Consider the following 56,140-nt stretch of genomic DNA (forward strand, 5'->3'; position numbering starts at 1 on the left):
CGCCCGCCGAGGCCCATGCGCTGGGCCTGGCCGAATGGGTGGAGCAGCACCTGCTGCCGCTGCGCGGCATGGCGCCCGAAGCGCTGGAGCCGGTTCTGCGGGCGCAGTGGGACCGGCTGGCGCCCGAGGAGCGGCTCGTCTATTTCAAGCTCATCACGGGGGCCTTCCGCGTCGGCGTGTCGAAGCTGCAGGTCACGCAGGCCCTGGCGGCCGTGAGCGGCGTGGATCCCAAGCGCGTGGCCCAGCGCCTCATGGGCTACACGCACATCGGCGCACGGCCCGGGCCGGCGGATTACGAGCGCCTCGTGGCGCCGCTCGCCGAGACCGGACAGGGCGCGGCGGACGGCGCGGCGCAGTCCGGCGAAACCAGCGGCCATCCCTATCCCTTCTTCCTGGCGCACCCGCTGTCGCTGCCCGTGGACCAGTTCGGGCCCACGCTCGGGCCGCCCGGCGACTGGATCGTGGAGTGGAAGTGGGACGGCATCCGCGCCCAACTGGTGCGGCGCGCGGGTGCCACCTGGGTCTGGTCGCGCGGCGAGGAGCTGGTCAGCGACCGCTTTCCCGAACTGCAGCGCCTGGGCCAGGAGGCCCTGCCGGACGGTACCGTGCTCGATGGCGAGATTGTCGTCTGGCAGCATGCCGAGGGCGATGCGCCGGCACGCGTGCGCCCTTTCGCGGACCTGCAGAAACGCATCGGCCGCAAGACGCTCGGCCCCAAGCTGCTGCGCGAGTTGCCCGTGGTGCTCCTGGCCTACGATCTGCTGGAAGAGGATGGGAAGGACCTGCGGGCACTGCCGCAGCATGAGCGCCGGGCGCGGCTCGATGCCCTGCTCGCCCGGGTGTCGCATCCGGCACTCGTCGCCAGCCCGTTGCTGCATGGCGGTGACTGGGACGAGCTGGCGGCCCGGCGCGCCCATGCCCGCGCCCTGGGTGTCGAAGGCATGATGCTCAAGGCCCGCGGCGCCCAATATGGAGTGGGCCGCACCAAGGACGTGGGTACTTGGTGGAAATGGAAAATCGACCCGTTGAGCGTGGATGCCGTGCTCATCTATGCGCAGCGCGGCCACGGGCGGCGCGCCAGCCTGTACAGCGACTACACCTTTGCCGTCTGGGACGGGCCGCCCGGCGCTGAAGGCCGCTCTCTCGTGCCGTTCGCGAAAGCCTATTCGGGCCTGACCGACGCCGAGATGGCGCGCGTGGATGCGGTCATCCGCCGCACCACCGTGGAAACCTTCGGGCCGGTGCGCAGCGTGAAGCCCACGCTGGTGTTCGAGCTCGGCTTCGAGGGCATCGCCCGCAGCACGCGGCACAAGAGCGGCATCGCGGTGCGGTTTCCCCGGATGCTGCGCTGGCGTGAAGACAAACCGGTGGAGGAGGCGGACTCCCTGGAAACGCTGGAGGCGCTGTTGCCCAGGTCGGATCCTTGACTTCCGGACCCAGCGACCCGATCCCGGCAGTGACGCCGAATACAACCCTTCATTGCCATGCCCAGTCCCCCTTCCCGCGCCCGGCGTCCCCGCCCTCTGGCGGAAGCCTGGCTCGCGACGCGCGGCTGGCGCCCCTTTCCCTTCCAGCGCGAGGTCTGGCGTGCCCTCGCCCAGGGCCGCAGCGGGCTGCTGCATGCGACCACGGGCGCCGGCAAGACCTATGCGGTATGGCTGGGCGCGCTCCAGGCCTTCGGCACCGCGGGCAAGGCGCGGGGCAAAGGCGAAGACGGCACCTCCGCCGACCTGGTTGACGCCCTGGAGGCTGCCGCTGAAAGGCCCGCGGACGGAAAGCGGCGCAAGGCCCCGCCGCCCGAGCCGCTGACCGTGCTCTGGCTCACGCCGATGCGGGCCCTGGCTGCCGACACGCTGAAGGCCCTGCGCACCCCGCTCGACGAACTCGCGGCGACGCAGCCCACGCTCGCACGCTGGACCAGCGGTGCCCGCACGGGCGATACAGGCAGTGCCGAACGCGGCGCGCAGTCGCGCCGGCTGCCCACGGTGCTGGTGACCACGCCGGAGAGCCTGTCTCTGCTGCTGGCGCGGGCGGACGCGCGAGAGTTGCTGTCCACCGTGCGCCTCGTGGTGGCTGACGAGTGGCACGAGCTGCTGGGCAACAAGCGCGGCGTCCAGGTGCAGTTGGCCCTGGCACGGCTGGCCGGCTGGAATCCCCGGGTGTGCGTCTGGGGCATGTCGGCCACGCTCGGCAACCTGCCCGAGGCGCGGGATGCGCTGCTGGCGCCGCTGGGCGCGGAGGTGGGGCAAGAGGGCGTGCTGGTGCAGGGCCAGGTGGACAAGCGGCTCGTCGTCGATACGCTGCTGCCCGACCATCCCGAGCGGTTTTCCTGGGCCGGCCATCTGGGGCTGCGCATGCTGCCCGCCGTGGTGCGCGAGCTGGAGTCCACCACGACCACGCTGGTGTTCGTGAACGTGCGGTCCCAGGCGGAGCTCTGGTACAAGGCCATCCTCGATGCGCGGCCCGACTGGGCGGGCGAGCTGGCGATCCACCACGGCTCGCTGGACCGCGGCGTGCGCGAATGGGTGGAGGCGGGCCTCAAGGAAGGGCGCCTGCGCGCGGTGGTGTGCACCAGCAGCCTGGACCTGGGCGTGGATTTCCTGCCCGTGGAGCGCGTGCTGCAGATCGGTTCGGCCAAGGGCATCGCGCGGCTGCTGCAGCGCGCCGGGCGCTCGGGCCATGCCCCGGGGCGGCCGTCGCGGATCACGCTGGTGCCGACGCACAGCCTGGAACTGGTGGAGGCGGCGGCCGCGCGTGCCGCGGTGCAGGCCGGCGAGGTGGAAATGCGCGCCAGCCCGCGCCGGCCGGTGGATGTGCTGGTGCAGCATCTCGTCACCGTGGCGCTCGGGGGCGGTTTCGAGCCCGAGGCGCTGTATGCGGAAGTGCGCCGCACCGTGGCCTACCGCGACCTGCCGCGCGCGGTCTGGCAGTGGTGCCTGGATTTCGTGCACCGCGGGGGACCCTCGCTCGCGGCCTATCCCGACTACCAGCGCGTGGCGCCGGACGAGGAGGGCGTCTGGCGCATGCCGAGCGCCCGCCTGGCGCGCCGCCACCGCGCCAACATCGGCACCATCGTGAGCGACGCCAGCATGGCCGTGCAGGTCCTGCACGGCGCGCGGCTCGGGACGATGGAAGAGAGCTTCCTGTCGCGCCTGTCGCCGGGCGACTGTTTCGTCTTCGCGGGGCAGGTGCTGGAGATGGTGAAGATCGAGGACATGACGGCCTACGTGCGGCGCGCAGCGCGCGGACGGCCCACGGTGCCGCGCTGGGCTGGATCGCGCATGCCGCTGTCCACCGTGCTCGCGGATTTCGTGGTGCAGCAGCTCGCGCAGGCGGCTGCGGGGCGCTATGGATCGCCCGAGCTGCGCTGCGTGCGGCCATTGCTGGAGGTGCAGCAGCGGTGGTCGGCGCTGCCCACGCCCGGGACGCTGCTCGCCGAAACCCTGCGCACCCGGGAAGGCTGGCACCTGTTCCTGTACCCGTTCGCGGGCCGCCATGCGCACATTGGCCTGGCCAGCCTGTTCGCGTGGCGCGCGGCCCAGGGCGAGGCCGGCACGTTTTCCATCGCCGTGAACGACTACGGGCTGGAGCTGCTGTCGGCGACCGAACGCGACTGGTCCGCGCTGCTGCCGGAGTTGCTGCGGGTGCATGCCGCACCGGTGCCCGAGGGCGGGAGCGATACCGGCCCGCCGAGGCTGCCGGCCGGCGAAGCCCTGGCCATCCGCAATACCGCGAACGCCGCGCGGGCGGAGGCCGCGGACTCGTCCGGCGCCAGCGTGATCGAGACCGGCAGCGCCCCGCAGGACGAGGCCCGCCACGCGCTGCTGCACGAAGTGCTGGCCAGCCTCAACGCCACCGAAATGGCCCGGCGCCGGTTCCGGGAAATCGCACGGGTTGCGGGGCTCATCTTCCAGAGCCATCCCGGCGAGCGCCGCAGCGCGCGCCAACTCCAGGCGTCGTCGCAGCTGTTCTTCGAGGTCTTCCGCAAATATGACGCCGGCAACATGCTCCTGCGCCAGGCCGACGAGGAAGTGCTGAGCCAGGAGCTGGACGTGGCGCAACTGCTGTCGGCGCTGCGCCGCATGCAGGCGCAGGACCTGGTGGTGAAGCCGCTGGCGAGGCCCAGCCCGTTCGCTTTTCCGCTCATGGTGGAACGCTTCCGGGAAAAGCTCACCAACGAGGACCTGGCCGATCGCATCGCACGCATGCTGGCGCAGCTGGACACCGCCGCCGACGCGGGGCCGGCTGCCGCGGCCGGCCTGCCCGCGCAGGATGTCGTGCCTCCGGACCCGCCCGCACGGCCGCAGCGCAGGCGCACCGCGGCGAAGACGGCGGCCGGCAAGGACGGGGACGGCAAAGAAGAGGGCGGGGCGGGCGGGGTCGTGCCTGCCGCCCGGACCGCGATGCAGCAGGCCGCCGACGCGGTGCGCCGGACGCTGGATTTTTCACTCACTTCCGCCGAGGACGCGGGCAGCGGCGCAGCGGGGAGTGGACGCGGCCGGCGCCGTGAGCGCAAGCCGTCGCGGCCCCTGCCGCGGCTGTGAATCCCCACGCCGGCACCTGGGTTGCCGGTCCGGGACAATGGCGTATCCCTCCTCGCTGTGCATGGACCCGTTCAATTGACAGGCGTATCCGCCACCTTCCACCTCGCCGGCGCCGAAGTCCGGCTGCTCGCCGGCCATGCCCTCTGGTGGCCCGATGGGCGCACGCTCTTCGTGGCCGACGTGCACCTGGGAAAGGCCGACACGTTCCGCGCGCGCGGCCTGCCCGTGCCCTCCGGAACCACGCGCGACAACCTCGCGCGGCTTTCCGCACTCGTGGCGGAGCAGGGCGCGCAGCGGCTCGTGGTGCTGGGCGACTTCCTGCACGCGGCGGAGGCGCGCTCGCCCGCCGTGCTGGCATCGCTCGCGGCCTGGCGTGCGACGCATGCGGCGCTGGAGGTGGTGCTGGTGCGCGGCAACCACGACAGCCATGCGGGTGATCCGCCCGCGGAGCTGGGCATCGCGATCGTGGACGAGCCCTGGCCGCTCGGGCCTTTCGCCTGCTGCCACCACCCGCAGCGGCATGCTGCGCTGCACGTGCTCGCCGGCCACGTGCATCCTGCCGTGGTGCTGCGGGGGCCGGGCCGCGATGCGCTCCGGCTGCCGTGCTTCGTGGTGGACGCGGCAGAAGGCTCCGATGCCGGCGCCACGCTGCTGCCGGCCTTCGGCGAGTTCACGGGCGGGTTGTCGGTGGCGCCCGCGCCGGGCCGGCGGTTCTTCGCCGTGGGCGGAGGACGGGTATGGCCGGTGCCGGGTGCGGCCGCCGGGGCCGCCCGCCGCGCCTGAACGCGGCGCTCCCGGCTCAGGCGCCGGGCGGCTCGGGACTGGCCGGCTGACCGGGCGGGTTGTCGAAGCCTGCCAGTTGCCGCAGCAGCCGGTCCTCCTCCTGCCGCCAGTGCGATTCCCTGGCGCGGGCCCGCACGGAATAGTCGATCTGCCCCGCCTGGTCCTCAGGGACGTCCTCGACGAAAATCGGATCCGCATCGCGGGCGAGGTGGTATCCCCGGAATGCCTCGGGGTGCAGCGCCTGCATGCCGTCACGCCAGGTGGTGTAGTGCATCAGGAAATCCCTGCGGATGGCGGGATCCTGCGCCAGCCGGTTCACTGTCTGCTCCATGGCGTCCAGATCGCCCTGCTGCAGCGCACTGAGCCCCAGTTCCCGCATGCCGGATACGGTGCCTTTCGGAAGGTCCAGCCGTTCGCGCAATGCCTGCTTGGCATGCACCATGGTTTCCAGCGGTTCCTGCTGCATGCGCCGGCGGAGCCCGTCGTCCAGGTCCGGGCGCAGAAGCTGCCGCGCGATGAACCGGTTGACCTCGCTTTGCAGCAGCGAGAGCCGCAGCCGTTTCCCTGTCCATCTGTCGAATCGTGCAGCGTCCATCCGGCCGCTGCGGATCTTGTCCATGACCCGGTAGTCGCTCACGGCCAGCAGGATCTTGGAAAAACCTTCCAGCACGTTGTCATGGCAACTGCCCAGGGCCGTCTGAGCGATCAGGAAGACCTGCTCGCGCAGTTCGGTGCTTTGGGAGATCGCGTCGATCACGGTCGCGACCTGTCCGGCCCGCTCCGCAGCCACGGCGGAAGACGAGCCCGCCGCGGTGATTTCCCGCAGGCGCGCAAGCAGGCGGGCGAAGGCGGGCGCATGGGGGGCGTCGTCGAATTGGCCGGGCGCCTCCGCTGCGTGGGAGTCCTGGACAGTCCAGCGGGCCATCTCCCGTCCCAGCGGTTCCGTCTGCAGTGCCAGATCCAGGGAGAGTTCGGCTTCGGCGTCCCACTCCACCGACAGTGCCGTACCGGATCCGCCGGATTCGATATCGATCAGGTGATCGCGCAACTGCCTGGCCGCCGCTGCCACGGCAGGCGCCACACCCGCGTACCGCGGCTCCAGATTCGCGATCCGTTCCGGCTCGGCGCCGAACTGCGCGAGCAGGTCGGTGGCGGCGCGCAATGCCCGGAAGGCCTGATCCGGGTCCGCGTCCAGCATGTCCATCAGCCAGGAACCCTGGGGGAAATCGCCAGGGATGTCGCCTTCCCCGGACGATGCGACCTGCGGTATCCGCTCCGGATGCGGGGAACCGGGGCTTGCGGCGGGGTGTGGCACGCTGGCGCGTGGCGCCAGGGTCTGCTGTGTTCCGACAGCCCGGGGCGTCCGCCCGGCAAGCCCGGCGATCGGGCTGGATGGGCCGGAGGCTGGTGGAGAGTGCGCGTGCCCGGCGGGCCGGGGGCGTACCTGCCGATCGGGCGTACCGGCCTCGGGGCTGGGCTCACGTGACCGTGTCCTGCCGGAGGAGCGTAGCGGGTCCATGGGAGAAATTCCGGAAGGCTGGTCGCCGACAGGGCGGGGCGGTCAGGCGGTACCCGGGCCGGATGAGGGGCCGGGGTCCTGTGGTCCGGGCTGCGGCACGGTGGGCCGGGTGTTGTCCGCCAGTGCCTCCAGCGCACGCTGCACCGACGCCTGCCAGCGTTCGTAAACCTGGCGGCCCGCCTCGGCGTAGGCATAGGCGGCCGGGCTTTCGGGATCGTCGGGGATGTCCAGTTCGTGGAACGGATCGGCGTCCCGGGTCGCCTCCAGCGGCTGGAAGATGGCGGGGTGCAGCACCTGCATGCAGGCGCGCCAGGTGTCGTGGCGCAGGATGAATGCGCGGTAGGCCTCCGGATCCGCTGCCTGCTGCCGCACCTGGGCCTGCAGGGCCTCGAGGTGTTCCGGGCCGAGCACGCTCATCTCCACACTCGTCAGGTGCTGCACGGTGTCCTTCGGAAGTTCCAGTGCCTGCTTGAGCGCGGACTTGGCATGGGCCAGCGTCTCCATGGGGTCCTTTTGCAATTTCTCCCTCTCCCAGGAGGGCATGTCGGTGCGCTGCAGCATCTCGCTGATGAGGTGGCCCACGGCGGTTTCCAGCAGGGCCAGGCGGAATTGCTGGCTGGTCCATTGGTTCAACTTCGCTTCGTTCAGCTGGCCGCGGCGCGCGGCCATCACCAGCTGGAGTTTCCGCACTGCCAGCATGACCTTGGAGAAGCCTTCCAGAACGTTGTCCTGGCAACTGCCGAGGGCCGTCTGCGCGATCAGGAATACCTCGTTGCGCAACTCGGCATCGTGGACCATCGCGGTGAATGCGGCCTTCACCTGGTTTTCCATCTCGCGCCGGGCGGTGGCAGAGAGCTCGGGCAGGGCTTCCTGGTGCAGGCGTTCGAGCATCCGCGCGAAAGCCGGGGCGGCTTCCTCCTCGTCGAAGGCATGGAGATCCACCGCGGAGGTGCGGGCCGTATCGCCCAGCCAGGTCTGGAACTGGCTGCCCAGCGGCGCGCCCAGGTGCGCCAGGTCTCCTTCGAGGCCCCGGTCGTCCTCGTCGGATCCGCTGCTGGCTTCGTTGTCCGAAGACGATGCGCGGCCGGCCTCGGGCGTGCCTGCCGGGACCAGAATGCGCTCGATCACGCGGGCTGCAGCAGGGCTGCGGAGCTGGAGCAAAAGCCAGAGCGAGCGCAGTGCCTCCCCGACATCGTGGCCGGTGCCCTGCTGGTGGTCGAGAAGGGCTGCAGCCGCCTGGTGGATGCGTGGCTCGAGGTCCGGGCGCACGACGGCCGCCATGACCAGGGGAACGAATTGCGCCCGGCTCGGCGGCCCCTGGATGCCCAGTGCCGCAAGTTCCTGGCGCAGGGATTCGGGGGCCTGCAGGGCCGCGCCGGCCCGCGCGGGCGCGGCCTGGGAGGCGCCGCCCGCCCCGGTGCTGGTGCTGGCGCCGGCACTGCCGGAAGGCTGCGTGGCGACCGGCGCGCGTGGCGGCGGCACGGCGGCGCGGGGCGGCCGGCTGGAAGGGCCTGCTCCTGGCGAGGCCGCCGTGGCGGCCTGGCGGGCCGGCAACCGTCCGGCCAGACTGGAACCGGCTTCCGTGGTGCGCGCTCTCACGCGCCGCGTCGGCGACGCATCGGTGTCGCTGCCGCTATCGTGTCGCGGGCTGCGCGCGCGGGGACTCGCTTGGCCTGTCGGCCGGGTGGGGGGCTGCATGGGAACGTGGCTTCCTGCCGTGCGTTGGCACGGGCGATGGCGCCATGCTCGCGCGGCCGGTGCGGCGTGCCCTGCGCCCATGCGCAGCAGATGGTCGATTCGCGAACCGACGGTGTGAAGGCGGCAGGGTGTCGCTCAAGGCCCGTCCGGCGGCGCTCCGCCTCCCAGCACCGGCATGTCAGGCAGTTCGTTGGCCCCGCGGGGCCCCGGGCCTGCCGGGAAGTGCTCCGCCAGCAGCGCCGACACTTCCTCCAGGGCCTGCGTGAGCCCGTCCTCGTAGCGTCCAGCGCGGAAGGCTTTGCCCATGCGGGCGACCATCTCGCGCCAGGCCGCAGGCGGTACGGTGCGCGCGAGGGCCCGGTCGGCCACGATCTCGATCGCATGTTCGGCCAGCAGCAGGTAGATGAGCACCCCGTTGTTGTGCTCCGTGTCCCACACGCGCAGCTTGCCGAAAAGCGTGACGGCGCGCTCGCGCGCGGATGCCCCGCGCCACAGGTAGCTCGAGGGAAGTCCGCCTTCGGCGCAGATGCGGATCTGCCCCGTGTGGCGCGACTCGCTGGCGGCCACGCGGCGCGCCAGGCGTTCGAGCAGATCGGGCGGCAGCGCGCGGTGCAGCCCGCCTTCCGCCCAGCGGTGGCGCAGGAGCCGCGCGATCCGGGCCGGCAGTCCCGGAGGGGGCGTGGATGCAGGGGGACGGGAGGTGGAGGGCATGGAGCGGATCCGGTCTGGATGTGGATGGGAAAAGGGGCTTGGGGCGGAAAGGGCTACCAGTCACCCGACGCACCGCCGCCGCCGAAGTCGCCACCGCCGCCCGAACTGAAGCCACCGCTGTCGCCGCCGCCACCGCCGGAGCCACCGCTCCAGCTGCCCATGCCGATGCCGGTACCCAGGCCCGTGGAGAACCCGTCCCGCAATCCGCCGCCGCGGCCGGCCGCCACGCCGCGTCCGCCGAAGAGCCATGTATAGAGCAGCGCCACGGCGCCCGCCCCGGCGGCCAGCAGCACGCTGGCCGTGAACAGGAAGGCGAACAGGCCCGCGGCGGCGCCCATGAGGAGCCCACCCGCCCGGTTGCCGAAAAGGCCGCGGGCCATCGGGCCGCCGACCATCACCCCGAAGAACAGGAAGATCGCGAAATCGTTCCAGTCCACGCCGCGTTCGGCGCGGCCGGCCTGCGTGTTGCCCGTGGGCACCGGCAGGTTCTCTCCTGCGATACGCGCGCTGAGCTGCCCGAGCGCGGCGTCGATCCCGCCCGCGAAGTCGCCCTCGCGGAAGCGAGGCTTCATGGCGCTGTCGATGATGCGTGCGGCGGCGATGTCGGGAATCGCCCCCTCCAGGGCCTTGGCCACCTCGATGCGCATCCGGCGGTCGTCCTTCGCGACCACGACGAGCACGCCGTCGCCCACGTCCCTGCGGCCGATCTTCCAGGTATTGGCCACGCGGTTGGCGAAGGCGGCGATGTCCTCCGGCGCCGTGGAGGCCACCATGAACACCGCGATCTGCGTGCCCTGGCGCTGTTCGATGCCTGCCAGGCGGGCCTCCAGCCGCTCGCGCTCCGCGCTGCTGAGCGTGCCGGTCTCGTCGATCAGGTGGGCCGAGAGCGGTGGCACCGAGCGCAGCGCCCGCGCCGGCAGCGCGCACGCCAGCCCGAGGGCGATGCACAGCAGGGCCAGCAGGGTGCGCAAAGGTGCGGCGATGCCCGGCATGCCCGGATCCACCTCAGCGCGAAGCCGGCGCAGCTGGCGCGGCCGGTGCGGGGCGGGAGAAGTCCACCGTCGGCGGCGTGCTGATCTGCGCCTCGTTCTGCACCGTGAAGCTGGGCTTGGGTTCGTAGCTGAACACCTTGGCCGTCAGGTTGGTCGGGAAACTGCGCGCGAGCACGTTGTACTCCTGCACGGTCTGGATGTAGCGGTTGCGCGCCACGGTGATGCGGTTCTCGGTGCCTTCGAGCGTCACGCGCAGGTCGCGGAAGGCCTGGTTGGCCTGCAGCTGGGGATAGCGCTCGGCCACCACCATCAGGCGCGAGAGCGCGGAGGACAGCTCGCCCTGCGCCTGCTGGAACTTGTTGAACGCCTCGGGGTTGTTCAGCGTCTCGGGCGTCACCTGGATCGAGGTGGCCCTGGCGCGCGCCTCCACCACCTTGGTGAGCGTGTCCTGCTCGAACGCGGCCTCGCCCTTCACGGTGGCGACGATGTTGGGCACGAGGTCGGCCCGGCGCTGGTACTGGTTGAGCACTTCGCTCCAGGCGGCCTTGCTCTGCTCGTCCAGGCGCTGGAAGTCGTTGTAGCCGCAGCCCGAGAGGGCGAGCGCGGCGGCGAGGGTGGCGATGAGGCGTTTCATGGTGTGCGGGCGCCGGGCGGGATTGCGAACGTTGGGGCGACGTGCCCTTGCCGCTCCGGCGCCGGATCATTCTGCCGCAGCCGCCGGGCCTGCCGCGTCAGCGGGCGGCGCATGTGGCCGGGCGGTCGCCGCACGGGGAGGATGCGCGGCGCTGCCGAATTTCCGACAATGGCGCACTTGCCGATCCGGCCCCGCCGGGGCCCCGATGCCAGGACACTCCACGATGAGCACACGCACTCCCTACCGCGCCGCCCTGGTGGGCGGCTCCGCCGACGAGACCGAGGCCGCGTTCTACGAGGCGCTGCAGGCGGGCGACATCGACCGCCTGATGGCCTGCTGGGCGGAAGAGGACGACATCGTCTGCGTCAACCCCGGCGGGCCCCGCCTGCTGGGCGCGGGCGCCATCCGGGCCGCCTTCACCGCCATGTTCGAGCACGGCGGGCTGCGCGCCCGGCCCGCGCAGGTCCACCGCGTGCAGGCCCTGGCCAGCGCCGTGCACAGCGTGGTCGAGCATGTCGAGGTGCGGATGGAGGGCAGCATGCGCGAGGCGCTGGTCCAGTCCACCAATGTCTATCACAAGACCCCCCAAGGCTGGCGGCTGGTCGCCCACCATGCGAGCCCCGGCACCGTCCACGAGGCCGTGGCTGGCCCGGTGCCGCCGGTGCTGCACTGACCGGTCCGGAGCGCCTCGGCATGGACTATGTCGCGCCCCGGTGGCTTCCCGGCGGCCACCTGCAGACCATCTGGCCCGCGCTGGCATCGCGCCGTGCCGAGGGCGGCGCACCGGCCTACCGGCGGGAGCGATGGACCGCGCCGGACGGCGATTTCGTGGACGTGGACTTTCTGGAGTCGTCCCCCGCGGCATCGGGGTGGCCCCGGCCGCTGCTGGTGCTCTTCCACGGGCTGGAGGGCTCGTCGCGCAGCCACTATGCCGAAGCGTTCGCCGATGTGGCGCGCGCCCGCGGCTGGGACTACGCCGTGCCGCACTTCCGGGGATGCAGTGGCGAGATCAACCTCGCGCCGCGCGCCTACCACTCGGGCGACCACGAGGAAATCGACTGGATCCTGCAGCGCATGGCGCAGCGGCAGCGGCTTGGCAGCGGGCCGGCCGGACCCCGCGCGCCGCTGCTCGTGGCCGGGGTGTCGCTCGGCGGCAACGCGCTGCTGCGCTGGGCGGGCGAGCATGGGCTGGAGGCCGAGCGCAGCGCCGACGCTGTGGCAGCCATCTGCTCCCCGCTCGACCTGGCCGCGGGCGGCCGGGCCATCGGGCAAGGATTCAACCGGCTCGTCTATACGCGCATGTTCCTGCGCACCATGGTGCCCAAGGCCCTGGCCAAGTGGCGCCAGCACCCCGGCCTCTTCGACCGCGATGCCCTGCGCACGGTGCGCGACCTGCATGCCTTCGACGACCTGTTCACCGCGCCCCTGCACGGCTTCCGCGATGCGGACGACTACTGGCGCCGCGCGTCCGCCCGACCCCTGCTGGGAGCGGTGCGCATTCCGGCGCTGGCAGTGAATGCGCTCAACGACCCGTTCGTTCCGGCGGACAGCCTGCCCCGGCCCGGGCAGGCCGGCGCCCATGTGACGCTCTGGCAGCCGCCGCATGGCGGGCACGTGGGCTTCGCGTTCGGGCGCCTGCCCGGCCACGTGCGGGCCATGCCCGAAGCCGTCGCCGGGTGGCTGGCCCGGCAGGCGGGGCTTCCGGCCGCACATCCGCCGGGGCTCGCGCCTACGCCTGCGGCCGCCGCGGCGGGCTAGGATCGGCCCATGGATGACATCGTCAGGCAGGCCATTGCCAAGTGGCCCAACGTACCCGATTGCCATGGCTGGCTGGGCCTGGACGCGCGCGGACGCTGGTTCATGCGCGACGACGCCGTGCAGGCGCAGGGCCCCTTCCCCCAGGCGCGCGGCGCCGTGCTGCAGCACGACAAGCTGATCGATTTCATCCACCGCAATTACGAGCCCGATGCCCGGGGCCGCTGGTTCTTCCAGAACGGACCGCAACGCGTGTACGTGGAACTGGAAGCCACGCCCGTCGTATGGCGCATCGAAGGGGCGGGGGAGGGCGGTGGCGAGGCCGGCTTCTCCATCGTGGCGCACACCGGCCTGCGCTCGGCCGTGCAGGAGTGCCTGCTCGACGAGTCCGGGCGGCTCTACCTGTTCGACGGCCGGGTCCTCGGCCTCGTGCACACGCTCGATATGGAACTGGCCGCCCGTGCGGTGGAGCAGGGTCTCTGGACGCCCGCGGACGTGCGCGCGGACGAGCTGCCCCGGCGCTACGGCTACGTGCAGCGTCCGTCGGAGCTGCGGGACTGACCCCGGACGGAGGGGCAGATAAAAAGCCGGTCGCGCGGACCGGCTTTCATCGCCAGCGGAAAACCTGGCGCGGGTTACTTCGCGGCGTTCGCCATGTATTCGACGGTGGCGCGGATTTCCGCGTCCGATGCCTGGGTGCCGCCGCGCGGAGGCATGGCGCCCTTGCCGGCGATGGCGATGCGCGTCATGCCGTCGATGCCGTCCTTCAGGCGCTCGGCCCAGGCGGTCTTGTCGCCGAACTTGGGCGCACCGGCCACGCCGGCTGCATGGCACACCTGGCAGGCCTGCTTGTAGAGCGCTTCGCCTGCGCCGGCTGCCACCGCGGCGGCAGGTGCCGTGGCTGCGGCGGTGGGGGCCGCAGGGGCCTGTTGCGCTGCGGCCATGGGTGCTGCGGGGGCCGGGGCACCGGATGCACCTGTCGCCGCGGCCTGGGCCTGGGCCTCGGCAGGGGCGGAAGCGCCACCGGCGGCGGGGGCTGCCGGTTCGGTGAACTTGGCACCGGCCGCGTTCGCCATGTAGGCCACGCCGCGGGCGATCTCGGTGTCGTTGAAGTCCCCGCCACCCTGGGGTGCCATGGCACCCTTGCCGGCCAGCGCGGAATGCACCAGCGCCTCGAAGCCCGTCTGGATGCGCGGACCCCAGGCGGCGGCATCCCCGAACTTGGGTGCACCGGCGGCGCCCGTGGCATGGCAGGCCGCGCACTGGCCCTTGAAGACTTCCTCGCCACTGCGCAGCGGGCGGTTGGCGTCGCGCACCTCCACCATGCCCACCTTCTGGATGCGCTCGGCCAATGCGCGCTCCGGGTTGCCAGAGCCCTGCGCCGGCTTGTTGCCCGAGGTGACGTAGATCACGAGGCCGATGATGGCGAAGACGGGTACCACGAAGCAGAAGAACACCGTCCAGAGCAGCTGGCGGGGGTTCTTGATCGGGCCGGTATGCGCTTCTTCGTGGGGGGTGTCGCTCATGAGGGGGACCTCTGTGGGTATGTCTGGCGGAACCAGCGAACGATTATAGGAAGCGCCTCCCGGGCCGGCCGTTAGGGAAAACGGCCAGCCGCAACACCCTTGCGCTGGGTCAAGGAGCCCGTTCAGTGGCCCCAATAGCGGTACGGCGGCGTGTAGCGCCACACGTCGGTGTTCCAGACCTGGCCGCCGATGCCGGCCTCGCAGGCGAAGCCGAAGCCCGAGAACACGTACATCTCTCCCATCACCGTGGCCGCGCTGGTGCGCTTGATGCGCGGAAAGGTGTCGCCCTGCGGGGCGAGGCGCCGCCATGCGGCCGTGTTCAGGTCCATGCGCCACAGCGCGTTGGTGGGGTTCTGGTTGAACTGGGCGCCGCAGCCCGTGGTGCCCCCCGGCTGGTCCCCGCCGGCGAGCAGCAGGCCGTTGCCCAGCAGAGCATCCGCGCCGTGGTTCTGGGGTGGATCGACGTCCTCCCCCGGCGCGGGTGTGGCCTGCCGCCAGGCCAGTGTCCGCAGGTCGAGCGTCCAGGTGTCCCTCAGGAAAATGAAGCCGCCCTGGCCGGTGGTGGCCTCGCCGCCGTAGAGCGCGACCTGCCCGCGCCAGGGCTCGCCGGTCACGGCGCCCGAATAGCGGGATGGTGGCGAGCCCGGCGCGCCGTGGGCCGAGAGCTGGGTCCAGGTGCGCGTGGAGACATCGAAGCGCCAGAGGTCGTTGAGCGTGCGGAAGCCCGCCTCCACGCCTCCGAACACATAGAGCTGGTCGCCCGCGCGCCAGACCGTGGGCCATGCCCGCGGGCTGGGGGCTGGTGCATCGCCGGGTGCCACGCCCGCCAGCGCTTCCCAGCGTCCGGCCCGTGCGTCGTACGCCCAGACGTCGCCCAGGGGCGTGAAGTCCGACAGGTCCGCGGAGTAGCGGGCGCCTCCGAACACCACCATCCAGCCGCGTTGCGGCATCGCCACGCCGCCGGAAAAGGCGCGCGGAGAGGGCACATCGCCCGTGGGCACCAGGCGCGTCCAGCGGTTGGCATGCACGTCGTAGCGGTGCAGGTCGTTCAGGAAATCGTTGGTGCCGGCGCGGAAATCGTCCTTCACGCCGCCGAAGAGGTAGATGGCACCCCGGAGCGCCGCGGTGACCGGTGCGCTGCGCCCGGACGGGGCCCCTTCGCTGGAAAGCCGGGTCCACACGCCGTCGTCCTGCGGGCCGGGCTTCGGGCCCGCCGTGGCGGCACAGGCCGCGAGGGCACAGGCCATGCCGACGAGGCTCCTGCGGCGCAGGGCCGGCCAGGAGGCAGGCCGCGGGCTTGCGGAAGGCGGTTGGCCGGACGGGGTGGACGATGGCATGCGCATGGCTGGCTTTCTCCCTGCTGTTCTGGTGTGGTCGGGAGACGGACGGTAGCTGCGCGCTGGAAAGCTGCAAGCGGCCTTCCGGCATGCAGTGCATGCACGTCCGTTGGGATCGTGCCATCCGCCGCGCCGGACGGCATGCCCAAAGAAAAAGGCGCCCGCAGGCGCCTTGGCAGGGCGGAAGGCCGCCGCTTCAGGAGTTCGGTGCTGCCGTGCCGCTGCCCGTGGCCGGGGTTTCCTGGGCCGCCGTCCAGCCGCCGCCGAGCACCTTGTAGAGCGCGACCTGGTTCTGCAGTTGCAAGAGCCGCGTCTGCACCACCAGTTGCTCCGAGGTGAACAGCGAGCGCTGCGCGTCCAGCAGGTCGAGGTAGCTCGCCACGCCGTTGCGGTAGCGCAGGTCGGACAACTCGAAGCGCTTGGCATCGGCCGTGGCCTGCGCGCGCTGAGCGGCGAACTGCTCGCCCAGCGTGGCCTGCCCGGCGAGTGCATCCGACACTTCGCGGAAAGCCGTCTGGATCGATTTCTCGTACTGCGCCACGGCAATGTCACGGCCCACGCGCGCGGAGTCCAGCGTGGCCTGGTTGCGGCCTCCGTCGAAGATCGGCAACGCCAGCTGCGGCGCCAGCGAGAAGGCCCAGGATCCGCTCTTGAACAGGCCCGACAGTTCGTTGCTGACGGTGCCGGCGCTGGCCGTGAGCGAGATGCGCGGGAAGAACGCGGCCCGGGCCGCGCCGATGTTGGCGTTGGCGGCCACGAGCTGCTGCTCGGCCTGGCGGATGTCGGGGCGGCGCACCAGCAGGTCGGACGGCAGGCCGGCGGGCAGCGACGGCATGGCGGGCGCGTCCGCCAGGCGCGTGCGCGCATCGAGCGTGGCCGCGATGTCCTGCGGCAGCGGCTGGCCCAGCAGCAGGGCGAGCGCGTTCTCGTCCTGCAGGCGCTGGCGCTGCTGCTGCGCGAAGGTGGCGCGCGCCGCCTGCGCCAGCCCCTGGGCCTGGCTGTAGTCGAGCTCGGAGCTCACGCCGTTCTCGAGCCGCAGCTTCGTGAGCTGCACGGATTCGTCGCGCGTCTGCAGCGTGCGGCGCGAGATGTCGAGCAATTCCTCGTCGGCCAGCAGGTTGAACCAGCCGGTGGCCACGGAGGCGACCAGGCTGATCTGGGTGGCGCGGCGGGCTTCCTCCGTCGCGAAGTACTGCGCCAGGGCCTGTTCCTTGAGCGCGGCGATGCGGCCGAAGAAGTCGATCTCCCAGGCGGAAACTGCCAGGCCGACCTGGTAGTTGTTGACGTACTGGCCGGTCGTGGTGCTGGGCTGGCGCGATGCGTTCACCGCGGCGTTCACCGTGGGAAACTGCCCCGCGCGCTGGATCTGGAACTGCGCGCGGGCCTGCTCGATGTTGAGCGCGGCCACGCGCAGGTCGCGGTTGTTTTCCAGTGCCAGAGCGATCAGCCGCTGCAGCCGGGGATCGGCGAAGTACTCGCGCCAGTCGATATCCGCAGCCGCCCGGGCGCCGGCCGGCGCTGCGGCGCCTGCGGCCGGGTAGGCCGCGGGCACCGGCGCCGCCGGGCGCTCGTACGTGGGGATGAAGCTGCAGCCGGCGAGCAGCGCCGCAGCGGCGGCTGCGCAGAGGAGGGGGCGCGTGCCGGGGCGTGCGCGGGAGGTTGCTTGCATGGTGTTCTTCTCCTGCCGTTCTTGAAAGGGCTTATTCCCCATCCGTGGCATGCCGGTGCAGTTGTGCCTGGTGCGCGTCATGCTCCTGCTGGCGTTTGCTGCCCTTGAAGAAGGAGCGCACCAGCACGAAGAACACGGGCACGAAGACCACGGCCAGCACGGTGCCGGTGATCATCCCGCCGATCACGCCGGTGCCGATGGCGCGCTGGCTCGCCGAGCTCGCGCCCGAAGCGATGAACAGCGGCACCACGCCCAGGGTGAAGGCCAGCGAGGTCATCACGATGGGGCGGAAGCGCAGGTGGGCGGCTTCCAGCGCCGCCTCCAGCACGCTCTTGCCCTCGGCCTGCAGGTCCTTGGCGAACTCCACGATCAGGATGGCGTTCTTCGCCGAGAGCCCGATGATGGTCACCAGGCCGATCTGGAAGTACACGTCGTTGGACATGCCGCGCAGCAGCGTGGCGAGCAGCACCCCCAGCACGCCCAGCGGCACCACCAGCATCACCGAGAACGGGATAGACCAGCTCTCGTACAGCGCCGCCAGGCAGAGGAACACCGCCAGCAGCGAGAACGCGTACAGCACCGTGGCCTGCGAACCCGCGAGCTTTTCCTCGCGGGACTGGCCCGTCCACTCGAAGCCGAAGCCCGGAGGCAGTTTCCCGGCGAGTTTTTCCATCTCGGCCATGGCGTCACCCGTGGTGAACCCGGGGCCGGCGTCGCCCGCGATCTTCATCGCCGGATAGCCGTTGTAGCGCACGGTCTGCATGGCGCCCGTGATCCAGCGCGTGGATGCGAAAGCCGACAGCGGCACCGTCTGGCCCTGGGCGTTGAGCACCGGCAGGTCCAGCACCGATTCCGGGCGCATCCGCGCCGCGGCGTCGGCCTGCACCACCACCCGTTGCAGGCGGCCCTGGTTCGGGAAGTCGTTGATGTAGGCCGAACCCAGCGCCGTGGAGAGCGCGCTGCTGATGCTGTCGAAGCCCACGCCCAGGGCATTGGCCTTGTCGCGGTCGATGTCGATCTGCATCTGCGGCGCGTCTTCCATGCCGTCGGGGCGCACGCCCGCCAGCACCTTGCTCTGCGCGGCCATGCCCAGCATCTGGTTGCGGGCTGCGACCAGGGCGTCGTGGCCCTGGCCGGCGCGGTCCTGCAGCCGGAAGTTGAAGCCCGTGCCGGTGCCCAGTTCGGGGATGGGCGGCGGGCTCAGCGCGAAGATGAAGGCATCGCGGATGCTCGACAGCGCCATGAAGGCCCGGCCGGAAATCGCCGCCGCCGAGTGCTCGGCACCCGAGCGCTCGCTCCAGTCCTTCAGAATCACGAAGGCCAGGCCCGCGTTCTGCCCCTGGCCGGAGAAGGAGAAGCCCGCCACGGTGACGATGTTCTCGACCTCCGGCTGCTTGAGCATGAAGTCCTCGACCTGGTGCAGCACGTCGCTGGTGCGGGACTGCGCCGCGCCCGCCGGCAGCTGGATGTTGGTGATGATGTAGCCCTGGTCCTCGTTCGGCAGGAACGAGGTCGGCAGGCGCGTGTACACGAGCGCCACGGCGCCCAGCAGCACGGCGTAGATGATCATCATGCGGCCGCTGCGGCGCAGCAGCTTGCCGAGCCAGCCTTCGTAACGGTGCGTCGTGCTCTTGAAGGAGCGGTTGAACCAGCCGAAGAAGCCCTTCTTTTCCGCATGGTGCTCGGGGTCGATCGGCTTGAGCAGCGTGGCGCACAGTGCCGGCGTGAGCGACAGCGCCAGGAACGCGGAAAACGCGATCGAGGTGGCCATCGTCGCGGCGAACTGGCGGTAGATGTTGCCGGTGGAGCCGGCGAAGAACGCCAGCGGCACGAACACCGAGATCAGCACCACGGTCACGCCGATCACGGCGCCCGAGATCTGGCCCATGGCCTTGCGCGTGGCCTGCAGCGGCGGCAGCCCTTCCTCGGCCATGATCCGCTCGACGTTCTCCACCACCACGATGGCGTCGTCCACCACGATGCCGATCACCAGCACCATGCCGAACATGGTCAGCACGTTGATCGAGAAGCCCATCGCCAGCAGCGCGCCGAACGTGCCCAGCAGGGCCACGGGCACCACGATGGTCGGAATGATGGTGTAGCGGAGGTTCTGCAGGAACAGGAACATCACGATGAACACGAGCACCACGGCCTCGATCAGCGTGTGCACCACCTTCTCGATGGACACGGAGACGAACTTGGAGGTGTCATAGGGCACCACGTAGTTCACGCCCTGGGGGAAGAACTTCTTGAGTTCCTCCAGCTTGGCCCTCACCGCCTTGGCGGTCGCCAGGGCATTCGCCGACGGCGTGGGCTGCACGCCCAGGCCCACGGCCTGCTTGCCGTTGAGGCGTGCGCTGGTGCTGTAGCTCTGCGACCCCAGCTCGATGCGCGCCACGTCCTTGAGCCGCACGGCGGAGCCGTCGGTGTTGGCGCGCAGCACCACGTTGCCGAACTGCTCGGCGTTGTTGAGCTGCCCCTTCACGACGATGGTCGCCGACACCGGCTGGCCCTGTTCGGCGGGCAGGTCGCCCAGGTTGCCGGCCGACACCTGCACGTTCTGCGCGCGGATGGCGGCGTTCACCTGGTCGAGCGACAGGTTGAAGCCCTTGAGCTTGGCCGGGTCCACCCAGATACGCATGGCGCGCTCGGCGCCGAACTGCGTGAGCGTGCCCACGCCGGCCACGCGCTGCAGTTCGGGCACGACGTTGCGGGCCGCATAGTCGTTCAGCGCCTCGATGCTCACGTCGGGGTTCTCGGTCGTGAGCATGGCGAACATCAGGAAGTTCGAGCGCGACTGCTCCACGCGCACGCCCTGCTGCGTCACCGCGGAGGGCAGCCGCGGCGTGGCGCGCGAGAGGCGGTTCTGCACGTCCACCTGCGCCAGGTCGGCATTGGTGCCGGGCTCGAAGCTCAGAACGATCGTGCCCGTGCCGTTGGCCTGGCTGGTCGTCTCGACGTAGGCCAGGCCCGAGGCGCCGTTCATCTCGCGCTCGATGACCGCGAGCACGCTGTCCTCCAGCGTCTGGGCGTTGGCGCCGGGGTAGGCCACCGACACCTGGATGGTCGGCGGCGCCACGGCCGGATACTGCGCGATGGGCAGTTTGGCGATGGAGATTCCCCCCACCACCATGATGAAGATTGTGATGACCCATGCAAAGATGGGCCGTTCGATAAAGAACTTGGCCATGTGCCGCGCTCCGTGTTCTGGGGGTTACTGCTTCGCGGGGGCAGAGGCGCCGGAGGCGGAGGCCTGGGCAGCGGAGGCCCCGGCGGCGGGCGCCGACGCGCCGCCAGCGGGAGCTCCGCCTGCCGCCTGCCAGGGCACCGGCTGCACCACGATCGGGTCGCCCGGCTTGCCGCGCGGCAGCTTCTGGAAGCCGTCCACCATGACCTTCTCGCCGGCCTTCAGGCCATCCAGCACGACCCAGTTGGTGCCCTGGGCCGGGCCAAGCTTCACGGGCCGCGGCGCCAGGTGGTTGTCCGGGCCCACGACCATCACGGTATCGCCCTTGGCGGAGCGCGTCACGGCCTGCTGGGGCAGCAGCACGCCGTTGTCCACCTGGGCCTGCTCCAGGCGCACGCGCACGTACAGGCCTGGCAGCAGCTGGCGTTCGGGATTGGGCACTTCGGCGCGCAGGGTGACCTGGCCGCTGGTGGGGTCCACCGACAGGTCGGTGAAGAGCAGCTTGCCCGTCTGCGGATGCACGCTGCCGTCTTCCATGACCACGCTCACCGATGCGGCGCCCTTGGAGGCCTGCTTGTACTTGCCGCTCGCGAGGCCGGCCTTGAGCTTCAGTGCGTCCGAGGCGGACTGGGTGAAGTTGACGTAGAGCGGGTCGATCTGCTGGATCACCGCGAGCTGCGTGGCCTCGCCCTGGCCCACCAGCGCACCTTCGGTGACGAGCGCGCGGCCGATGCGGCCAGAGATGGGGGCCGTCACGGCCGCGTAGCCCAGGTTGATGCGGGCCGTGGTGACGGACGCACGCGCAGCGGCCAGGTTGGCCTCGGCCGTCTTCTGGGACGCCACCGCGTTGTCGTATTCCTGCCGGCTCACGGCATTCACGGCCACCAGCGGCTTGTAGCGCTCGGCCAGAGCGCGGGCCTGGGCCACATTGGCCTCGGCCTGCGCGACGCTCGCCTGGGCGCTTTCCAGCGAGGCGCGGTAGGGCGCGTCGTCGATCGCGAACAGGCGCTGGCCCGCCTTGACATCGCTGCCTTCGGTGAACAGCCGCTTTTGCAGGATGCCGGCCGCACGGGCGCGGACCTGGGCCACCCGCGACGCTTCCAGCCGGCCTGGAAGCTCCGTCACCAGGCCCACATCGCCCGGCGATACGGTCACCACGCCCACCTGCGGCGGCGGGGGCGTGCCGCCCTGGCCCTGCTGGGCGGAGTCGCCCGATTTCCCGCAGGCCGCGAGGGTGGCTGCGGCGAGCAGGGCCAGGCAGAAAAGCCCTGACCGCGCTGTGCGGCGGAGCGGGGCGGCGGAGACAGCAGGTTCGACACTCAAGCGGTACATGGAAGTCCTTCCGGATCGGCGCAAGGGAAAAGGCTTCCACATGGCCTTGAGCGATGTCAAAACCATGCGGCGGCCCTTGAATTTCGGCGGGATTATACATACAAACATGAATGTATAATTGCGGAATGCTGCTTCGCGAAGCGCGGGTCGAGATGTCCGCCCTTCGCCGCCAGCCCGTGCAGAATCAAGGAGACTCCCCACATGGCCCGACGTACCAAGGAAGATGCGGTCGCCACCCGCAACAGCCTGTTGGATGCTGCAGAACATGTTTTCTATCAGAAGGGGGTTTCGAACGCATCCCTGAACGACATCGCCCAGGCCGCGGGCGCCACGCGCGGTGCCATCTACTGGCATTTCAAGGACAAGGTGGACCTGTTCAACGCCATGATGGAGCGTGCGACGCTGCCGCTGGAGTGCGCGAGCGGCGGGTGCGCGGACCATGGCCGCATGCCTCCGCTGCAGCGCCTGCGGGCGGCGATCGACTTCGTGTTGCGCAGCCTGGAAAAAGACGAGTCCGTGCGCCGCGTGTTCGAGATCGCGATGTTCCGGGTGGAATACGTGGGCGAGCTGTCCGCCGTGCGGGACCGCCACGTCGAGGCCAGCCTGGAGTTTCGCCGGCAGTTCGCCACTGAACTGGCCCTGGCGGCGAGCGACCAGGCCGTGGAGCTGCCATCCCCGGTCGAGGTGGCGGCCGAAGGGCTGCAGGCGCTGTTCGACGGCCTGATGCAGGTCTGGCTGCTGGGCGGCGCCACCTTCGGCCTGGCGGACACCGGTCGTGCCGCGGTGGACGCCTATCTGCGCGGCCTGGGCTTCGACGTGTCGGCCGGCTTCGATCCGCTGCCTTCGGGCATCCCCTGGAAGATTTGCCAGGGGGGGCGCAACGCCGTGCCATAATCCCCGCCTGGGCCGCAAGGGCCCGCACGCGGCTGTAGCTCAGTGGATAGAGTATTGGCCTCCGAAGCCAAGGGTCGTGGGTTCGATCCCCGCCAGCCGCGCCAGATTCCCCGTTTTCATTCCCCCCTCGCCACGAACGTCCGGACCCTGTCCGGAGGGTGTTCCCGTGCCAGGGCGCCCGGGCGCACCCCTGGCGATGGTTACCGCTGACCGCCGGACGGGGGTTCCGCCCCTGCGTGCCGCGGAGTGTCGCGCGGTTCCGTGGCGACGGCCTTGCTGGCGGCAGCGCCACCTACTGCACCGGCCACGCCTCCCACGGCCACGCCGACCACCACGCCGATCGGTCCGGCCACGGCGCCGCCGACTGCTGCGCCCGTCGCGGCTCCCGCCATGACGCCGCCCCCTGCCAGTACGGAGCCGGCTTCGCGCTCGGCCTCCTCGGGCGTGAGGGGGACCTGCGCCGCAGGCCGCGGATCCTGCGACGGCACACCATAGCCTGGCCGGTGCTCCACGGGAATGCCGTCTGCGGAGGGGCCGACGCTGGTCGGCGGGGGCGTGGTCTTGTCGGGTTGCATGGCTTGCTCCTTGTGGTCGATGGATCGGATGGTCACTGCGGGCTTGTGCCCGCTGGAACCGTTGTATCGCCCCATGCCGACCCCGCCGCGACGGCCTGGAGGTCGAAGCCGTGTCAGCGAATGCGCAGTGCCTGTCCTACACGGATCGAGCGTCTTGACTTGCATCAATTCATCCGGGGTGCAGTGCAGGTTCCGCGTGCTTCCCGGCCTGTGGCCGCGGGTGGCGTGGGGCCGGCACCGCCGTGGGCGTTGTCGGGTCGGCGGATGCGCCCCCGTCCGACGGGCGGGGCGCCGGCTCCGATGCGCCAATGGGGTTCCATCCCCAGAAAGACGGAGGTCGCCATGTCCAAGTCCCATCGCCATTGCTCCGACGCCGCCGCGGGCCGCATCGCCGCGAAGCCCCGGGAGATCAAGCGGCGCCGGCAGCGCGAGGCCATGCTGCGGCCGGGAAGCCCGTCACCCTGCTTCCCCGATCCCGAGCCCCCGGTGTGGAAACCGCTGGGCTGAGGTGCGGGACGGCGCCAGGGGATTCAGCGGGACGGCTCGAAGCCGTCGTCCTCTCCCGCCATGGGGAGGTACATGCGCACCCAGGGTCCGCTGCCCGGCAGCATCTTCCAGCGATGGCCGGCGCCGCCCGTGTCTTCCGCCAGCAGCACGGTGCCGGGCGCCAGGCGGAAAGTGGAGCCGTCGCCGACCTGGAATTCGAGTTCGCCCTGGAGGGTGACCACGTACTGGCGGCGCGGCGCGGGATGCACGTCCTGCTCCCAGGCTTCCACCGAATCGCTGAGCCAGAACTCCCGGGCAGGCATCTTGCGCAGGGTCGCAACGGTGCCTTTCACGAAAGCCACGCGGTGGTCGGGGGTGTCGTAGAGCTTGATGGCGGGAATGCGCCCGGGCTGCTCGCTGGCGGCGAACACGGTGGCCGGCAGCGTGGCACTCGCGAGGATCAGGGCGAGGAGGGCGGGAGAGGCGTCATGGAAGCGGGGGCGCAATGGCATGGGTGTGGACCGGTTCGGTGGCATGGGGGCGGAAACCGCCTGGTCCGGTAGGTGCCACCCAGCGCCGCCCGGGTTGCCGCAGCCCGCAATCAGAATGCCTGGCAGGCGCCGTCCACGAACACCTTGAGTTCACCGCTTCGGAACGGCGTCCATACTTCGTCGCTGGTCAGGGGCGCGGTCACCACCACGGCCACCCGGTCGTGCGGGGTGGTGTGGGCCGAGAAATCCACACTCAGGTCCTCGTCGCACAGGCAGGCCTGCGAGAACGGATGCCGGCGCTCGATGTAGCAGAGGTGGGTGGACGCATGGGCCCAGAGGGCCTGCCCGTTGGACAGCAGGAAGTTGAAGGTGCCGTGCGGCGCGATGCGCGCCGCGAGTTCACGCAGGGTGAGGGTGAGTTCCTGCACGCTGGGCACGTCGGCATGGGATTTGGAAAGCTCCTGCATGATCCAGCAGAACGCATGCTCGCTGTCGGTGGCGCCGACGGGATGGAAGTGCGAATGCAGGCGGGGGCGGAAGTCCTTCAGGTCGCCGTTGTGCGCGAACACCCAGTAGCGGCCCCAGAGTTCACGCACGAACGGGTGGCAGTTCTGCAGGGTCACGCTGCCCTGCGTGGCCTTGCGGATATGCGCGATGACGTTGCGGCTGCGGATGGGATAGCGGCGTATCAGTTCCGCGATCGGTGAATCCACGGCCCGTTCGTGGTCCACGAAATGGCGCAGGCCCTTGTCCTCGAAGAAGGCGATGCCCCAGCCGTCGGAGTGGTCGCCCGTTTTGCCGCCGCGCTGCGCGAACCCCGTGAAGCTGAAGGTCACGTCGGTGGGCGTGTTGGCGTTCATTCCGAGCAGCTGGCACATGGTCGATGGAGGGGGCAGAGAAATATTCGTGGGAGCTGCTGCCTGGCGCCGGGCCCCGCGGCGCGGGACCTGTGCCGCCAGGCGGTGGTCAGCCTTCGCGCGGCGGGCGCAATTGCCAGGCAGCCACCAGGGCCAGCAGGCACAGCCCGGTGAGCAGCAGGAAGGTTTCCCCGAAGGCAGCGATGCGTTCCGGGCTGCTGACCGCATTCTGCAGCGAATCGCCGTGCGCGGCGATGCGCCATTCGAGCACGATGCCGCACAGGCTTACCCCGGCCGCGCCGCCGAGCATGCGCACGAAGCTGATGGCGCTCGACCCCTGCGCGATGAGCGGCTTGGGCAGCGGCCGCATCGCGCCCAGGTTGAGGGACGGCAGGATGAAGCCCAGGCCGATGCGGCCCAGCACCGCGAAGGCCACCAGCAGCCACAGGGCCGTGTGCAGGCCCGCGAACGCCATCAGTCCGAAGGACAGCGCCAGCAGCGCCAGCCCGATGCCCACGAGCAGGTGCGTGGGCTGGCGGTCGGCCATGCGCCCGACCAGGGGGATGGTGATCGCCAGCATGATGCCCGCCGGCAGCATCAGCGTGCCGACGTGCGATGCCGACATCTGCAGGCCCAGTTGCAGGAACACCGGCAGCAGGTAGGTGGATCCGAAAAGCGCGGTGCCGTAGATGAACGCCACGATGCTGCCCATGGCGAACTGCCGCACCTCGAACAGCCGCAGGTCCATCAGCGGCTTGCCCTGGCCTGCCAGCATGCGGCGTTCCCAGGCGATGAACGCGGCCAGGGCGGCGAGGGCGGCCAGGAGCAGCACGGCCGACACGAATGCGGGACCGTCACGCAGCGATACCAGCCCGTTGAGCAGGCACAGCGTGCCTACCGCGCCGAGCAGCAGCCCGGCCCAGTCGAGCGAGGCGCCGGCACGGTCCGCGGCCACGCCGCCGGGGCTGCTCACGGGCACGTATTTGTAGGCGAGGACGAGGGAGGCGATGCAGAACGGCACCACCATGAAGAAGATCGAGCGCCAGCCGAACCAGTCCACGAGCAGCCCGCCGACGCTCGGGCCGATGGCGGGAGCCAGCACCACGCCCATGCCGAAGATGCCGCTGGCGCGGCCCTGTTCGTGCGGCTGGAAGGCATGCAGGATGATCACCGCAGGGATGGGCTGCACCACGCCGGCCGCCAGCCCCTCGAGCACGCGGGCCAGGAGCACCCATTCGTACTGGCCGGCGACGCCGCCGCCGATGCCGCCCGCCAGCAGCAGGACCATGGCCCCTGCATACGTGGCCCGGTAGCCGTAGCGCGCCAGCAGCCAGGGCGTGGTGAGCATGGCCACCGTGGTGGCCACCATGAAGCCGGAGGTGACCCACTGGGCCCGTGCCTGCCCCAGCGTGAAATGGTGGCTCATGTCCGGGATCGCCACGTTCACGATGGTGGAGGACATGATCGACGCCATCGTGCCGACCATGACCGAGAGCAGCAGCAGCCACCGGTAGCGCTCGCCGTACCGCTCGCGCAGCAGGGCGGCGGAGCCCGTCATGCCATGCCTCGGAACGGGGCTGGCTGGCGCACCCCGGTGCGCGGCAGGCACGGCCTGCGCCAGCAGACGCCGCGCAAGGGCCGCCCCGCGGCGCAGCCGCTCAGGGGGACGCTCACTGTCTTTCGGACCAGAGCTTGCCGCCCGTAGCCCAGTTCTCGCGCTTCACGTCGGTGATGAGGATGTCCACAGATTCGGGCGAGCCGCCGAGGATCTCGACGGAGACGCGGGTGATTTCCTCCACGAGCTTTTTCTTCTGCTCGACGGTGCGGCCTTCCATCATTTCGATGTGGTACGTGGGCATGGGGGGATTCCTTTGAATGGCGAAGACAACAGTCCGCCGATCATATCGGCGGCATGGCCGCGGCGGCGTCCCGGGATGCTCCTGCGCCAGCCGCGCAGCGAGGGCAGAGGCAGGCCATGCCGCGTGCTGCGGCCGGCACGGCGGCCAGGGCAGCGGGATGCACCAGGGTGGCCATGCACCAGCAGCTGTCTGCCGGCTGACCGGCCTCGATGGCGCATTGGTTGCTCTGGCCGCACAGGGGGCAGAGGGCAGGGTCCGGAAGCGGGGCGGCGTCGGGCATGCGGCCAGTGTAGGCCCCCCCAAGCAAAAGCGCCCATCGCCATCGATAGCGCGGCAAGGGGCTCTTCTGGAACATCCGCCCGCTGCCCGGAGCGGGTGGGATCTCAGGCCGCCAGGCGTGGCAGTGCCGTTCCCGCTTCGGCCAGGCGGAAGACCGCCACCGCCTGCACCAGGTGCGAAGCCTGTGCCTCCAGCGAGCCGGTGGCGGCCGCCGCTTCCTCCACCAGCGCGGCGTTCTGCTGGGTGACCTGGTCCATTTGCGCGATGGCACGGTTCACCTGTTCCAGCCCGCTGGTCTGTTCCTGGCTGGCGGCGCTGATTTCGGCCACGATGTCGGTCACGCGGCGCACGCCGTTCACCACGTCGCGGATCACGGTGCCTGCCTCTTCCACCAGCCGGTTGCCCGCGTCCACCTGCGTGACGGAGTCGTCGATGAGCGCCTTGATTTCCTTCGCGGCGGTGGCGCTGCGCTGCGCCAGCGTGCGCACCTCGCTGGCCACGACGGCGAAGCCGCGGCCCTGCTCGCCGGCCCGCGCGGCCTCGACGGCGGCGTTGAGCGCCAGGATGTTGGTCTGGAAGGCGATGGAGTCGATCACGCCGGTGATGTCCACGATCTTGCGCGAAGCACTGTGGATGCCGCCCATTGTCGTTACCACGTTGCCGACCACCTGGCCGCCGCGCACCGCCATATCGGACGCGGAGCGCGCCAGCTGGTCGGCCTGCGCGGCGTTGTCCGCGTTCTGCCGCACCGTGGCGGTCATCTGTTCCATCGACGCGGCGGTCTGCTGCAGGGCGCTGGCCTGCTCTTCGGTGCGGCTGGACAGGTCCAGGTTGCCGGTGGCGATTTCGCTGGACGCGAGGGCGATGCCGTCCGCGCCGCGACGCACCTGGCCGACCGTGTCACGCAGTTGCGTGGCCATGGCGTCCAGTGCGCGCAGCAACTGGCCCATCTCGTCGCGCGCCGTGCTGGCGGAGCGCACCGTCAGGTCGCCGCCGGCCACGGACTCCGCCACCGACACGGCGCGGTGCAGGGGGCGCGTCACGCTGCGCGTGATGCCCAGTGCCAGCGCCGCGGCCGCGGCGGTGGCCAGCAGGCCGAGCAGGACCAGCGCATTGCGGCCGCTTTCGTAATTGCGCTGCACCGAGGCGGCGGCTTCGTTGATCTGCTTGCGCTGGAAGTCCAGCAAGGCCTGGAGCGCATCCAGGTAGCCCTTGCCGGACGGCGTGAACTCGGTGTCCAGGATGCGCTGGGCATCGTCCGACCGGCCCTCCGCCTTGGCCTTGTAGATCGCATCGCGTGCGTCGACGAACTGCTTGCGCAGCACGCCGGCCCGGTCGAAGAGAGCCTGCTCTTCAGGGCCGGAGATGAGCTGGGCCAGTTGCTGCTGCTGCTCCGTCGATTGGCGGGAGGCCGCCGCGTTCTCCTGCGTGAACCGGCCGGCCAGGGCCGCGTCGCTGCTGCGCGCGACCAGGGCATGGCGCGACACGTTGCTGTAGATGGTGCGGTACCAGTCCGAGATCAGGCGTTCCTTCGCCAGGGGCAGGTTCATCATCGCGGCGGTGTCCTGCGCGACGGACTGCAGCCGCCACGTGCCGACGGCCAGCATGCCGACGATGAAAAACGTCAGCAGGCCGAAGGCCAGCGCCAGACGCTTTCCAATGGATAAATCTTGGAATTTCATGATTTATGTCAGGGTAAACCCTGATTGTAACTTGATGTTTATTCCGGGTTGTGCGATGACTCCAGGGTGCCCTTCGGCGGGGGACGGCTTTTCACCATGAAAAAAGGCACCCTCTCGGGTGCCTTCGGGCGGTGCGGAGGCGGATCAGGCCGCGCCGGACTTCACCTTCAGCCGCCAGGCGTGCAGCAGCGGCTCGGTATAGCCGCTGGGCTGTTCCACGCCCTTGAACACCAGGTCGCAGGCGGCCTGGTAGGCGGCGGACTCGGCGAAGCGGCCGGCCATCTTCCGGTAGGCCGGATCGCCCGCGTTCTGCTGGTCCACCACGGCAGCCATGCGCTCGAAGGTCGTGCGCACCTGGGCCTCGGTCACCACGCCGTGCAGCAGCCAGTTGGCGATGTGCTGGCTGCTGATGCGCAGCGTGGCGCGGTCTTCCATCAGGCCCACGTCGTGGATGTCGGGCACCTTGGAGCAGCCCACGCCCTGGTCGATCCAGCGCACCACGTAGCCGAGGATGCCCTGGGCGTTGTTGTCCAGTTCCTGCTGCTTCTCGGCATCGGTCCACTGCGGGTTGGCGGCCACGGGAATGGTCAGCAGGCCGGTGAGCAGGTTGTCGCGCTCGGCATCGGCGCTGGTCTTTTCCAGTTCCTTCTGCACGTCGGCCACGTTGACCTGGTGGTAGTGCAGGGCGTGCAGCGTGGCGCCCGTGGGGCTGGGCACCCAGGCGGTGTTGGCGCCGGCCTTGGGGTGGGCGATCTTCTGCTCCAGCATGGCCTTCATCATGTCGGGCATGGCCCACATGCCCTTGCCGATCTGGGCCTTGCCGCGCAGGCCGCACGACAGGCCCACCAGCACGTTGTTCTTCTCGTAGGCCTGGATCCAGGCACTGGCCTTCATGTCGCCCTTGCGCACCATGGGGCCGGCCTGCATGGCGGTGTGCATCTCGTCGCCGGTGCGGTCCAGGAAGCCGGTGTTGATGAAGGCCACGCGGGCCGACGCCGCGGCGATGCAGGCCTTCAGGTTCACGCTGGTGCGGCGCTCTTCGTCCATGATGCCCAGCTTGACGGTGTTCTCCGGCAGGCCCAGCAGGCGTTCCACGCGGGCGAAGAGCTCGCTGGCGAAGGCCACTTCGGCCGGGCCGTGCATCTTGGGCTTGACGATATAGACGCTGCCCTTGCGCGAGTTGCGGATGCCGGCCTGGCCCTTGCCCTGCAGGTCGTGCAGTGCGATGGCGGTGGTGACGACCGCGTCCAGGATGCCTTCCGGGATCTCGCGCTGCACGCCCTGCGCATCGGTCCACAACACGGCCGGATTGGTCATCAGGTGGCCCACGTTGCGCAGGAACATGAGCGAGCGGCCGTGCAGGCGCACTTCGCCGCTGCCTCCGGGCGCGGTGTAGATGCGGTCGGCGTTCAGGCCCCGCGTGACGGTCTGGCCGCCCTTGACGAAGGATTCGGTCAGCGTGCCCTGCAGGATGCCCAGCCAGTTGGCGTAGCCGGCCACCTTGTCCTCGGCATCGACGGCGGCGACGGAGTCTTCCAGGTCGAGGATGGTGGAGAGCGCGGCTTCCACGATCACGTCGCTGATGCCCGCCGGGTCGGTCTTGCCGATGGTGGTGTTGCGGTCGATCTGGATGTCGATGTGCAGGCCGTTGTGCACCAGCAGGATGGAAGCCGGGTAGGCGGAGTGGCTGCCGGGGGTGTAGCCCACGAACTGGGACGGGTCCTTCAGCCCGGTGGTGCGGCCATTCTTCAGGCGGACGATGAGCGTGCCGTCCGCGACGCTGTACATCTCCGCATCGGCATGGGAAGCGTCCTGCAGCGGCACGGCCTGGTCCAGCACCCCGCGCGCGAATGCGATCACCCTGGCTCCGCGCACCGGGTTGTAGCCCTTGCCCTTTTCGGCGCCCTCTTCGGAGATGGCGTCGGTGCCGTAGAGCGCGTCGTACAGGCTGCCCCAGCGCGCGTTGGCGGCGTTGAGGGCGTAGCGTGCGTTCAGGATGGGCACGACCAGCTGCGGGCCGGCCTGGATGGCGAGCTCGTCGTCCACGTTGGCGGTGGTGGCCTGCACGCCCGCGGGCTGCGGCACGAGGTAGCCGATCTTCTCGAGGAAGGCGCGGTAGCCCGCCATGTCGGTGACCGGGCCGGGATGGGCCTTGTGCCAGGTGTCCAGTTCGGCCTGCAGGCGGTCGCGCTCGGCCAGCAGGGCGATATTGCGCGGAGCCAGCTCCCGCACGATGGCATCGAAGCCGGACCAGAACGCGGCGGCGTCAACGCCCGTACCGGGGAGCACGCGCTCTTCGATGAATTGGTGCAGGAGCGTGGCCACTTGCAGGCCGTGGACGGTGGTGCGGTCGGTCATGGTGTGGTGGACTGGGTCGAATGATGGAGTCACTGTATTTGAATTTTTTATCCGCATAAACCACCCTCGAATCGCAGAACCCGTGACTTTTTTGCACGAATCCAGGGAAGGGTGACCAGAAGGGCTTCGGTCTTGCGGCATGCAACAACCGTGTCCATTGGTTTGCTATGGTTCCAGTAGCATTCAACCTCGTGTTCAGTGGGTCTTTTCTGGATCGATGCCCGGACAGGTGGCGCGAGATGTACACCGGTGGTGCCCGGCGGTTACAGGCTGCCGATAATCGCAGCCCATGGACAAGCTCAAGGCCTTCGAGTCGTTCGTGTCGGTGGCGACGCGCGGCAGCCTCACCGCCGCGGCACGCGCCGAGGGCGTGGCGCCCGCCATCATGGGGCGGCGCCTGGACGCGCTGGAAGAGCACCTGGGCGTGAAGCTTATGGTGCGCACCACGCGGCGCATCAGCCTCACGCACGAGGGCAGCGCCTTTCTGGAGGATTGCCAGCGCCTGCTGGCCGATGTGGCCGAGGCCGAGGCCAGCGTCTCGGTCGGCGGGGCACGGGCCACGGGGCACCTGCGCATCACCGCGCCCGCGGGGTTCGGACGGCGCCACGTGGCGCCGCTGGTGCCGCTGTTCCGCGACCTGCATCCCGACGTGCGCATTTCCCTCAACCTCAGCGACCGCGTGGTGGACCTGGCGGGGGAGGGGTTCGACTGCGCCGTGCGCGTGGGTGACCTGCCCGATTCCTCGCTGGTGAGCGTGCGCATCGCCGACAACCGCAGGCTCTGCGTGGCCACGCCCGCCTACCTGGAGCGCCACGGCACGCCGAAGCATCCGTCCGAACTCGCGCGGCACGCCTGCCTGATGCTGTCGAGCGACGCGTCGCAGACGCGTGGCTGGGCCTTCCGCATGCCCCCTGCAGACGCGGACGGCGCGCCCGGCGACGTAGTGCATGTCAAGCCCACCGGCCCCCTCGACTGCTCCGACGGACAGGTGCTGCATGACTGGTGCCTGGGGGGCTGGGGCATCGCGTGGCGCAGCACCTGGGAGGTGGAGGCCGAGATCGCCGCCGGCCGGCTGGTGGCCGTGCTGGAGGATTTCGCCGCGCCGCCCAACGGCATCTACGTGGTCTTTCCCCATGCCCGCCATCTGCCGCTGCGCGTGCGGCTGTGGATCGACTACCTCAAGCACCACTATGCGCAGCCGGCGTTCTGGCGCCGCGCCGCGCATGCGCTCACCGCTCCCACCCTCCCGACCCCACCATCGCCATGACGCACCGACTCCATGCCCCGCTTCAAGTTCTTTTGCGCCGTCCCGGTCCGGGCCGGGTGCCGGCCGCGCTGGCGCTGGCCAGCCTGCTGGCCGGCTGCGCGGGTGCACCCGGCGGTGCTCCGGTACCCGCGCAGGACACCGCCGCCGTGCCTGCCCGGCGCGACGGCGCCGCGGCGCCTTCCCGGGCCAAGGGCTCGCCGCCGCCCGGCATCGTCAGCGTGACCTATGCCGATCCGGCCGGCTTCAGCGATGCCCGCCGCGGGGCCCCAGAAACCGGGCAGGCCCGCCGTGCCTGGGTGGACGCGCTCTGCCTGTACCTGTCGGAAACCGCAGCCGCGGCGCTGCCCGAAGGCCAGCGGCTGGAGGTGCGGATCACCGATGTGCAGCGTGCCGGCGGTTTCGAGCCCTGGCGCGGTCCGCAGGCCGGACAGGTGCGCATCGTGCGCGACATCTATCCGCCGCGCATCGTGCTCGAGTTCAAGCGGCTGGCCGCCGACGGTTCGGTGTTGCAGTCGGGGCGCCGCGAATTGCGCGACCCCGCGTTCATGGAGCGGGCGGCACGCGGCGGGACCGATCCGCTGCGGTACGAAAAGGGCCTGATCGACGACTGGGTGCGGCAGGAGTTCGGCGCGCGCTGACGCCCTGCTGCACGCACGCAGTGTAGGCCGCGCCCCACAGGTGTGCAGGCCACGCGCCGACGGGGCATGCACGCTCCGCACGCCTAGATTCGTCCCTCCGGGCCGATCCTCTTCTCCATCCCGCTGCATTGTTGCGCCGATGGCCGGCCGGGGCATGGACACAAAGGACAACCACAATGGCAGGGCTCGCACGCATCACCGGCGTTCTCGTCGGCATCACAGGCATTCTCGTTGCAGGTGCGGGCGCATGGCTCGTTTCACTGGGCGGCAGCCCCTACTACCTCGTCGCCGGGCTCGCGCTGCTGGCTTCGGGCGTGCTGCTCGCGCGGCGATCCGCGGGGGGGCTCTGGGTGTACGCCGCGCTCCTGCTGGGCTCCACGGCCTGGGCGGTGTGGGAGGTGGGCGTGGACTGGTGGCCGCTCGCCGCGCGGCTGGATGTGTTGTTCGTGCTCGGCCTCTGGCTGGCGACGCCGTGGATGCGCCGGTCGCTGTTGCGCGAGCCCGCATCGCCCCGGCCGAATGCTTCCGGCGATGCCGCGGCCAGGGCTTCCGCGCTGCGCATGCCGCGCATGGCGCTGGGGCTGGCGCTGCTGCTGTCCGCCGTGCTGGCGGCGGCCTCCTGGTTCACCGCTCCGCATGAGCTCGCCGGCCAGCTGGCGGGCGAGTCCGTGCCCGCGCCGGCCCAGGCCGCGCCCACGCTGCCCGATGGCGAATGGCACGCCTACGGCCGCACCGGCCATGGCCAGCGTTTCTCCCCGCTGGCGCAGATCACGCCCGACAACGCCTCGCAGCTGAAAATGGCCTGGGAGTTCCGCACGGGCGACGTGCGCGGCAAGGAGGGCGACCCGGAAGAGACCACCTATGAGGTCACGCCGCTGAAGATCGGCAACCGCCTGTTCCTGTGCACGCCGCACCAGTCGGTGATCGCGCTCGACGCAACCACCGGCAAGCAGCTCTGGCGGTACGACCCGCAGATCGAGGGCAAGCTGGCGCTGCAGCACCTGACCTGCCGGGGGCTGTCGTACCAGCCGCCGCGCGACCCCGTCGCCGATGCGTCGCCCGCAGCGCTCAACGCCGTGGCGGGCGCCGCTGCGGGCGGCGAGCGCACCGAGCCGGCGCCCCATGCTTCACCCACGACCACGCAGCCGGCAGCCCCTGCCACGCAGGCGGCGGACCAGCGCCAGCCGCCCATCGCGGCCCGCAAAGGCCCCACCGACGCCGCCTGCCGCGCCAAGCTCTTCATGCCCACGGCCGACGGCCGCGTGATCGCGCTCAACCCCGAAAGCGGCGCCGTGTGCACCAACTTCGGCGGTGGCACGGGCCAGATCGACCTGTGGCAGCGCATGCCCAACCTGCGCCCCGGCGCCTACTATTCGACGTCTCCCGTGGTGGTCACGCAGCGCCTTGTGATCGTGGGCGGCACGGTGCTGGACAACGCCTCGGTGAAGGAGCAATCCGGCGTGATCCGCGCCTTCGACATCGACTCCGGCGCGCTGGTCTGGAACTGGGATTCCGGCAACCCCGACGACACCGCGCCCCTGCCGCCCGGCCGCACCTACACGCCCAATTCGCCCAACAGCTGGTCGATCTCCAGCGTCGATGAAACACTCGGCATGGTGTACGTGCCCATGGGCAACCAGCCACCCGACCAGTGGGGCGGCAACCGCAGCCCGGCGGTGGAGAAGTATTCCTCCTCCGTCGTCGCGCTGGACCTGGACAGTGGCAAGGTGCGCTGGCACTTCCAGACCGTGCACCATGACCTGTGGGACTACGACGTGCCCTCGCAGCCCACGCTGATCGACCTGCAGGTGGGCGGGCAGACCGTGCCCGCTCTGGTGCAGCCCACCAAGCAGGGCGAGCTGTTCGTGCTCGACCGGCGCACCGGCACGCCGATCCTGCCGGTGACGGAGCATCCCGCGCCGCAGGGCGCAGCCCAGGGCGACCGCACGGCGCCCACGCAGCCGAAGTCGGCCCTGTCGTTCGACCCGCCTCCGCTCACCGAGCGCGACATGTGGGGCGGCACGATGTTCGACCAGCTTGCCTGCCGCATCGCCTTCCACCGCCTGCGCTACGAGGGCCGCTTCACGCCGCCGTCGGAGCAGGGCAGCATCATCTATCCGGGCAACTTCGGCGTGTTCAACTGGGGCGGCATCGCTGTCGATCCGCAGCGGCAGGTGGCCTTCACCACGCCGACCTACCTCGCGTTCGTCTCCAGGCTGGTGCCGCGCAAGGACGACACCAGCCTGATGGTGCAGGAGGGCGGACCGCCCAAGGGCAGCCTGCCGGCGCTGAACGAGAACTTCGGCGCGCCCTTCGCCGCCTCGATGAAGCCGTTCATGTCACCCGTGGGCCTGCCCTGCCAGGCGCCGCCCTGGGGATACGTGGCCGGGGTGGACCTGCGCACCGGCCAGGTGGCCTGGAAGCACCGCAATGGAACGGTGCGGGACCTGTCGCCGCTGCCGCTGCCCTTCCGCATGGGCGTGCCCGGCATCGGCGGGCCGATGCTCACAGGAGGTGGCGTGGCCTTCTATTCGGGCGCACTGGACAACTATGTGCGCGCCTACGACCTGAACGGCGGACGCGTCCTCTGGCAGGACCGCCTGCCCGCCGGAGGGCAGGCCACGCCGATGAGCTATACGGGTGAAGACGGCCGGCAGTACGTGGTCGTCGTGGCCGGCGGGCACGGCTCCACGGGCACCAAGCCCGGCGACAGCGTGCGCGCCTACGCGCTGCCCGCGCAGAAGTAGCCGGCACCGCCACGCGGCCTAAAGAGAAGAGGGCGGGGCGCGCTACCATGCGCCACCCCCTTCGATGCAAAGGATCGCCGCGTGACCACCGAAGCCCTGCTGGCCTATGCCCATTTCCTGGCCATCCTGACCATGGCCGTCTTCCTCGCGAGCGAGGCCGCGCTTTGCCGCAAGGAGTGGATGAATGCCGCCGTCGTGGAGCGCCTCGCGCGCGTGGACCTGTTCTACGGCCTTTCGGCCCTGGCCGTCCTGGCCACGGGCGGGGCCCGTGTGGTCTGGGGCATGAAGGGTGCCGCCTGGTATGCGGCGCAGCCGCTCCTGCACGCCAAGGTCACCCTGTTCGTGGTGATCGGCCTGCTCTCCATCGCCCCCACCATGCGCTTCCTGCGCTGGCGCAAGACCCTGCGCGCCACCGGCGCACTGCCCGACGAAGCCGCCATCCGCAGCACGCGCCGCCTCGTCATGATCGAGGCCCATCTGCTGGCCGTGATCCCGCTCCTCGCCGTCTTCCTCGCACGGGGCGTCGGCGCCCGGTAAAAGAAATACGCCCGGAGGCCATTGCGGCATCCGGGCGCTAACCATGTGCTGATGAGGGCCGAGCGCGCCTTCGCCAGCGAACGGCCTGTGCATTACCGGCGCCAAGCCATTCCTTCGAGCGCATGTGTTCTGGGATGGAGGACTGTATCCAGCTCCGCCAGTGGCCTTCGCTCCCAAAGATCCAGAAGGCCGCGGAGCAGGCCAGGCCAGCAGATGCCGTGGAACCGGCTTTGCCGGGCCACCAGCATCCAGCCCCCCGCCAGAGTCGGGGGGCGTTCGTCCCGTCCATGCCCGCGCAGGCGGGCATGGAGCCGCGGTCCTCACTCCCCCTTCCCGCCGCGCGCAGCGCGGCGAGAGAAGGGGGAAAGGCGGCGCAGCCGCCTCAGGGGGATGTCACTTCCCGCTCAGACATTCCTTCATGAACGCCTTGCGCTCGTCTCCCTTGAGCGCCTTGGTCTTGGCATCGGCATTGCAGGTCTTCATCTTGTCCTGCTGGGTGGCGGGCTTCTTGGCCGAGAGGCATTCCTTCATGAAGGCCTTGCGCTCGTCGCCCTTCTTGTCCTTGGCTTCGGCGTTGCAGGTGGTCATCTTGCCCTGCTGCGCGGTCGGTGCCTTGGCCGGCTTGGAAGCGGCCGCGGTGGCGGCGGCAGGTGCGGAGGCGGCCGGGGCCGCGGTGTCTGCGGCGTGGGCCGTCGCGAAGGAGAGGGCCAGGCCGGTGGCGGCCAGCATCGAAAGCAGCTTCTTCATGTAATGCTCCTGCGGATGATGTGAGGGGGTGGTCCGCCCCGGCCGCCACTGGCGGAGACCGGGGCTGTCCAGCTTAACGCCGGCCGGGCCCGGGCGGATGACGGCCGGCCCGTAGAATCCACGCATGCTCTCCGTCAAACAGGAATTGCTCGCGGCGCTGGCCGGCGAGCTGGAAAAACTCTCGCCCGGCGCTGCCGGGCGCGCTGCTTTCGAATCCCCGAAGGTGGCTGCGCACGGCGATTTCGCCTGCACCGCCGCCATGCAGCTGGCCAAGCCGCTCAAGCTCAATCCGCGCGCACTGGGCGAACAGCTCAAGGCCGCGCTGGAGGCCACGCCGGCCTTCGCGCGCTGGGTCGATGCCATCGAGATCGCCGGCCCCGGCTTCCTGAACATCCGCCTCAAGGCCGCAGCCAAGCAGGAGATCGTGCGCGAGGTGCTGGCCGCCGGCGACCGGTTCGGCTACCAGAAGGACAACGGCCAGCGCGTGCTGGTCGAGTTCGTCTCCGCCAATCCCACGGGGCCGCTGCACGTGGGCCACGGCCGCCAGGCGGCCCTGGGCGATGCGATCTGCAACCTCTTCGCCACCCAGGGCTGGAGCGTGCACCGCGAGTATTACTACAACGATGCCGGCGTGCAGATCGAAACGCTGGCCAAGAGCACGCAGCTGCGAGCCAAAGGGTTCAAGCCCGGCGACGAGTGCTGGCCCACGGATCCGGAGAACCCGGCCTCCAAGGCGTTCTACAACGGCGAGTACATCCAGGACATCGCCAACGACTTTCTGGCGAAGAAGACTGTCCAGGCCGAAGACCGTGCATTCACCGCGAACGGCGACGTCGAGGATTACGACAACATCCGCCAGTTCGCCGTGGCCTACCTGCGCAACGAGCAGGACAAGGATCTGCGGGCGTTCAACCTGCATTTCGACCAGTATTACCTGGAGTCGAGCCTCTACACCACGGGCCGCGTCGAGGCCACGGTGAACCGCCTGGTCGAGCGCGGCCACACCTACGAGCAGGACGGCGCGCTGTGGCTCAAGTCCACCGACTACGGTGACGACAAGGACCGCGTGATGCGCAAGAAGGACGGCACGTACACGTACTTCGTGCCCGACGTGGCCTACCACATCTCCAAATGGGAGCGCGGCTTCGCCAAGGTGGTGAACATCCAGGGCACCGACCACCACGGCACCATCGCGCGCGTGCGCGCCGGCCTGCAGGCCGCCGACGTGGGCATCCCGCAGGGCTATCCCGACTACGTGCTGCACACCATGGTGCGCGTGGTCAAGGGCGGAAAAGAGGTGAAGATCGGCAAGCGCGCGGGCAGCTACGTGACGCTGCGCGACCTGATCGAATGGACCAGCAAGGACGCGGTGCGCTTCTTCCTGCTCTCGCGCAAGCCCGACACGGAATACACCTTCGATGTCGATCTGGCCGTGGCGCAGAACAACGACAACCCGGTCTATTACGTGCAGTACGCGCATGCGCGCATCCAGTCGGTGCTGCGGGCTTGGGCAGAGGCCGGCGGCGGCGACGTCGCTTCGCTCAAGGATGTGGATCTGTCGGCGCTGGAAGGCCCGCAGGCCCAGGCCCTGATGCTGCAGCTGGCCAAGTACCCCGAGATGCTGACGGCCGCCGCCGAGGGCGAGGCCCCGCACGACGTGACCTTCTACCTGCGCGACCTGGCTGCCAGCTACCACAGCTACTACGACGCGGAGCGCATCCTGGTGGACGACGAGGCCGTCAGGCGCGCGCGCCTTGCGCTGGTCGCCGCCACGGCGCAGGTATTGCACAATGGCCTGGCGGTGCTGGGCGTGTCGGCGCCAGCCAGAATGTGAGTCTCTAGCCAAATATGACCAAGAAGCAGCAACGCGGCGGTTCGGCCGTCGGCTTCATCCTGGGGATCGTCGTCGGCCTGGGCGTGGCGCTCGCCGTGGCGGTGTACGTGACCAAGGTGCCGGTACCCTTCCTCAACAAGGGTGGGGCACGCAGTTCCGACCAGGATGCCCTCGAATCCCAGCGCAACAAGAACTGGGACCCGAATTCGCCGCTGTACGGCAAGAATCCGGCGCGGCCGGCCACGCCGGCGGCCAGCACGCCGGCCGTGGCGGGTGTCGAGCCCGCACCGGCCAGCATGCCCGCGGCATCCGCTGCGGTAGCGGCCGCGTCCACGCCGCGGCCCGCCGCGAGCAGGCCGGTGGCCGGCGCCTCGTCGGCCGATCCGCTGGGCGACCTGGCGCGCGCGCGTGCCGCTGCCGGCGCCGAGCCGTTCGATTACTTCGTGCAGGCCGGCGCCTTCCGCACCCAGGGCGATGCCGATGCGCAGCGCGCCAAGCTGGCCATGCTGGGCTGGGAAGCCCGCGTGAGCGAGCGCGAACAGAACGGCCGGACGGTGTTCCGCGTGCGCGTGGGCCCGTTCACCAAGCGCGACGATGCCGAGATGCTCAAGGAGAAGCTCGATGGCGCCGGGGTGGAGTCCGCACTGGTGCGCGTGCAGCACTGACCGAGCCACTGAACTTTGCCGCACGGCGCGGCTCCTAATCCTCCAGATACCGTAACCAGGAGTGCCCTTTTCCATGAAACGCCGCGAGTTCTCCCTCTCTGCCGCCACCGCCGTGGCCGCTTCCGCCGTCGCGCTGCCGGTGGCCACGCCCGCCTTCGCGCAGGCGCGCCAGTTCAAGGAGGGCAAGGACTACACCCGCCTGGCCAAGCCGGCCCCCACCGATGCGCCCGCCGGCAAGGTCGAGGTCATCGAGTTCTTCTGGTACAGCTGCCCGCACTGCAACGCCTTCGAGCCGACGCTCGAGGCCTGGATCAAGTCCGCCCCGAAGGACCTCGTGATCCGCCGCGTTCCGGTGGCCTTCAATTCCAGCTTCGCCGCGCAGCAGAAGCTGTATTTTGCCCTGGAGGGCATGGGCAAGCTGCCCGAGGTGCACGCCAAGGTGTTCCGCGCCGTGCACGTGGAAAAGCTGCCCCTCAACAAGGACGACCAGATCTTCGAATGGGTCGGCAAGCAGGGCGTGGACGTGGCCAAGTTCAAGGAGGTCTACAACTCCTTCACCGTCTCCAACCAGCTGCGCAAGGCCGCCCAGCTGCAGGATGCGTACGGCGTCGAGGGCGTGCCCTCCATGGGCGTGGCCGGCCGGTTCTACACCGACGGCACCATGGCCGGCAGCATGCAGAACGTGCTGCAGGTGGTGGAATACCTGGCGGGCCTGGCCCGCAAGGGCTGACATCCCGTCCAGGGGCGCCGCCCTCCGCCCCGGCAAAAAGCCCGCTCCGGCGGGCTTTTCCTTTCCGGCGTCTGCGCTGCCGCAGCGGGGGACTACAATCTTTGCAAGATTCGTGCCCTCTATGAGACCCAGACTCCTCCCCACCCTCCTCCTGCTGGCGTCCATGGCATTCGCCGTGGGGCCTGCCCAGGCCGAAAAAGCCGATCGCAACAAGCCGATGAACATCGAGGCCGACGCACTGCGCCACGATGAACTCAAGCAGACCAGCGTGTTCACCGGGCGCGTGGTGGTGACCAAGGGCACCATCGTGCTGCGCGGCACCCGGCTGGACGTGCGGCAGGACCCGGACGGCTTCCAGTACGGCACCATGACGGCCGAGCCTGGCAAGCGGGCCTTCTTCCGCCAGAAGCGCGACACCGCGCCCGGCGCCCCGGACGAGTTCGTCGAGGGCGAGGGCGAGGTGATCGAGTACGACGGCCGGGCTGACCTGGTGCGCCTGATCCGCCGCGCGGAGCTGCGCCGCTACCGCGAATCCACCCTCACCGACGAGATGGCCGGCGCGCTGATCGTCTACAACAACACCACCGACGTCTTCACCGTGGACGGCCAGAAGACCGCGCCCGCGGGTGCCGCGTCGTCCGGTACGCCGGGCGGGCGCGTGCGTGCGGTGCTCTCGCCCAAGGAGACCGCTTCGGCACCCGCGGCGGCTCCGGCACCGGGGCCCGCTCCCACGCTGCGCCGCAGCAACGAACTGGGCAACGGAGCGAAGTGAGCATGGCGGTTTCCCACCCACCGGACGCCGCGGCGGCACCGGCAGCGGACGCGCCGAGCCGCCTGGAGGCGATGCATCTCGAGAAGTCCTACGGCACCCGCAAGGTGGTCAAGGATGTTTCCATGGTCGTGCAGAAGGGCGAGGTCGTCGGCCTGCTCGGCCCCAACGGCGCGGGCAAGACCACGTCGTTCTACATGATCGTGGGCCTGGTGCGCAGCGACGGCGGTGACATCCGCATCGACGGGCAGTCGGTGGCGAACATGCCGATCCACCGTCGTTCCCGCCTGGGGCTGTCGTACCTTCCGCAGGAGGCCTCGATCTTCCGCAAGCTCTCCGTGGAGGAAAACGTGCGCGCCGTGCTGGAGCTTCAGCGCGGCGACGACGGCCGGCCGCTCGCGCGCGAGGAAATCGAGGAGCGCCTCACCGCGCTCCTGCAGGAGTTGCGGGTGGACCACCTGCGCGCCTCGCCCGCGCTCGCGCTCTCGGGCGGCGAGCGCCGCCGCGTGGAGATCGCGCGCGCTCTGGCCACCCAGCCGCGGTTCATCCTGCTGGACGAGCCGTTCGCGGGCATCGACCCGATCGCGGTGATCGAGATCCAGCGCATCATCGGCTTCCTGAAGGCGCGCGGCATCGGCGTGCTCATCACCGACCACAACGTGCGCGAGACGCTGGGCATCTGCGACCACGCCTTCATCATCAGCGACGGCCGGGTGCTCGCGCAGGGCACTCCCTCGGAGATCGTGGACAACGCCGAAGTGCGCCGCGTGTACCTCGGCGAACACTTCCGCATGTGATGAAGCCGGGACTGTCGCTGCGCATCTCGCAGCATCTGGCGCTGACGCCGCAACTGCAGCAGTCGATCCGGCTGCTGCAGCTGTCCACGCTGGAGCTGTCGCAGGAAGTCGAGCAGATGCTCGACGAGAACCCCTTCCTAGAGCGCAATCCGGACGAGGCGCCGCGCGAGGAGTTCGGGTTGCCGCAGGCGGATGCGCCGGTGAGCGATGCCGACCGCGGTGCGGAGGAGTCCCTCTATACGCCGGCCAGCGGGGCCACGGAGGCGGCAGCCTCGTCGCCCGGCGAGGGCGCATCCGAAGGCCCGGACGCGCCGGAGGTGCCCGACGCGCCGGACTGGGAGGGCGACGGCACCGTCGAGATGGCACCCGACGACGGCGAGTGGGGCGGCGAGGCGCCCGCACGCACCCGCAACCAGATGGGGGACGAGGACGACACGGACGCCACCGAACTCGCGCGCGAGCACGAGTCGCTTACCGATTACCTGCACCGGCAGGCGCTGTCGCTGCGCCTGTCGGAGGTGGACCGCGCGGCGCTCCGCTTCCTGATCGAATCCCTGAACGACGACGGCTACCTCGACGAGTCGCTCGAAGCCCTGGCCGTGGCCCTGGCGGGCGAGGAAGACCCCGAGCAGGTGGAGGAACTGGTGCACCGCTTCACGGTGGCGCTGCGGCTCTTGCAGAGCCTGGAGCCCGTGGGCGTGGGCGCGCGCGGCCTGAGCGAATGCATGGCGCTGCAGCTGCGGGCCCTGCAGGAAGATGGCGACGCGGAACCCGAAGTGCTGCAGGCGGCGCTGCGCATCTGCAGTCAGCCGCTGGAGATGCTGGCGCGGCGCGACGTGCGCCGGCTCGCCCAGGGCTGCGGTGCCAGCGAGGAGTGCACGCGCGCGGCGATGGCGCTCATCGCACGGCTGGAACCGCGGCCGGGCCGGGCTTTCGCGCAGGTCGAGCGCAACATCATCGTTCCCGACGTGATCGTGAAGAAGAGCAGCGGCCGCGGGGCCGCGCATGCGTTCACGGTGCAGCTCAATCCGGACGTCATGCCGCGGCTGCGCGTGCACGACATCTACGCTGGCGCGCTGCGCGGCAACCGCGGCGGCGAGGGGCACCAGGCGCTGCAGCAGCGGCTGCAGGAGGCACGCTGGTTCATCAAGAACATCCAGCAGCGGTTCGACACCATCCTGCGCGTCTCGCGCGCCATCGTGGACCGCCAGAAGAACTTCTTCGTGCATGGCGAGCTGGCCATGCGGCCGCTCGTGCTGCGCGACATCGCCGACGAGCTGGGACTGCACGAGTCCACCATCAGCCGGGTGACCACGGCCAAGTACATGGCCACGCCCCAGGGGACCTACGAGCTGAAGTATTTCTTCGGCTCGGGGCTGGGCACGGAGACGGGCGGCAATGCGTCCAGCACGGCCGTGCGTGCGCTCATCAAGCAGTTCGTCGCATCGGAGAGCCCGGCCAAGCCGCTGTCGGACAGCCAGATCGCGGAGATGCTCAAGGAGCAGGGCATCGAGTGCGCGCGCCGCACGGTCGCCAAGTACCGCGAGGCGCTGAAGATCGCGCCGGCCAACCTGCGCAAGGCGCTGTAAAGGCTGGCCCCCGGGTGGGGCCGTGTCAGCCGAGCAGGCCGGGATTCATGCGCCAGAGGACGTAGTTGAGGGCTCCGGCGAAGCTGATCCAGGCCAGGTAGGGCAACAGCAGAAGGCCCGCCAGCGGCCGCATGCGCAGGAAGGCCACGAACGTGGCGGCCACGCAGGCACCGAGCAGGGCGATGTCCGCCAGGGCCCAGGCGCCCAGGTGCCACTGGAAGAACAGCCAGCTCCAGAGCGCGTTGAGCGCCAGCTGGACGCAGAAAAGCGCGAGCGCGTGGCGCCGTGCCGCGCCTGCAGGTTCCCGCCAGACCAGCCAGGCGGCGATGCCCATGAGGGTGTAGAGCACGCTCCAGACGGGGCCGAAGACGCCGGGCGGCGGCGCCCAGGGCGGCTGGACCAGCTGGGCATAGAACTGCGGCGCCTGCACCGAGGCCGCGCTGCCGATGCCCGCGGCGATGAAGCACAGCAGCAGCCAGCCCGCGAGCGCCAGCCAGGCGCGGGGCGACAGGGATGCGCGGCGTGCACTGGCTGCGGCGGGAGAGGGCGGGGTGGAAGGGGATGTCACCATGCCCCCATCATCGCTGCTGCCACGGCGCCTGCCCAGACGCTTACTCGGGCGCTCCGAGCGCCGGGTGGCGGGACGCCGGGGCGTGGGAGCCGTGGGCATCGAGCTTGAAGCCGGCGACGGCGTCGGCGAGCTGGTGGGCCTGCTGCTGCAGCGACTGCGCGGCGGCGGTGGCCTGCTCGACGAGGGCGGCGTTCTGCTGGGTGCTCTGGTCCATCTGGCTGACGGCGCCGCCGATCTCGGCAATGCCGGTGCTCTGTTCCTGGCTGGCGTTGCTGATCTCGGTGACGATGGCGGTGACGCGCTGCACGCTCTCGACCACTTCCTGCATGGTGGAGCCGGCGTCCTGCACGAGCCGGCTGCCGGCGTTGACCTGTGCGACGGAGTCGTCGATGAGGGACTTGATCTCCTTGGCGGCGGTGGCCGATCGCTGGGCGAGGGTGCGGACCTCCGAGGCGACGACGGCGAAGCCGCGGCCCTGCTCGCCGGCGCGGGCGGCCTCGACGGCGGCGTTGAGGGCGAGGATGTTGGTCTGGAAGGCGATGGAGTCGATGACGCCGATGATGTCCACGATCTTGCGCGAGGAGGCATCGATGCCGCCCATGGTCTGCACGACCTGGCCGACGACGGTGCCGCCGTGGGCGGCGATCTGCGAGGCGTTGGCGGCCAGGTGCTTGGCCTGGCGGGCGTTCTCGGCGTTCTGCTGGACGGTGGCGGTGAGCTGTTCCATGGCGGCGGCGGTTTCCTCCAGGGAGCTGGCCTGCTGCTCGGTGCGGCCGGAGAGGTCCTGGTTGCCGCTGGCGATCTCGCTGGTGGCCAGGCGCACGGATTCGGCGGAGGCGCGGATGCGCACGAGGACGGCGGCGATCTTGTCCACGAAGTGGTTGAAGGCACGGGCGATCTGGGTGAGCTCGTCGCTGCCGTGGGTGTCGAGGCGGCGGGTGAGGTCGCCTTCGCCAGAGGCGATGTCTTCCAGGGCGTCGCGCACGACGGCGAGGCGGCGCAGCTGGCGGCTGACGGCATAGGTGAGCAGGCCGACGGCGGCGAGCACGCACAGCACGGTGATGGCGATGGCGACGTTGAGGAGTTCGCGCACGGGGCGGGTGGCCTCGGCGCGGTCGATGGCGATGGCCAGGATCCAGGGCGTGCCCTCCACCTTCGCGGCGTAGAGCATGGTGGGGGCTCCGTCGATGGAGATGTCGGCGCTTTCGCCGTCCGCAGCGAGCCGTGTGAGCTGCGCGCCGTCCAGGGTGGAGGAGATCGCGGTGACGGGCTTCAGGGCCAGTTCCGCCTTGGCATGGGCGAGGATGTTGCCCTGCCCGTCCAGCAGGAAGGCGAAGCTCTTCTCCATGGGGTGGATCGCGTTGACCTTGCGGGTCACGGTGTCCAGGTGCATGTCGGTGCCGATGACGGCGGTGGGTTGACCGGCGGGACCGACGGGCTCGACGAAGCTGATGGTGAGCTTGCCCGTGCTGGCGTCCACGTAGGCGGGCGTGAGGGCCGGCCCGCCAGTCTGGACGGCCTGCTTGTACCAGGGGCGGGCGGTGCCGTCATATCCCTCCGGCATGGGGTGCGCGAAGATGTTGCGCTTGTCGGCATAGACGAAGTAGGTGTCGTCGAACGCGCCGGCCTGCTTGGCTGCGAGGAGGAAGGGCACCGGCTCGGCCTGGCCGACGGCCGTTTTCAGCGAAGAAGTGATGCGCTGCTTTTCCCTGACCCACTCGGCCAGTTCGCTGGCATGCAGGCGCGTGAGCTGGCCGATGCGTTCGTCCAGGCCTGAAAGCGTATTGCCCCGCACGACGAAGAAGGTGGCCAGCGCCAGTGCGATGAGCGACAGGGCGGTGATGGCGATGCAGATCCCGATGAGGCGGGCGCGAAGGCTATGGAACATCGACGGACTCCGGAAAGAAGGCCTGTGGGAAGGGGGATCGCCTGGTTATCGTCAATTGTTGAACTTTATCAACAGATTGAAACGATCGTTCTGCTAGGCGAAAAATAAACGCCGGCGTTCGCTTTCCCTGCAAGGCGTATCCTCTCGCCTGCGTTATGAATTCATTGCAAATCTTTCTGCCCTGCGCCGCCGGCGTGGAGGGCTTCCTCGCCGACGAGGTCCACGGTATCACTGGCCTCACCGGGCACGACCTGCTCACGGGCCGCGGCGGCGTGCTGGCCCGGGCGTCCTGGCGCGAGGCGTTGCGGTTGAACCTGCACAGCCGCCTCGCGCAACGGGTGCTGGTGCACCTGGCCGAGCGGATGTACCGCTCCGAGAACGATCTCTACGCCATCGCGTCCGAGGTTGCCTGGGAGATCTGGTTCACCCCGCGCCAGAGCTTCCGCGTCGATGTCACTGCCCAGCACAGCCCGCTCCAGAGCCTGAACTTCGCGGCGTTGCGCGTGAAGGACGCGGTGGCCGACCGTTTCCGCGCGAAAGCCGGCGGCGTGCGGCCCGACGTGGACACGCAGCGGCCCGACGTGCGCATCCACCTGCACCTCACCACGGACCAGGCCACGATCTACATCGACACCTCGGGCGAGCCGCTGTTCAAGCGCGGCTGGCGGGAGGACAAGGGGGATGCGCCGCTCAAGGAAACGCTCGCTGCGGCCATGATCGCCGCCAGCGGCTGGGATCCGCTGGGCGACGCGCCCGTGCCGCTGTACGACCCCTGCTGCGGCAGCGGCACGATCGCCATCGAGGCCGCGCAGATGGCCTGCCGCATTCCCCCCGGCCTGCGCCGGCGCTTCGCCTTCGAGAAGCTGCTGCCCTTCCAGGCGCACGTCTGGAATGCGCTTCGCGATGAGGCGGAAGGCGGCATCGTCCCGGCGGCCGTGCCGGTATTCGGCAGCGACGTGTCGCACCGCATGGTGGATTTCGCGCAGCGCAATGCCGAGCGCGCAGGCGTCGCCAGGGCGGTGCAGCTGCGCGGCGGGGATGCGCTGCAGCGCATGCCGCCCGGCGACCGGCCGGGCGTGATGCTGCTCAACCCGCCCTATGGCGAGCGCATTGCCGCGGCCGGCACGGCAGGGCGCAGCGCGCGGGAACGCATGGGCGTGGTCGAGCGCGCCGGCCGGGAGACCGCGCAGACGGAGGATGGCGGGGATTTCTTCCTGCAGCTGGCGGCGCACTGGAAGAAGCACTATGCGGGCTGGCAGGCCTGGATGCTCACGCCCGACCTGAAACTGCCCGGCAAGATGCGCCTGAAGGAATCGCGCCGCGTGCCGATGTGGAACGGGCCGATCGAATGCCGGCTGTTCCGTTTCGACATGGTGCAGGGGGCCGTGCGCCACCGGGCGGAGGGGGGAGCGTCGCCGGCGGCGGATGCGCCTGCCGGCCCGGGAAGCGCCGCGGATGCGGGCCGGGACCATGCCGGTTGAGCTGCGCCTGCCCGCGCAGGCCGCGGAGGGCGAACCGGTGCGTCGCGTGGTGGTGGACACCAACGTGGCCCTGGACCTGCTGATCTTTTCCGACCCGCGCACGGGGCCGCTGCGGCAATTGCTGGCCCAGGGCCGGCTGGCGTGGATCGCCACGCAGGTCATGCGCGACGAACTCGAGCGCGTGCTGGCCTACGCGCACATCGTGGAACGCATGGACTTCTACCGGGTGGACGCCGCGCAGGTGCTTGCGGCGTTCGATGCCCAGGCGCGCCTGGTGGAGATCGCGCCGCGCGTGGCCTATGTCTGCAAGGACGCGGACGACCAGAAGTTCATCGACCTCGCGGCGGCCCATCGCGCCATCCTGCTGTCGAAGGACAAGGCGGTGCTCTGCATGCGCAAGCGGCTGCTGAACATGGATGCGCACGTGGCCACGGCCCTGGTGCTGGAGGCCGCGCAGCCGGAAGCCGCGTGAGCGCGGCACCGGCGTGTTTCACCGCTCGTCGAACTGGAAGCCCTCCGCGGGGTGCAGGGACCAGCCGCCGTCGCCCGTGAGCACCAGCACGTGGGTGTGGTGGGCCAGCACGGCCGGCCGGTGTGCGATGCTGATGACGGAGGCCCCGCTGGCCCGCACGCGCTCGTAGAGGGCGGCCTCGTTGGCGCTGTCCAGCGCGCTGGTGGCTTCGTCCAGGATGACGGTGCGGGGCTGCCGTACCAGCACCCGCGCGAAGGCCAGCCGCTGCTGCTCGCCGATGGACAACTCCTTCTCCCAGTCGCGCAGGGCGTCCAGTCCCCCCACGCGGCCGGCGAGGTCGGGCAACTGCACGGCTTCGAGCACTTCCAGCAACTGCTCGTCCGCAAGATCGGTGGCGCGGGCGGGGTAGATCATCTGGCTGCGCAGCGTGCCCGGCTGCATGTACGGCCGCTGCGGCAGGAAGAACACGCTGTCCATGGGCGGGTGGTGCACCACGCCCCTGCCGTCGCGCCACAGGCCGGCGAGGGCGCGCAGCAGCGAGCTTTTGCCGCAGCCGCTGGCGCCGGTGATGAGCAACGCGTCGCCCGGTTGCAGGTCCAGGGAGAGATCGCGCACCAGCAGGCGCGAGAAGCGGGGCGTGTACAGGTCCAGTCCTTCGACGGCGAAACGCGCGCCTTCACGGGCTTCGATCTGGCCGGATGCCTCCGGTGACAGCGAGGCCACCGGAGCGGCCGCAGCAGCGGTGGCGGTGGATGGGGCGCCGCCCCGCCGGCGCGCACGGCGCTGCTCGCGCCGCTGCCGGCGTGCGGCGGAGGCAGCTTCCGGCTCCATGGGCTCGGGGGTCCTGCGTTCCGTGGGGGCTTCCAGCAGGGCCTCGCGCAGGGTGTCGAGCCGGCCGATGCCCGCGACGAACCGGCTCAGGCTTTCGAAGTTGTCCACGATCAGCGACACCGAGGCCAGCACCGCCGCGAAAGCGCCGCCGGCCTGGATGGCGCGGCCCACTTCCATGTCGCCCGAAAGCACCGCGTCGGCCAGGATGATGCTGGGGATGACCAGGGTGAGCTGGCTGAAGGCCCGCTGGAACAGGTTCAGCGAGCGCTGGCGCTTGATGAGGCGGGCGTAGTTGTTGAATACGGCCTGGAAACTGCGATCCAGCTGGGCGCGCTCCTGGGCCTCGCCGCGGTAGAACGCGATGGATTCGGCGTTCTCCCGCAGGCGCATGAGCCCGAAGCGGAAATCCGCCTCGCGCCGCAGCTGCCAGAAGTTCAGGCGGATGAGCGGGGCGCCGAACACGTAGAGCGCCACCACCGTGCCCACGAGCGCATAGACCGCCAGGAACGCGACCAGCGCCTGCGAGATGGACCACAGCACCGCGCTGAACGCCACCAGCTGCATCATGGCGCCGATGAAGATCAGCAGGAAATGCGTGGAACGGCCGGTGAAGCTGTTGATGTCCTCGCTGATGCGCTGGTCGGGGTTGTCCACCGTGCCTTCCGCATTCAGTTCGTAGTAGCGGCGGCGCCCGAGGTAGCCGTCCAGGAAGCGGTGGGTCAGCCAGCGGCGCCAGTGGTTCGCGAATGCATCGCGCATGTAGTAGTAGAAGGCATAGACCGGCACGGCGAAGGCCAGCACGATGAGGCAGGTGCGCACCGCGTCCCAGAAGCGGTCCCGGTCCTGTGCGGCCAGCGCGGAGGTCATCTCCCCCGTGCGGTCGATGAGCCGCACGGCCAGGTGCGTTTCCAGCAGCATGAGCAGGATCAGCAGGCCCATCAGCGACCAGGCCGCGAACTTGCGGTCGCCCAGCCAGTAGGGCCTGGCGACGGCCATGAATTGCCGCCAGGCGGCCAGGGAGAGGGCCGGTGCCCGGGCGCCGGCACCGGCCTTCGGATCGGGGTCGGCGGCGGTGGGCAGCGGCGCGGCGGCGGTGGCGGATGAAGGCATGCGTGGCGGGGGCGGAACGGGGCGGGAGCGCTTGTCCGCACGATATGCGGCGGGCTCTGCCGTAGCCTGTCGGACGCCGCCCACGGGGCATTACGGAAACGCCCCCGACCTGCCACGCCGCCGCGCGATCGCGGTGCTACGGAGCGAGCAGGTCGTAGGCAGCGCGTATGCGCTGCACGTCGCGGCCCCAGCGGCGGTCCTGGGGGAGGCGGCGCAGCCAGGCGAGGCGGCGCAGCGCCTGCTCCATGGTCAGCCGGAATTGCGGACCATGGGCGGCCGTCCATGCGGCGGCTTCGGCGCGCGCGGGGACCAGCGCGTCCGATGCACGCAGATAGAGCGCGGTGGAGTGGGCGTAGCACAGCAGGTCGCGCACCTGGCAGACGGGCAGTGGCAGGGTGGCGGCCGGGTCGTCCTCGAAGTCCAGGTAGCCCACCACGCCGTCCGGGCAGCGCACGAGGTTGCGCGCGAAGGCCTGGCTGAGGCAGGTGCCGCGCGCATGCACCTGCGCGATCGCTGCCAGGCCCTGGCGCCAGAGCACGAGCACGGCCTCCGGGCCGTCCCCGAGGTGGTGTTCGATCTCGTTGCCCAGGGAGTGCGTGTCCACCTCCGGGCGGCCCAGGTCCAGGGTGAGTAGGCCCTCGGCGCTATAGGCCAGCACCTCGGGCACGCGCAGCCCCAGGGCCGAGAAGGCATGCAGCCGCCGCACTTCGGTGGCGATGCCCTCGGCTCCGCCCGGCGTGGGCACGGGCCGCAGCACGGGCAGGCCCAGCATTCCGGCGAGCAGGGCCATGGCGCGGTGCCGGCCGGGCCCGCGCACCGGGGCGGCGCGCTTGAGCCACACCCGCGTTCCGTCCGCCGCGATGTGGCTCTCCACCGCATGCACCTGGGAGGGCAGCCGCTCGCGCAGGAAGGCGTCCCAGTCGGTGGGCGCGGCGTGGTGCGTGGGCCGGGCAGGGGAGGACGGGGGCGCCGGATCTGGCGGAAGGGCGGGCATGGACTGGACGAGGGGAAACAGGGGCGTCAGGGGGCGCGGCTACACTCGCCGCCTTGGAATGCGCAAGGCGGGCAATCCTGTCCGCCGCGGCGGCATCATAGAGCGATGGGCCGGCCCGCCGCTGTCCGCCTTTTTCCCCATCTTCTTCAAAATACGGCCTGCCCGCGCGTGCGCGCCGGCCAGGAGTCCCCGATGACCGATCCCCACGCCCCCGCCGCCGATGCCTCCGGCGCCGTTCCCGCGCTCAGCAATGACGACCTCGATGAGCTGGACGCACTGCTCGACGATCTGCGTTCGCGCGCCGAGGAAATCCCGCAGTGGGAATTCTGCGACGGTTTCCTCACGGCGCTCGTCTGCACGCGCCGCGCCATTGCACCGGCCGAATACCTGCCCATGCTGCTGGACGACGGCGGTCCGATGGACATGGTGGCCGAAGGGGAGGCGCTGCCGCGACTGCCGGCCTTCCAGGACGATGCGCAGCAGGCACGCTTCGTCGAGTTGTGGATGCGCCGCTGGAACGAGGTGGCGGGCCAGCTCGAGGACACGGTGGAGTCGCTGGAGGACGACCGTGCCTTCCAGCCCGAGGTGATGGACATGCGCGGCGCGATCGCCTGCCTGCCCGAGGAGGAGCGCGCCGAGATGGCCGGGCAGGACGTGCCTTCGTTCGGGCAGGTCTGGGCGCTGGGTTTCATGTTCGCCGTGGAGAACTGGCCCGAGGAGTGGGCCGCGCCGCGCGACAAGGAGGCCGCGCAGTGGCTGGACGGCGCGCTCGACCACATCGTCGCGCTGACCGAGGACGACACCGGGCGCCCCGAGCACAACATGTATGCGGAGGATGGCCCGCCCAGCGTGAGCGAGGACCGGCTGGAGGTGTTCGGCGAGGCGATCTGGGCGGTCTATGACCTTCGCCAGCTCTGGAAGAGCATGGGTCCGCGCGTCGAATCGGTGCGCCGCGCGGACACGCCGGGCCGCAACGATCCGTGCAGCTGCGGCAGCGGCAAGAAATACAAGAAGTGCTGCGGAAGCTGAGGTCCCGCCTGCGCGCGGAGTGGGCGCCCAGCATTCCGCGTGAGCTGCTGGCGGGCGCGGTCGCCACGTTCGCGCTCATTCCCGAGGTGATCGCGTTTTCGTTCGTCGCGGGCGTCGATCCGTCCGTGGGGCTCTTCGCCTCGTTCGTCATCAGCATCGTGATCGCCTTCGCGGGCGGGCGTCCGGCCATGGTGTCGGCGGCGGCCGGGTCGGTGGCGCTGGTGGCCGCTCCGCTGGTGCAGTCCCATGGCGTGGGTTACCTGTTCGCCGCGGGGCTGCTGGCAGGGGCCGTGCAGGTGGCCTTCGGCCTGCTGCGCATGGGCGTGCTGGTGCGCTTCGTTTCGAGCTCGGTGCGCACAGGTTTCGTGAATGCGCTGGCCGTGCTCATCTTCTCGGCCCAGCTGCCCCACCTGCGGGGCGCCGGGCCAGCCACCTGGGGCATGCTGGCGCTGGGCCTGGCCATCATCTACGGCCTGCCGCGCCTGGGCGCGTGGCTGGGCTGGCGTGTGTTCACCGCCATTCCGTCGCCGCTGGTCTGCGTCGTGGCACTCACGGCGCTGGCCTCCGCGGCCGGCCTGCCGCTGCCCACCGTGGCCGATCTCGGCAGGCTTCCGGACGCCTTGCCCGCCTTTGCTTTGCCCGGCGTGCCGTTCACGCTGGAGACGCTGCGCATCATCGCGTTGCCGGCACTCGCGATCGCCTTCGTGGGCCTGCTCGAATCCGTGCTCACCGCCGCGGTGGTGGACGAGATGACCGACACGCCCAGCGACAAGAACCGTGAGTGTGCCGGGCTGGGCCTGGCGAACATCGCGGCCAGCCTGACCGGTGGCATCGCGGGCTGCGGAATGATCGGGCAGGCGGTGGGCAATGTGAAATACGGTGGCCGCGGGCGCCTGTCCACCCTGTTCGCGGGCGTGTTCCTGCTGGTGCTGATGGTGGCGCTCAAGGACTGGGTTTCGCGCGTGCCGGTGATCGCGCTGGTGGCGATCATGGTGATGGTGTCGGCCTCCACTTTTGACTGGAACTCGCTGCGCACCCTGGTGCGCCACCCCCGGACCTCCAGTGTCGTGATGCTGGCCACCGTGGCGGTGACGCTCGCCACCCACAACCTGGCGGCCGGCGTGGCCGTGGGGGTGGTGCTGAGCGGCGTGTTCTTCGCCTTCAAGGTGGCGCGCCTGCTCGACATACGCGCAGAGGATGATCGCGCCACCGGCCTGCGCACCTGGCGCGTGTCGGGCCAGGTGTTCTTCGCGTCGGCCGATGCGTTCATCGATGCCTTCGACGTCCTGGCCGCCGAAGGCCGCGCGGTGCGCATCGACGTCTCTCGCGCCCACTTCTGGGACGTGACCGCCGTGGCCGCCCTGGACAAGGTGGTGATGCGGCTGCGGCACCACGGCTGCCCGGTGGAGGTGGTGGGAATGAACGAGGCCAGCGCCGGCCTCGTGGAGCGCGTGGGCGGACCCTGATCGTCAGAAGCTCGTCCAGTCGTCCTGGCTCGAGCTGCCCGCCAGGGCCAGCGAAGGCGCGGGGGCTTTTGCGGGCACGGGTGCAGGTGCGGGTCGGCGGGCCGCCACGGCCGGAGCGCGTGGCGCGGCAGGCACCCGTGCCGGGGCCGGCCTGGCGGCAGGCAGGGTGACCCTTGCCGCCGGTGCCGCGGCGGCGCGTGGTGCGGCCACCGGGGCCGGCAGGCCCTGGTCGTGGTGCAGGCGGAACTGGCTCACCGCATCCACGAGCCTGCCGGCCTGGGCCCGCAGGCTGTCCGCGGCGGCAGCGCTTTCCTCGACCAGCGCGGCGTTCTGCTGCGTCACCTGGTCGAGCTGGCTCACCGCATCGCTCACCTGGCCGATGCCCTGGGCCTGTTCCTGGGTGGCGGCGCTGATTTCGCTGATCAGGTCGTTCACGCGCTTGACCTGGGTGACGATGTCGGCCATGGTCCGGCCGGCTTCCTCGACCTGCTGGCTGCCGGCTTCCACCTTCTCCACGCTGGTGGAGATGAGTGCCTTGATCTCCTTGGCGGCGTCGGCGCTGCGCTGCGCGAGGCTGCGCACTTCGCTCGCCACCACCGCGAAGCCGCGGCCCTGCTCACCGGCGCGGGCCGCCTCCACCGCGGCATTGAGCGCCAGGATGTTGGTCTGGAAGGCGATGCCGTCGATGACGCCGATGATGTCCGAGATCTTGCGGCTGGAGTCGGAGATGGAGCCCATGGTGCTCACCACCTGTCCCATCACCGTGCCGCCGCGCTCGGCGACCTCGCTGGCGGAGTTCGCCAGTTGCGTGGCCTGCCGGGCGGTGTCGCCGTTGTTCTTCACGGTGGCCGTCAGCTGCTCCATGGAGGCGGCCGTCTGCTGCAGGTTGGACGCCTGCTCTTCGGTGCGCTGGCTCAGGTCGGCGTTGCCGGTGGCGATCTGCGTGCTGCCCGTGGCGATGGAGTCGCTGCTCTGCCGCACCTGCCCGACCACGCGGGCCAGCTGGTCGCGCATGTCCTTCATGCCGGCCAGCAGGCTGGACTGGTCACCGGAGCGGGTCTCCACGTCCACCGCGAGGTTGCCCTGCGCGATCTGCCGCACGATGCCGCTCGCGTAGTCGGGCTCACCGCCCAGCTGGCGCGTGATGGAGCGGGTGACCCACAGGCCCAGCGCGCCGGCCAGTGCCACGGCCAGGGCGGATCCGGCCAGGATCACGGCGGTATTGATGCCGCGCATCCGGTCGGCTCCCGCCTTGCGCTCGGCCAGCAGGCTGGATTCCGCCTGGTCCAGCTCCTTCTGCAGTGCCCGGAAGCCGTCCATGGCGGCCTTGTCCTTGCCCTGGGCGAACTGCGCGATGAAGTCCGGCATGGCCTTGCTGCCCGCCGCGACGTCACGCCGCTCCTGGATCAGCCCGGACATCACGGACGTGAATTCGTTCTCCCGGGCCTTCATGTCATCCAGGCGCCGCTGCTGGACGGGGTTGTCGGCCGTGAGGGCCTTGATGTCGGGGAGCGTCTTGTTGAATTCCTGGGCGCCGCTGGTCCAGGGCTCCAGGAACTTCTCATCCCCGCTGAGCAGGAAGCCGCGGGCGCCGGTCTCCATGTTGACCATGCTGCCGAGCAGGGTGTTGGAGCGGTCGAGCACCTGGTAGGTGTGCTCGTTCCACGATTCCGCTTCCGCGAGGCTGCGGCTGGTGACGAGCGCGCTGGCGGCCACGGCGATGAAGATGGCGATCACCAGGCCGAAAGCGATGAGCAGGCGCTGGGACACGGTGAGGGAGCGGGCACTGGCGGCCATGGGGTACCTCCGGCGGAAAGTAGTCGTCTTTGTGCTCCCAGTCTGGAACGAATCTGAAATATTTGCTCATCAGTTTTTGGAATTCATGAATTTCACTACCTCGTCCTATGGACATGCGTCGCATTCATCATTTGCTGATGGGCTGAGCATGTTTTCTTCACACATGGTGCGTAGGCGTGCGTTCCCGCGGCATGGCTGAAGGCGATGCCGGGCGAGGGAGAAAGGGGGCCGGAAACACGGGCCCGCGCTGAGCGCAGCGGGTGGAAGCCCGTTCCGGTGCGGTCAGCGCAGCAGCCTGGCGAGCCCCGCGATCGCATGGTCGCGGGCGGCCGAGCGCACCGCCGCCCGGTCGCCGGGGAAGCGGCGCATTTCGCTGTGTGTCGTACCGCCCACGTGCCAGCCGAACCAGACGGTGCCCACGGGCTTCGCGGCACTGCCGCCCGCAGGGCCGGCCACGCCGGTCACGGACAGCGCTGCCTGGGCGCGGGAGTGGCGCACGGCGCCTTCCGCCATGGCGCGGGCCACGGGTTCGCTCACGGCGCCGTGCGTGTCGATGAGCGCCGCCGGAACGCCCAGCAATTCGGTCTTGGCGGCGTTGGAATAGGTGACGAAGCCGCGCTCGAACCACTGGCTCGATCCGGCCAGGTCGGTGCATGCGCCGGCGATCATGCCGCCGGTGCAGCTTTCGGCCGTGGCCATCATCCAGCCGCGTTCCGCGAGTGCCTGCGCGAGGAAGGCGATGTCGGTGCTCACCACAGCACCCTCCCGAGCGCGATGGCGAACAGCGTGCAGAAGGCGGCCACGAAGTCGTCGAAGAGGATGCCCCAGCCGCCGCGCCAGCCGAAGCCCTTGAACAGCTGGTCCGCCCAGGCCACGGGCCCGGGTTTGGCGGCATCGAAGAAGCGGAACAGCGCGAACGCTGCGCACTGTCCCCAGAAGCCCATGGGCATCGCCAGCCAGAGCACGCACCAGAACGCCACGATCTCGTCCCACACCACGCACCCCGGGTCGGC

At 70.3% G+C, this 56,140-nt stretch carries 48 protein-coding genes and 1 tRNA gene (2 of these 49 running past the window's edge); 23 read left to right on the top strand and 26 right to left on the bottom strand.

What is annotated here, in order from left to right:
• The 3 genes in view from ACGHC0_RS02330 to pdeM are tightly spaced (at most 57 nt apart) and all read left to right on the top strand, a layout consistent with a single transcriptional unit that may run on beyond the window.
• Window positions 1-1,427, top strand: the 3' portion of a protein-coding gene (locus ACGHC0_RS02330) for an ATP-dependent DNA ligase (RefSeq protein WP_368353827.1). The gene continues 274 nt to the left of window position 1, outside the view; only the last 1,427 of its 1,701 coding nucleotides appear in the window; its start codon lies beyond the left edge, outside the window; the stop codon is at window positions 1,425-1,427.
• Window positions 1,428-1,484: 57 nt separating this feature from the next.
• Entirely contained in the window at window positions 1,485-4,544 is a 3,060-nt protein-coding gene (locus tag ACGHC0_RS02335; RefSeq protein ID WP_368353828.1) for a ligase-associated DNA damage response DEXH box helicase, read from the top strand.
• 57 nt (window positions 4,545-4,601) lie between these two features.
• Entirely contained in the window at window positions 4,602-5,327 is a 726-nt protein-coding gene (pdeM, locus tag ACGHC0_RS02340; protein WP_368353829.1) for a ligase-associated DNA damage response endonuclease PdeM, read from the top strand.
• 16 nt (window positions 5,328-5,343) lie between these two features.
• Here pdeM and ACGHC0_RS02345 read toward each other — a convergent pair whose 3' ends face one another.
• From ACGHC0_RS02345 to ACGHC0_RS02365, 5 genes are all read right to left on the bottom strand, one after another.
• Window positions 5,344-6,531 carry an NEL-type E3 ubiquitin ligase domain-containing protein gene (locus ACGHC0_RS02345; RefSeq protein WP_368353830.1) on the bottom strand — a complete coding sequence of 396 codons (1,188 nt, stop codon included), beginning with the start codon at window positions 6,529-6,531 and terminating at the stop codon, window positions 5,344-5,346.
• A gap of 357 nt (window positions 6,532-6,888) precedes the next feature.
• Window positions 6,889-8,328 (bottom strand): NEL-type E3 ubiquitin ligase domain-containing protein, encoded by a 1,440-nt coding sequence (locus ACGHC0_RS02350; protein WP_415267332.1) that lies wholly within the window; start codon window positions 8,326-8,328, stop codon window positions 6,889-6,891.
• 351 nt (window positions 8,329-8,679) lie between these two features.
• Window positions 8,680-9,255: a TPM domain-containing protein gene (locus ACGHC0_RS02355; protein WP_415267333.1), complete on the bottom strand. Its 576-nt coding sequence runs from the start codon at window positions 9,253-9,255 to the stop codon at window positions 8,680-8,682.
• Between the two features lie 53 nt (window positions 9,256-9,308).
• Window positions 9,309-10,247 (bottom strand): TPM domain-containing protein, encoded by a 939-nt coding sequence (locus tag ACGHC0_RS02360; protein ID WP_368353833.1) that lies wholly within the window; start codon window positions 10,245-10,247, stop codon window positions 9,309-9,311.
• 13 nt (window positions 10,248-10,260) lie between these two features.
• Entirely contained in the window at window positions 10,261-10,881 is a 621-nt protein-coding gene (locus ACGHC0_RS02365; RefSeq protein ID WP_013592945.1) for a LemA family protein, read from the bottom strand.
• 223 nt (window positions 10,882-11,104) lie between these two features.
• Between ACGHC0_RS02365 and ACGHC0_RS02370 the strand changes: the two genes are divergently transcribed.
• From ACGHC0_RS02370 to ACGHC0_RS02380, 3 genes are read left to right on the top strand one after another with little or no spacing between them, the layout of a single operon-like run.
• Window positions 11,105-11,554, top strand: a complete 450-nt coding sequence (locus ACGHC0_RS02370; protein ID WP_013592946.1) for a YybH family protein — start codon at window positions 11,105-11,107, stop codon at window positions 11,552-11,554.
• Window positions 11,555-11,574: 20 nt separating this feature from the next.
• The gene (locus ACGHC0_RS02375; RefSeq protein WP_415267334.1) at window positions 11,575-12,639 is read left to right on the top strand and encodes a YheT family hydrolase; all 1,065 of its coding nucleotides are present in this window, start codon (window positions 11,575-11,577) and stop codon (window positions 12,637-12,639) included.
• Between the two features lie 9 nt (window positions 12,640-12,648).
• The gene (locus ACGHC0_RS02380; protein WP_415267335.1) at window positions 12,649-13,197 is read left to right on the top strand and encodes a DUF2946 family protein; all 549 of its coding nucleotides are present in this window, start codon (window positions 12,649-12,651) and stop codon (window positions 13,195-13,197) included.
• A gap of 74 nt (window positions 13,198-13,271) precedes the next feature.
• Here the strand turns inward: ACGHC0_RS02380 and ACGHC0_RS02385 are convergent, their stop codons facing one another.
• The 5 genes from ACGHC0_RS02385 to ACGHC0_RS02405 form a co-directional block, all read right to left on the bottom strand.
• Window positions 13,272-14,162 (bottom strand): c-type cytochrome, encoded by an 891-nt coding sequence (locus tag ACGHC0_RS02385; protein WP_415267336.1) that lies wholly within the window; start codon window positions 14,160-14,162, stop codon window positions 13,272-13,274.
• A 122-nt stretch (window positions 14,163-14,284) separates the two neighbouring features.
• Window positions 14,285-15,409 (bottom strand): kelch repeat-containing protein, encoded by a 1,125-nt coding sequence (locus ACGHC0_RS02390; protein ID WP_415267337.1) that lies wholly within the window; start codon window positions 15,407-15,409, stop codon window positions 14,285-14,287.
• A 286-nt stretch (window positions 15,410-15,695) separates the two neighbouring features.
• Complete coding sequence (locus ACGHC0_RS02395) at window positions 15,696-17,168, bottom strand: efflux transporter outer membrane subunit (RefSeq protein WP_368353838.1); 1,473 nt, start codon at window positions 17,166-17,168, stop codon at window positions 15,696-15,698.
• Window positions 17,169-17,199: 31 nt separating this feature from the next.
• Window positions 17,200-20,358 (bottom strand): efflux RND transporter permease subunit, encoded by a 3,159-nt coding sequence (locus ACGHC0_RS02400; protein WP_415267338.1) that lies wholly within the window; start codon window positions 20,356-20,358, stop codon window positions 17,200-17,202.
• Window positions 20,359-20,382: 24 nt separating this feature from the next.
• Complete coding sequence (locus ACGHC0_RS02405) at window positions 20,383-21,687, bottom strand: efflux RND transporter periplasmic adaptor subunit (protein ID WP_368353840.1); 1,305 nt, start codon at window positions 21,685-21,687, stop codon at window positions 20,383-20,385.
• A 201-nt stretch (window positions 21,688-21,888) separates the two neighbouring features.
• On the opposite strand from ACGHC0_RS02405, the gene ACGHC0_RS02410 reads away from it, so the two are divergent.
• Window positions 21,889-22,581, top strand: coding sequence for a TetR family transcriptional regulator (locus ACGHC0_RS02410; RefSeq protein WP_368353841.1), 693 nt, complete (start codon window positions 21,889-21,891; stop codon window positions 22,579-22,581).
• A gap of 28 nt (window positions 22,582-22,609) precedes the next feature.
• Window positions 22,610-22,685, top strand: a tRNA-Arg gene (locus ACGHC0_RS02415).
• A 96-nt stretch (window positions 22,686-22,781) separates the two neighbouring features.
• On the opposite strand, the gene ACGHC0_RS02420 is transcribed toward ACGHC0_RS02415, so the two are convergent.
• Entirely contained in the window at window positions 22,782-23,156 is a 375-nt protein-coding gene (locus ACGHC0_RS02420) for a bacteriocin (RefSeq protein WP_368353842.1), read from the bottom strand.
• 342 nt (window positions 23,157-23,498) lie between these two features.
• Between ACGHC0_RS02420 and ACGHC0_RS02425 the strand changes: the two genes are divergently transcribed.
• Entirely contained in the window at window positions 23,499-23,663 is a 165-nt protein-coding gene (locus ACGHC0_RS02425; RefSeq protein WP_368353843.1) for a hypothetical protein, read from the top strand.
• Window positions 23,664-23,686: 23 nt separating this feature from the next.
• Here the strand turns inward: ACGHC0_RS02425 and ACGHC0_RS02430 are convergent, their stop codons facing one another.
• From ACGHC0_RS02430 to ACGHC0_RS02460, 7 genes are all read right to left on the bottom strand, one after another.
• Window positions 23,687-24,154, bottom strand: a complete 468-nt coding sequence (locus ACGHC0_RS02430) for a hypothetical protein (RefSeq protein ID WP_415267339.1) — start codon at window positions 24,152-24,154, stop codon at window positions 23,687-23,689.
• Between the two features lie 89 nt (window positions 24,155-24,243).
• Window positions 24,244-25,011, bottom strand: a complete 768-nt coding sequence (locus ACGHC0_RS02435; RefSeq protein WP_013592957.1) for a class II glutamine amidotransferase — start codon at window positions 25,009-25,011, stop codon at window positions 24,244-24,246.
• A gap of 88 nt (window positions 25,012-25,099) precedes the next feature.
• A complete protein-coding gene (locus ACGHC0_RS02440) occupies window positions 25,100-26,548 on the bottom strand; it encodes a DHA2 family efflux MFS transporter permease subunit (RefSeq protein ID WP_368353845.1) in 1,449 nt (482 codons plus the stop codon).
• A 112-nt stretch (window positions 26,549-26,660) separates the two neighbouring features.
• A complete protein-coding gene (locus tag ACGHC0_RS02445; protein ID WP_011793588.1) occupies window positions 26,661-26,849 on the bottom strand; it encodes a 4-oxalocrotonate tautomerase in 189 nt (62 codons plus the stop codon).
• Between the two features lie 40 nt (window positions 26,850-26,889).
• Window positions 26,890-27,204, bottom strand: a complete 315-nt coding sequence (locus tag ACGHC0_RS02450; RefSeq protein WP_405045315.1) for a cysteine-rich CWC family protein — start codon at window positions 27,202-27,204, stop codon at window positions 26,890-26,892.
• Between the two features lie 28 nt (window positions 27,205-27,232).
• The gene (locus tag ACGHC0_RS02455; protein ID WP_415267340.1) at window positions 27,233-28,810 is read right to left on the bottom strand and encodes a methyl-accepting chemotaxis protein; all 1,578 of its coding nucleotides are present in this window, start codon (window positions 28,808-28,810) and stop codon (window positions 27,233-27,235) included.
• A gap of 144 nt (window positions 28,811-28,954) precedes the next feature.
• Window positions 28,955-31,168, bottom strand: a complete 2,214-nt coding sequence (locus ACGHC0_RS02460) for a malate synthase G (protein WP_415267341.1) — start codon at window positions 31,166-31,168, stop codon at window positions 28,955-28,957.
• Window positions 31,169-31,457: 289 nt separating this feature from the next.
• Here ACGHC0_RS02460 and ACGHC0_RS02465 point away from each other — a divergent pair, with 289 nt between their 5' ends.
• The 4 genes from ACGHC0_RS02465 to ACGHC0_RS02480 all read left to right on the top strand — a co-directional run bounded on the left by ACGHC0_RS02465 (window position 31,458) and on the right by ACGHC0_RS02480 (window position 36,357).
• The gene (locus tag ACGHC0_RS02465) at window positions 31,458-32,435 is read left to right on the top strand and encodes a LysR family transcriptional regulator (RefSeq protein ID WP_415267342.1); all 978 of its coding nucleotides are present in this window, start codon (window positions 31,458-31,460) and stop codon (window positions 32,433-32,435) included.
• Entirely contained in the window at window positions 32,432-33,073 is a 642-nt protein-coding gene (locus ACGHC0_RS02470; protein WP_415267343.1) for a DUF3016 domain-containing protein, read from the top strand. The genes ACGHC0_RS02465 and ACGHC0_RS02470 overlap by 4 nt, the downstream gene beginning before the upstream one ends.
• A gap of 176 nt (window positions 33,074-33,249) precedes the next feature.
• The gene (locus tag ACGHC0_RS02475; protein WP_415267344.1) at window positions 33,250-35,820 is read left to right on the top strand and encodes a glucose/quinate/shikimate family membrane-bound PQQ-dependent dehydrogenase; all 2,571 of its coding nucleotides are present in this window, start codon (window positions 33,250-33,252) and stop codon (window positions 35,818-35,820) included.
• An 81-nt stretch (window positions 35,821-35,901) separates the two neighbouring features.
• Window positions 35,902-36,357, top strand: a complete 456-nt coding sequence (locus ACGHC0_RS02480; protein WP_415267345.1) for a DUF2214 family protein — start codon at window positions 35,902-35,904, stop codon at window positions 36,355-36,357.
• Window positions 36,358-36,750: 393 nt separating this feature from the next.
• Here ACGHC0_RS02480 and ACGHC0_RS02485 read toward each other — a convergent pair whose 3' ends face one another.
• On the bottom strand, window positions 36,751-37,104 hold the full coding sequence (locus ACGHC0_RS02485) for a PsiF family protein (RefSeq protein ID WP_107171421.1): 354 nt from the start codon (window positions 37,102-37,104) through the stop codon (window positions 36,751-36,753).
• Window positions 37,105-37,228: 124 nt separating this feature from the next.
• On the opposite strand from ACGHC0_RS02485, the gene argS reads away from it, so the two are divergent.
• The 6 genes from argS to ACGHC0_RS02515 all read left to right on the top strand — a co-directional run bounded on the left by argS (window position 37,229) and on the right by ACGHC0_RS02515 (window position 43,488).
• On the top strand, window positions 37,229-38,938 hold the full coding sequence (gene argS, locus ACGHC0_RS02490) for an arginine--tRNA ligase (protein ID WP_415267346.1): 1,710 nt from the start codon (window positions 37,229-37,231) through the stop codon (window positions 38,936-38,938).
• A 14-nt stretch (window positions 38,939-38,952) separates the two neighbouring features.
• Window positions 38,953-39,603, top strand: a complete 651-nt coding sequence (locus tag ACGHC0_RS02495) for an SPOR domain-containing protein (RefSeq protein WP_415267347.1) — start codon at window positions 38,953-38,955, stop codon at window positions 39,601-39,603.
• A 73-nt stretch (window positions 39,604-39,676) separates the two neighbouring features.
• Window positions 39,677-40,333, top strand: coding sequence for a thiol:disulfide interchange protein DsbA/DsbL (locus ACGHC0_RS02500; RefSeq protein WP_368353855.1), 657 nt, complete (start codon window positions 39,677-39,679; stop codon window positions 40,331-40,333).
• A gap of 121 nt (window positions 40,334-40,454) precedes the next feature.
• Complete coding sequence (gene lptA / locus ACGHC0_RS02505; RefSeq protein ID WP_368353856.1) at window positions 40,455-41,105, top strand: lipopolysaccharide transport periplasmic protein LptA; 651 nt, start codon at window positions 40,455-40,457, stop codon at window positions 41,103-41,105.
• A gap of 2 nt (window positions 41,106-41,107) precedes the next feature.
• Window positions 41,108-41,899, top strand: coding sequence for an LPS export ABC transporter ATP-binding protein (gene lptB / locus ACGHC0_RS02510; protein WP_368353857.1), 792 nt, complete (start codon window positions 41,108-41,110; stop codon window positions 41,897-41,899).
• Window positions 41,899-43,488 carry an RNA polymerase factor sigma-54 gene (locus tag ACGHC0_RS02515; RefSeq protein WP_368353858.1) on the top strand — a complete coding sequence of 530 codons (1,590 nt, stop codon included), beginning with the start codon at window positions 41,899-41,901 and terminating at the stop codon, window positions 43,486-43,488. Before lptB ends, ACGHC0_RS02515 begins: the two co-directional genes overlap by 1 nt.
• Window positions 43,489-43,513: 25 nt before the next feature.
• Here ACGHC0_RS02515 and ACGHC0_RS02520 read toward each other — a convergent pair whose 3' ends face one another.
• Both ACGHC0_RS02520 and ACGHC0_RS02525 read right to left on the bottom strand, forming a co-directional pair.
• Window positions 43,514-44,059 (bottom strand): TspO/MBR family protein, encoded by a 546-nt coding sequence (locus ACGHC0_RS02520; RefSeq protein ID WP_368353859.1) that lies wholly within the window; start codon window positions 44,057-44,059, stop codon window positions 43,514-43,516.
• A 40-nt stretch (window positions 44,060-44,099) separates the two neighbouring features.
• A complete protein-coding gene (locus tag ACGHC0_RS02525) occupies window positions 44,100-45,947 on the bottom strand; it encodes a methyl-accepting chemotaxis protein (RefSeq protein WP_415267348.1) in 1,848 nt (615 codons plus the stop codon).
• 155 nt (window positions 45,948-46,102) lie between these two features.
• Here ACGHC0_RS02525 and ACGHC0_RS02530 point away from each other — a divergent pair, with 155 nt between their 5' ends.
• Together ACGHC0_RS02530 and ACGHC0_RS02535 are read left to right on the top strand one after the other, a co-directional pair.
• A complete protein-coding gene (locus ACGHC0_RS02530) occupies window positions 46,103-47,428 on the top strand; it encodes a THUMP domain-containing class I SAM-dependent RNA methyltransferase (protein WP_368353861.1) in 1,326 nt (441 codons plus the stop codon).
• On the top strand, window positions 47,418-47,900 hold the full coding sequence (locus ACGHC0_RS02535) for a putative toxin-antitoxin system toxin component, PIN family (RefSeq protein ID WP_368353862.1): 483 nt from the start codon (window positions 47,418-47,420) through the stop codon (window positions 47,898-47,900). The genes ACGHC0_RS02530 and ACGHC0_RS02535 overlap by 11 nt, the downstream gene beginning before the upstream one ends.
• Before the next feature lie 18 nt (window positions 47,901-47,918).
• On the opposite strand, the gene ACGHC0_RS02540 is transcribed toward ACGHC0_RS02535, so the two are convergent.
• Both ACGHC0_RS02540 and ACGHC0_RS02545 read right to left on the bottom strand, forming a co-directional pair.
• Window positions 47,919-49,841, bottom strand: coding sequence for an ABC transporter ATP-binding protein/permease (locus ACGHC0_RS02540; RefSeq protein ID WP_415267349.1), 1,923 nt, complete (start codon window positions 49,839-49,841; stop codon window positions 47,919-47,921).
• A 136-nt stretch (window positions 49,842-49,977) separates the two neighbouring features.
• On the bottom strand, window positions 49,978-50,835 hold the full coding sequence (locus ACGHC0_RS02545; protein ID WP_368353863.1) for a hypothetical protein: 858 nt from the start codon (window positions 50,833-50,835) through the stop codon (window positions 49,978-49,980).
• Window positions 50,836-51,027: 192 nt separating this feature from the next.
• On the opposite strand from ACGHC0_RS02545, the gene ACGHC0_RS02550 reads away from it, so the two are divergent.
• Window positions 51,028-51,864, top strand: a complete 837-nt coding sequence (locus ACGHC0_RS02550) for a UPF0149 family protein (RefSeq protein WP_368353864.1) — start codon at window positions 51,028-51,030, stop codon at window positions 51,862-51,864.
• Window positions 51,816-53,330: a SulP family inorganic anion transporter gene (locus tag ACGHC0_RS02555; RefSeq protein WP_415267350.1), complete on the top strand. Its 1,515-nt coding sequence runs from the start codon at window positions 51,816-51,818 to the stop codon at window positions 53,328-53,330. Before ACGHC0_RS02550 ends, ACGHC0_RS02555 begins: the two co-directional genes overlap by 49 nt.
• A 3-nt stretch (window positions 53,331-53,333) precedes the next feature.
• Here ACGHC0_RS02555 and ACGHC0_RS02560 read toward each other — a convergent pair whose 3' ends face one another.
• The 3 genes from ACGHC0_RS02560 to ACGHC0_RS02570 form a co-directional block, all read right to left on the bottom strand.
• Window positions 53,334-55,127 (bottom strand): methyl-accepting chemotaxis protein, encoded by a 1,794-nt coding sequence (locus ACGHC0_RS02560; RefSeq protein WP_368353865.1) that lies wholly within the window; start codon window positions 55,125-55,127, stop codon window positions 53,334-53,336.
• A gap of 282 nt (window positions 55,128-55,409) precedes the next feature.
• The gene (locus tag ACGHC0_RS02565; RefSeq protein ID WP_415267351.1) at window positions 55,410-55,883 is read right to left on the bottom strand and encodes a CinA family protein; all 474 of its coding nucleotides are present in this window, start codon (window positions 55,881-55,883) and stop codon (window positions 55,410-55,412) included.
• Window positions 55,877-56,140: the final stretch of a phosphatidylglycerophosphatase A gene (locus ACGHC0_RS02570; protein ID WP_415267352.1), read on the bottom strand. Its footprint extends 279 nt past the window's final position; the window shows 264 of its 543 coding nt (coding positions 280-543); the start codon falls outside the window, past its right edge; the stop codon is at window positions 55,877-55,879. The genes ACGHC0_RS02565 and ACGHC0_RS02570 overlap by 7 nt, the downstream gene beginning before the upstream one ends.

This window comes from Acidovorax sacchari, from assembly GCF_042847045.1.
Lineage (GTDB): Bacteria > Pseudomonadota > Gammaproteobacteria > Burkholderiales > Burkholderiaceae_C > Paracidovorax > Paracidovorax sacchari.

Coding starts and splice junctions, on each gene's coding strand:
- ACGHC0_RS02335 (WP_368353828.1), top strand. CDS start 1,485: ATGCCCAGTCCCCCTTCCCGCGCCCGGCGTCCCCGCCCTCTGGCGGAA.
- ACGHC0_RS02345 (WP_368353830.1), bottom strand. CDS start 6,531: ATGGACATGCTGGACGCGGACCCGGATCAGGCCTTCCGGGCATTGCGC.
- ACGHC0_RS02355 (WP_415267333.1), bottom strand. CDS start 9,255: ATGCCCTCCACCTCCCGTCCCCCTGCATCCACGCCCCCTCCGGGACTG.
- ACGHC0_RS02360 (WP_368353833.1), bottom strand. CDS start 10,247: ATGCCGGGCATCGCCGCACCTTTGCGCACCCTGCTGGCCCTGCTGTGC.
- ACGHC0_RS02365 (WP_013592945.1), bottom strand. CDS start 10,881: ATGAAACGCCTCATCGCCACCCTCGCCGCCGCGCTCGCCCTCTCGGGC.
- ACGHC0_RS02370 (WP_013592946.1), top strand. CDS start 11,105: ATGAGCACACGCACTCCCTACCGCGCCGCCCTGGTGGGCGGCTCCGCC.
- ACGHC0_RS02375 (WP_415267334.1), top strand. CDS start 11,575: ATGGACTATGTCGCGCCCCGGTGGCTTCCCGGCGGCCACCTGCAGACC.
- ACGHC0_RS02380 (WP_415267335.1), top strand. CDS start 12,649: ATGGATGACATCGTCAGGCAGGCCATTGCCAAGTGGCCCAACGTACCC.
- ACGHC0_RS02385 (WP_415267336.1), bottom strand. CDS start 14,162: ATGAGCGACACCCCCCACGAAGAAGCGCATACCGGCCCGATCAAGAAC.
- ACGHC0_RS02390 (WP_415267337.1), bottom strand. CDS start 15,409: ATGGCCTGTGCCCTCGCGGCCTGTGCCGCCACGGCGGGCCCGAAGCCC.
- ACGHC0_RS02395 (WP_368353838.1), bottom strand. CDS start 17,168: ATGCAAGCAACCTCCCGCGCACGCCCCGGCACGCGCCCCCTCCTCTGC.
- ACGHC0_RS02400 (WP_415267338.1), bottom strand. CDS start 20,358: ATGGCCAAGTTCTTTATCGAACGGCCCATCTTTGCATGGGTCATCACA.
- ACGHC0_RS02405 (WP_368353840.1), bottom strand. CDS start 21,687: ATGTACCGCTTGAGTGTCGAACCTGCTGTCTCCGCCGCCCCGCTCCGC.
- ACGHC0_RS02410 (WP_368353841.1), top strand. CDS start 21,889: ATGGCCCGACGTACCAAGGAAGATGCGGTCGCCACCCGCAACAGCCTG.
- ACGHC0_RS02420 (WP_368353842.1), bottom strand. CDS start 23,156: ATGCAACCCGACAAGACCACGCCCCCGCCGACCAGCGTCGGCCCCTCC.
- ACGHC0_RS02425 (WP_368353843.1), top strand. CDS start 23,499: ATGTCCAAGTCCCATCGCCATTGCTCCGACGCCGCCGCGGGCCGCATC.
- ACGHC0_RS02430 (WP_415267339.1), bottom strand. CDS start 24,154: ATGCCATTGCGCCCCCGCTTCCATGACGCCTCTCCCGCCCTCCTCGCC.
- ACGHC0_RS02435 (WP_013592957.1), bottom strand. CDS start 25,011: ATGTGCCAGCTGCTCGGAATGAACGCCAACACGCCCACCGACGTGACC.
- ACGHC0_RS02440 (WP_368353845.1), bottom strand. CDS start 26,548: ATGACGGGCTCCGCCGCCCTGCTGCGCGAGCGGTACGGCGAGCGCTAC.
- ACGHC0_RS02445 (WP_011793588.1), bottom strand. CDS start 26,849: ATGCCCACGTACCACATCGAAATGATGGAAGGCCGCACCGTCGAGCAG.
- ACGHC0_RS02450 (WP_405045315.1), bottom strand. CDS start 27,204: ATGTTCCAGAAGAGCCCCTTGCCGCGCTATCGATGGCGATGGGCGCTT.
- ACGHC0_RS02455 (WP_415267340.1), bottom strand. CDS start 28,810: ATGAAATTCCAAGATTTATCCATTGGAAAGCGTCTGGCGCTGGCCTTC.
- ACGHC0_RS02460 (WP_415267341.1), bottom strand. CDS start 31,168: ATGACCGACCGCACCACCGTCCACGGCCTGCAAGTGGCCACGCTCCTG.
- ACGHC0_RS02465 (WP_415267342.1), top strand. CDS start 31,458: ATGGACAAGCTCAAGGCCTTCGAGTCGTTCGTGTCGGTGGCGACGCGC.
- ACGHC0_RS02470 (WP_415267343.1), top strand. CDS start 32,432: ATGACGCACCGACTCCATGCCCCGCTTCAAGTTCTTTTGCGCCGTCCC.
- ACGHC0_RS02475 (WP_415267344.1), top strand. CDS start 33,250: ATGGCAGGGCTCGCACGCATCACCGGCGTTCTCGTCGGCATCACAGGC.
- ACGHC0_RS02485 (WP_107171421.1), bottom strand. CDS start 37,104: ATGAAGAAGCTGCTTTCGATGCTGGCCGCCACCGGCCTGGCCCTCTCC.
- argS (WP_415267346.1), top strand. CDS start 37,229: ATGCTCTCCGTCAAACAGGAATTGCTCGCGGCGCTGGCCGGCGAGCTG.
- ACGHC0_RS02495 (WP_415267347.1), top strand. CDS start 38,953: ATGACCAAGAAGCAGCAACGCGGCGGTTCGGCCGTCGGCTTCATCCTG.
- ACGHC0_RS02500 (WP_368353855.1), top strand. CDS start 39,677: ATGAAACGCCGCGAGTTCTCCCTCTCTGCCGCCACCGCCGTGGCCGCT.
- lptA (WP_368353856.1), top strand. CDS start 40,455: ATGAGACCCAGACTCCTCCCCACCCTCCTCCTGCTGGCGTCCATGGCA.
- lptB (WP_368353857.1), top strand. CDS start 41,108: ATGGCGGTTTCCCACCCACCGGACGCCGCGGCGGCACCGGCAGCGGAC.
- ACGHC0_RS02515 (WP_368353858.1), top strand. CDS start 41,899: ATGAAGCCGGGACTGTCGCTGCGCATCTCGCAGCATCTGGCGCTGACG.
- ACGHC0_RS02520 (WP_368353859.1), bottom strand. CDS start 44,059: ATGGTGACATCCCCTTCCACCCCGCCCTCTCCCGCCGCAGCCAGTGCA.
- ACGHC0_RS02525 (WP_415267348.1), bottom strand. CDS start 45,947: ATGTTCCATAGCCTTCGCGCCCGCCTCATCGGGATCTGCATCGCCATC.
- ACGHC0_RS02530 (WP_368353861.1), top strand. CDS start 46,103: ATGAATTCATTGCAAATCTTTCTGCCCTGCGCCGCCGGCGTGGAGGGC.
- ACGHC0_RS02535 (WP_368353862.1), top strand. CDS start 47,418: ATGCCGGTTGAGCTGCGCCTGCCCGCGCAGGCCGCGGAGGGCGAACCG.
- ACGHC0_RS02540 (WP_415267349.1), bottom strand. CDS start 49,841: ATGCCTTCATCCGCCACCGCCGCCGCGCCGCTGCCCACCGCCGCCGAC.
- ACGHC0_RS02545 (WP_368353863.1), bottom strand. CDS start 50,835: ATGCCCGCCCTTCCGCCAGATCCGGCGCCCCCGTCCTCCCCTGCCCGG.
- ACGHC0_RS02550 (WP_368353864.1), top strand. CDS start 51,028: ATGACCGATCCCCACGCCCCCGCCGCCGATGCCTCCGGCGCCGTTCCC.
- ACGHC0_RS02560 (WP_368353865.1), bottom strand. CDS start 55,127: ATGGCCGCCAGTGCCCGCTCCCTCACCGTGTCCCAGCGCCTGCTCATC.